The 43380-nt window shown below is 43.8% G+C and carries 36 protein-coding genes; 26 read left to right on the plus strand and 10 right to left on the minus strand.

Annotation, left to right across the window (positions count from 1 at the left end; translation table 11 throughout):
* The 3 genes from K6T99_10710 to K6T99_10720 form a co-directional block, all read left to right on the plus strand.
* On the plus strand, positions 1 to 891 hold an 891-nt coding region (locus K6T99_10710), incomplete at its 5' end, for a hypothetical protein (GenBank protein ID MCL6520292.1).
* A gap of 162 nt (positions 892 to 1053) precedes the next feature.
* Complete coding sequence (locus tag K6T99_10715) at positions 1054 to 2133, plus strand: LptF/LptG family permease (protein ID MCL6520293.1); 1080 nt, start codon at positions 1054 to 1056, stop codon at positions 2131 to 2133.
* Complete coding sequence (locus tag K6T99_10720) at positions 2130 to 4409, plus strand: hypothetical protein (GenBank protein ID MCL6520294.1); 2280 nt, start codon at positions 2130 to 2132, stop codon at positions 4407 to 4409. The genes K6T99_10715 and K6T99_10720 overlap by 4 nt, the downstream gene beginning before the upstream one ends.
* Before the next feature lie 76 nt (positions 4410 to 4485).
* On the opposite strand, the gene K6T99_10725 is transcribed toward K6T99_10720, so the two are convergent.
* A complete protein-coding gene (locus tag K6T99_10725; protein MCL6520295.1) occupies positions 4486 to 5103 on the minus strand; it encodes a hypothetical protein in 618 nt (205 codons plus the stop codon).
* 78 nt (positions 5104 to 5181) lie between these two features.
* Here K6T99_10725 and lnt point away from each other — a divergent pair, with 78 nt between their 5' ends.
* Genes lnt through K6T99_10740 form a run of 3 tightly spaced genes read left to right on the plus strand, consistent with a single transcriptional unit; the run spans position 5182 to position 7864 of the window.
* Positions 5182 to 6675, plus strand: a complete 1494-nt coding sequence (lnt, locus tag K6T99_10730; protein MCL6520296.1) for an apolipoprotein N-acyltransferase — start codon at positions 5182 to 5184, stop codon at positions 6673 to 6675.
* A 2-nt stretch (positions 6676 to 6677) separates the two neighbouring features.
* A complete protein-coding gene (locus K6T99_10735; protein ID MCL6520297.1) occupies positions 6678 to 7322 on the plus strand; it encodes a cyclase family protein in 645 nt (214 codons plus the stop codon).
* The gene (locus K6T99_10740) at positions 7313 to 7864 is read left to right on the plus strand and encodes an archaemetzincin family Zn-dependent metalloprotease (protein ID MCL6520298.1); all 552 of its coding nucleotides are present in this window, start codon (positions 7313 to 7315) and stop codon (positions 7862 to 7864) included. The genes K6T99_10735 and K6T99_10740 overlap by 10 nt, the downstream gene beginning before the upstream one ends.
* A 46-nt stretch (positions 7865 to 7910) precedes the next feature.
* Here K6T99_10740 and K6T99_10745 read toward each other — a convergent pair whose 3' ends face one another.
* Positions 7911 to 9563: an HD domain-containing protein gene (locus K6T99_10745; protein MCL6520299.1), complete on the minus strand. Its 1653-nt coding sequence runs from the start codon at positions 9561 to 9563 to the stop codon at positions 7911 to 7913.
* Between the two features lie 39 nt (positions 9564 to 9602).
* The gene (locus K6T99_10750; GenBank protein ID MCL6520300.1) at positions 9603 to 10040 is read right to left on the minus strand and encodes a type II secretion system protein GspG; all 438 of its coding nucleotides are present in this window, start codon (positions 10038 to 10040) and stop codon (positions 9603 to 9605) included.
* Positions 10041 to 10320: 280 nt separating this feature from the next.
* On the opposite strand from K6T99_10750, the gene K6T99_10755 reads away from it, so the two are divergent.
* The 9 genes from K6T99_10755 (at position 10321) to K6T99_10795 (ending at position 22102) form a co-directional block, all read left to right on the plus strand.
* The gene (locus K6T99_10755) at positions 10321 to 13248 is read left to right on the plus strand and encodes a preprotein translocase subunit SecA (GenBank protein ID MCL6520301.1); all 2928 of its coding nucleotides are present in this window, start codon (positions 10321 to 10323) and stop codon (positions 13246 to 13248) included.
* Between the two features lie 12 nt (positions 13249 to 13260).
* Positions 13261 to 14374, plus strand: a protein-coding gene (gene prfB, locus K6T99_10760; GenBank protein MCL6520302.1) for a peptide chain release factor 2 whose coding sequence is annotated in 2 segments (ribosomal slippage) — positions 13261 to 13317 and positions 13319 to 14374 — 1113 coding nt in all. Because the reading frame shifts where the segments join, the coding sequence is not laid out codon by codon here.
* Positions 14364 to 15056, plus strand: a complete 693-nt coding sequence (locus tag K6T99_10765; protein MCL6520303.1) for a 5'-nucleotidase C-terminal domain-containing protein — start codon at positions 14364 to 14366, stop codon at positions 15054 to 15056. The genes prfB and K6T99_10765 overlap by 11 nt, the downstream gene beginning before the upstream one ends.
* A gap of 5 nt (positions 15057 to 15061) precedes the next feature.
* Entirely contained in the window at positions 15062 to 15985 is a 924-nt protein-coding gene (locus K6T99_10770; protein MCL6520304.1) for a M28 family peptidase, read from the plus strand.
* Positions 15986 to 16030: 45 nt separating this feature from the next.
* A complete protein-coding gene (locus K6T99_10775; protein MCL6520305.1) occupies positions 16031 to 17353 on the plus strand; it encodes a TolC family protein in 1323 nt (440 codons plus the stop codon).
* Between the two features lie 392 nt (positions 17354 to 17745).
* Positions 17746 to 19059, plus strand: a complete 1314-nt coding sequence (locus K6T99_10780; GenBank protein MCL6520306.1) for a UDP-glucose/GDP-mannose dehydrogenase family protein — start codon at positions 17746 to 17748, stop codon at positions 19057 to 19059.
* Between the two features lie 96 nt (positions 19060 to 19155).
* A complete protein-coding gene (locus tag K6T99_10785) occupies positions 19156 to 20079 on the plus strand; it encodes a tetratricopeptide repeat protein (protein ID MCL6520307.1) in 924 nt (307 codons plus the stop codon).
* A 194-nt stretch (positions 20080 to 20273) separates the two neighbouring features.
* Complete coding sequence (locus K6T99_10790) at positions 20274 to 21263, plus strand: Gfo/Idh/MocA family oxidoreductase (GenBank protein MCL6520308.1); 990 nt, start codon at positions 20274 to 20276, stop codon at positions 21261 to 21263.
* Positions 21264 to 21301: 38 nt separating this feature from the next.
* Positions 21302 to 22102, plus strand: coding sequence for a sugar phosphate isomerase/epimerase (locus K6T99_10795; GenBank protein MCL6520309.1), 801 nt, complete (start codon positions 21302 to 21304; stop codon positions 22100 to 22102).
* Between the two features lie 35 nt (positions 22103 to 22137).
* Here the strand turns inward: K6T99_10795 and K6T99_10800 are convergent, their stop codons facing one another.
* On the minus strand, positions 22138 to 23487 hold the full coding sequence (locus tag K6T99_10800; protein ID MCL6520310.1) for a BNR repeat-containing protein: 1350 nt from the start codon (positions 23485 to 23487) through the stop codon (positions 22138 to 22140).
* Between the two features lie 373 nt (positions 23488 to 23860).
* Here K6T99_10800 and K6T99_10805 point away from each other — a divergent pair, with 373 nt between their 5' ends.
* Positions 23861 to 24904 carry a Gfo/Idh/MocA family oxidoreductase gene (locus K6T99_10805; GenBank protein MCL6520311.1) on the plus strand — a complete coding sequence of 348 codons (1044 nt, stop codon included), beginning with the start codon at positions 23861 to 23863 and terminating at the stop codon, positions 24902 to 24904.
* A gap of 45 nt (positions 24905 to 24949) precedes the next feature.
* Complete coding sequence (locus tag K6T99_10810) at positions 24950 to 25807, plus strand: class II fructose-bisphosphate aldolase family protein (GenBank protein ID MCL6520312.1); 858 nt, start codon at positions 24950 to 24952, stop codon at positions 25805 to 25807.
* Positions 25808 to 25853: 46 nt separating this feature from the next.
* Here K6T99_10810 and larA read toward each other — a convergent pair whose 3' ends face one another.
* From larA to K6T99_10830, 4 genes are all read right to left on the minus strand, one after another.
* Positions 25854 to 27095: a nickel-dependent lactate racemase gene (gene larA, locus K6T99_10815; GenBank protein MCL6520313.1), complete on the minus strand. Its 1242-nt coding sequence runs from the start codon at positions 27093 to 27095 to the stop codon at positions 25854 to 25856.
* An 88-nt stretch (positions 27096 to 27183) separates the two neighbouring features.
* Entirely contained in the window at positions 27184 to 28272 is a 1089-nt protein-coding gene (locus K6T99_10820; GenBank protein MCL6520314.1) for a putative sulfate exporter family transporter, read from the minus strand.
* Between the two features lie 60 nt (positions 28273 to 28332).
* The gene (locus tag K6T99_10825; protein MCL6520315.1) at positions 28333 to 29142 is read right to left on the minus strand and encodes a phosphosulfolactate synthase; all 810 of its coding nucleotides are present in this window, start codon (positions 29140 to 29142) and stop codon (positions 28333 to 28335) included.
* Between the two features lie 4 nt (positions 29143 to 29146).
* The gene (locus K6T99_10830; GenBank protein ID MCL6520316.1) at positions 29147 to 30142 is read right to left on the minus strand and encodes a hypothetical protein; all 996 of its coding nucleotides are present in this window, start codon (positions 30140 to 30142) and stop codon (positions 29147 to 29149) included.
* Positions 30143 to 30231: 89 nt separating this feature from the next.
* On the opposite strand from K6T99_10830, the gene fsa reads away from it, so the two are divergent.
* The 4 genes from fsa (at position 30232) to K6T99_10850 (ending at position 34356) form a co-directional block, all read left to right on the plus strand.
* Positions 30232 to 30876 carry a fructose-6-phosphate aldolase gene (fsa, locus tag K6T99_10835; protein ID MCL6520317.1) on the plus strand — a complete coding sequence of 215 codons (645 nt, stop codon included), beginning with the start codon at positions 30232 to 30234 and terminating at the stop codon, positions 30874 to 30876.
* A gap of 36 nt (positions 30877 to 30912) precedes the next feature.
* Complete coding sequence (locus K6T99_10840) at positions 30913 to 32325, plus strand: aldehyde dehydrogenase family protein (GenBank protein MCL6520318.1); 1413 nt, start codon at positions 30913 to 30915, stop codon at positions 32323 to 32325.
* A gap of 26 nt (positions 32326 to 32351) precedes the next feature.
* The gene (locus K6T99_10845; protein ID MCL6520319.1) at positions 32352 to 33107 is read left to right on the plus strand and encodes a sulfite exporter TauE/SafE family protein; all 756 of its coding nucleotides are present in this window, start codon (positions 32352 to 32354) and stop codon (positions 33105 to 33107) included.
* Between the two features lie 124 nt (positions 33108 to 33231).
* Complete coding sequence (locus K6T99_10850; protein MCL6520320.1) at positions 33232 to 34356, plus strand: ROK family protein; 1125 nt, start codon at positions 33232 to 33234, stop codon at positions 34354 to 34356.
* 75 nt (positions 34357 to 34431) lie between these two features.
* Here the strand turns inward: K6T99_10850 and K6T99_10855 are convergent, their stop codons facing one another.
* The gene (locus K6T99_10855) at positions 34432 to 35637 is read right to left on the minus strand and encodes a beta-lactamase family protein (protein MCL6520321.1); all 1206 of its coding nucleotides are present in this window, start codon (positions 35635 to 35637) and stop codon (positions 34432 to 34434) included.
* A 172-nt stretch (positions 35638 to 35809) separates the two neighbouring features.
* Between K6T99_10855 and K6T99_10860 the strand changes: the two genes are divergently transcribed.
* The 5 genes from K6T99_10860 to K6T99_10880 all read left to right on the plus strand — a co-directional run bounded on the left by K6T99_10860 (position 35810) and on the right by K6T99_10880 (position 42872).
* Positions 35810 to 36919 (plus strand): Gfo/Idh/MocA family oxidoreductase, encoded by a 1110-nt coding sequence (locus tag K6T99_10860; GenBank protein MCL6520322.1) that lies wholly within the window; start codon positions 35810 to 35812, stop codon positions 36917 to 36919.
* A gap of 99 nt (positions 36920 to 37018) precedes the next feature.
* Positions 37019 to 37558, plus strand: a complete 540-nt coding sequence (locus K6T99_10865; protein ID MCL6520323.1) for a hypothetical protein — start codon at positions 37019 to 37021, stop codon at positions 37556 to 37558.
* 163 nt (positions 37559 to 37721) lie between these two features.
* A complete protein-coding gene (locus K6T99_10870) occupies positions 37722 to 38201 on the plus strand; it encodes an Lrp/AsnC family transcriptional regulator (GenBank protein MCL6520324.1) in 480 nt (159 codons plus the stop codon).
* A gap of 20 nt (positions 38202 to 38221) precedes the next feature.
* A complete protein-coding gene (locus tag K6T99_10875; GenBank protein ID MCL6520325.1) occupies positions 38222 to 39388 on the plus strand; it encodes an aminotransferase class I/II-fold pyridoxal phosphate-dependent enzyme in 1167 nt (388 codons plus the stop codon).
* A 73-nt stretch (positions 39389 to 39461) separates the two neighbouring features.
* Positions 39462 to 42872, plus strand: a complete 3411-nt coding sequence (locus tag K6T99_10880) for a hypothetical protein (protein ID MCL6520326.1) — start codon at positions 39462 to 39464, stop codon at positions 42870 to 42872.
* A gap of 64 nt (positions 42873 to 42936) precedes the next feature.
* Here the strand turns inward: K6T99_10880 and K6T99_10885 are convergent, their stop codons facing one another.
* Positions 42937 to 43245, minus strand: coding sequence for a rubrerythrin (locus tag K6T99_10885; protein MCL6520327.1), 309 nt, complete (start codon positions 43243 to 43245; stop codon positions 42937 to 42939).
* Between the last annotated feature and the right edge of the window lie 135 nt (positions 43246 to 43380).

Below are 43380 nucleotides of genomic sequence, written 5' to 3' on the forward strand. Positions count from 1 at the left end.
GTATTGGAGAGAACAGAGCGATATGAGGTTGTTCGAAATCAGCTCGGCATAATAACTCGGGCATTAGTTGAAGGAAGTATTGGCACAAGTCGGATGTGCATGGATACATACCTCGACTTTCCTGTGAAAACATTGGATGATTTTCGTCAGCTTAAAAAACGCTATGACCCTCGCGATCCTTCACGATATCCGCAAAATTGGAAACAAAATATTCCACGTTGGCGCTCGCGTGATTACGTGTTGGTGCTCGGCCGCAATTGCCAAGCAGATGGCTTTTACTGGCGGGCGCGGGAGTGGATGGGGACAGAAAACCTTTCATATGCTTGGTATGACCAGCCAAAGCTTTGCCACGAGATGATGGAGACCTATGCTGATTTCACAATCGAGGTTGCGCGCCCGATACTTGAAGCAATTGATGTGGAGTATTTTAATTTAAATGAAGACTTTGCTGGCAAAGGTGGACCGCTCATTGGACCAGAGACGTTCAAAAAGTATATTTTTAGGCCTATGAAGAGGCTTGTTGAGTTCTTCAAATCCAGGGGCACTCGTTATGTCATATTGGATAGTGATGGAAACTTCGAGCCGCTGATTCCTTTGCTTATGGATGCGGGAATCGATATGATTTGGCCACTCGAACGTGCTGCGGGCATGAATCCAGTTTACTTGAGGGCGAAATATGGCCCGTCACTTCGTTTATCAGGTGGGGTGGACAAGCGAGTGCTTCCAAAGGGAAAGGCTGCAATTGAAGAACATCTTCGTGAACTCCTCCCACTCATTGAAGAAGGTGGTTACATCCCCACTGTTGATCATACTGTCCCTCCCGATGTTTCTTGGGAGAATTTCTGCGATTATATGAATGCAAAACGGAAATTACTCGAGGGCAAACTTTGAAGGGATATAAGCTTGTAGGATTTGAAACAATATTTGCAAAAGATTTTTCCCCTTAAATGTCAGCGCCCAAAATGATAAAAATATACGTTTGCCCAGTTTTACCTCCCATGCTATAATTCCTCTTGCAGCTCTAGGTTTAGCAGTGAGTATATTAGAGCAATAATGAAGACACTAGACCGCTACATCCTAAAAGAGATGCTAGCTCCATTTATGGTCAGCATATTTGCGTTTATTGTACTGCTGATCGGACGGGTCATCTATGACAACCTTGACTTTATTGTTGGAAAGCGAGTACCATTGGTGTTGGTTTTGCGCTTGGTAGCATTCCAACTGCCGTGGGTTATTGGAATCGTACTGCCTCTTGCTACCCTTTTTGCCACTTCACTTTCCATAAACCGCCTTGGGCGCGACAGTGAGATAACTGCGATTCGTATGACAGGCACGCCGCTCAGGCGAATATTCTTACCTATATTAGCGGTTGGTTTTGCTACCAGCTTGGTTGCGTTTTGGTTCAGCGAAACTGTAACGCCATGGGCAAATAGAGAGGCACAACGAATTGTACGCATGATTTGGGGACTCCAGAATGCGCCTTTAATTCAAGATAATGTCTTCTTCAATTCCGAGAACTATTATTTCTACGTGCAGAAAGTTGAGCGACCAAGTCCAACGCAGGTGATTCTACGCAATGTTATGGTTTATGAGACTCCAGTTGTGGGCGGCTATCCAATGCTAATGACAGCGTCTTGGGCGACAAATAAAGATAATTTGTGGACCCTGCATGATGGTGTGCTTCGCAAAATAGGTCCCGATGGCTTTACAGAATATGAGGCAAAATTCCGAGAGGTATGCTTGAATTTGAAACGGCCGTTTAGCGACTTTTGGGAAAGCCAATATACCCCCGAAGAAATGAGCTTTCGTGATCTTCGAAGGCAAGTCGCATTATTTGCGCAAACTGGTAGGCAAGCAAACGAAATGCAAGTAAACCTGCACTTTAAGCTTTCGATTCCTTTCTCATGCTTGATTTTTGCACTTTGCGCAGCTCCTTTGAGTTTAAAGTTTGCTCGTTCTGGAAGTTATTCTGGTATCCTACTTGGGATTATCATTATGTTTCTTTATCAAAATAACATATGGCTTGGTAAAGCGCTTGGAATAGGTGGAATGGTTCATCCTGTGCTTGCTGGATGGTCACAAAATATAATCTTCGGATTAATTGGCATCTACCTAATTTGGCGGGAAGAGTGAAGCATTTCTTCTTTGGTGATGCTGAAAAATATCCTCATACAAGCGTTTTTCGCATGAAGAGTTTCTCGATTTTAATCAAATTTAAGAAAGCCCCTCATCGAAAGCAGTTTTATTTCCTGTTTTTGTTATTTATTATTTGTGCATCGGTTTCACCAGCGTTTCCCACGGATGAGGACGCAATCTCGTTGTCGGCAGGCATTACTCGTTGGTATCCGGAGAAAAAAGTGGTAGCGTCAGGAGGTGTAGAGGCTTCATACAAAAATTTTAAGATTACCTCAGACGAGGCTGAAGCTGATTTGGAAACCAATATTGCTATATTCAAAGGAAATGTAAAAATCTCGACGGGCGAGTATAACGCTCAGGGCGAACTTCTAACGCTAAATATGAAGACCAAGGATTGGAGAATTGAAAACGCTAGCAGTAAGCTTGAACCAGGTTCACTTCAAGGCAATCTGCAAGGATTCGCATTTATCCATAGCTTGGTTTTAAGCAGTCATAATGACAACATTCTTGTTGGCAATGGATCATTTACCACTTGCGACCTTCAGCAACCTCACTACAGTATTAGCGCACAGGAGTTGGCAATATACCCAGGCAGTAAGATAGTAGCTCGCAAAGTTTCTTTTGTTGGATGGAACAAGCGAATTTTCACATTGAACTCGCTTGTAATTCCAATAAAGGGCTTTGGGGATAGTTTTGTGCCACAAGTGGGCTCTAGTGTCGAAGAGGGCATGTTTCTTAAAGGTGCGTATGCATATACTGCAACAGAAAATGCCCAAGGCTTTCTGAAGTTAGATATTATGTCAAAGCGAGGAATCGGCACGGGCATCGAACATTCGTATCAGACAGCTGATACCACTGGTCTAATTTCTCTTTACTATCTATTCGATAAAGCAGTGGATGCCAACAACCTCTCGGGCCGAATTCAACATCAGCAGAAGCTTGGATCGATTAATTTTAATTTTACCGGTGACTACCGGCAGAACAATTATCTCTACTTCCCCGGTACTACCTCACAGGATTACAATGCAACCTTTAGTCATTCTGAAAATGTGTCGAGCACTTCGCTTTCGATCCGACGAAATTTGAGCAGTGGGTTTGGAAATTACTCGTCGGATACGATTTCATTTCGACATGACCGAAGGTTTTCGAATAAGCTCAGCGGGCAATTTTCAACTGATCTTCGTACGTATAAGTCATCAAGCTTCCAGGGAATTGCTGACCGTGAGATGGAATCGGGCTTTGACCTGCGCTTTGATGACCATAAATTTTCGGCTTCTTTGGTTGCAAGCAAGCGCTTTGATCTTGATGGTGATGAATTCACTGGAGACCAGTTCTACAGCAGTATTGACCGACTGCCTGAAATTTCGGTTGAGACAGACACATATCGTGGCGGTATGAAGTTGCCATTTCCAGCAAGGCTTAGGTTTACCACAGGGAGATATCACGAGGAACCATCGGGCGTTACAAGCGACCGCTTTATGTTTGAGATGGATATACTTGGCAAGTCGTATGACTTCGGAAAGAATGAATTAAATATATCCGCGGGAGTTCGACAGGCTTTCTACGCTAGTGATATGGCGCAGTACGTTTTGAGAACTAATGCTATCCTGACGACTAGGTTCAGCGATTATTTTAAAACTAGATTAGCATACAACTACCAAGATCCTGAAGGGTATAGTCCATTTAGATTTGACTATTCCGGCAACTACAATTACCTCAGGTTAGTTATGGATTATGAGAATGACGAAGAGCTTAGATGGAGTTTGGCGACGGGTTATGATTTTCGTCAGCGGCAGTACCCTTGGCGTGATTTGACCCTAAGGCTGACTGCCCGTCCGAAGGACATTATCGGTTATTCTATTTCTGCTGGATATAATCTAAACGTTTCTAAGTGGCGCAATCTTGTTACTCGCCTTCAGCTAGGTGAACCAGATAATTTAGTACTAGACCTAGGTTGTCGGTATGATGTTGAGCTCGGAAAAATAGCGCTACTTCGAAGTGTGTTTGATATACCAATAGGTAATAAATGGCGAATTAGCGGCCTAGTGGGATGGAACGGTTTTGAGAAGAAATTTGATTACCGAAGTATTAAGCTAACCAGGGACCTACACTGCTGGGAGGCATCTTTGATTTGGACAGATGAAGTTGGTTTTCGTAGAGACCGTGGCTTTAGAATCGATCTTCGCATTAAGGCATTTCCATTCAAGGAGAGGTTTGGCATTGGTCAGTATGGCCAGGCTATCGACCCAAGTATGGGGGAATTTTATTACTAAGCTGCTAAGGGAAAAACCAATTTTGATATTCTTGCAAAGTAGATGCTCGGCGTCATATCCAATAAACAAAGGGTCTTCAGACGTCTACCTGAATGCGGAAGTCTTTAATGTCGAGAGGTTTGATAAGTTCAGTCGAAGGTTGAATTTCACGGTTCTCATTTAGAACATCGCCGGTTGTTTCAACGCCAGTATTTATAATCGTTTGATCGTTTGTAATACCTATTTCAAGGAATTCGGTGCCGGACTTACCAAGGGCATCAAGAAAGCGGGTTGGCGTTCCTAGTTGATTTGCGGTTATGAAGTTGACTTCTATTGATTGGCTGGTTGCCTGAATGTCATTTAGGTCGATGGTGAACACAAGGCTGGACGAGTCACTTCTGTCAAAATGTATTGGTGCCCCAATCGGTTCGACGTCGAAAGTATCAAGATTATTTACTTTATATAAGGTGTATTTGCCTTGGTGGTATCTGATAAAATGCGTTACCCCGCCGGTGACCCATCTGTCGCCTGTTAATAGCGACGGAAAAATCGGCGTTGGATACTTGCCATTATCGCTGTTTGTATCAATGGCAATAAAGTAGTAGTATGCATCGTTTATTGGGGCGGCGAATTGGATTTGGAAGGTCATCTCACGCTTTTGTGTTAACAAAATGCCAGAGGGAGTTCGAGCACATCCGGAGATGAACAATATCAAAATAACAGCCTGAAATCCAAATAAATATTTAAAAATGAATCTGAGCTTTTTCACAGGAGGATTATAACAGAAGCAGATATGGGTTACAACAGGCACAAGTATATGGGGGTCTTTCGGGTATTTGCATGCTTCCTGTCGGGAGTAGCCTTGTCACTTGCATTTCCCAGAGCAAATCAACATTGGCTAGCGTGGATTGCGCTTTCACCTCTCATGTATTTTGCCTGCAATTCGAAATTACGGGTCTCACTCGTGTGCGGATTTGCTTTTGGTTTTGGTTTTTTTGCGAGCCATTTGTATTGGATTTTAATTTTTGGAAAATTACCATGGGCATTACTTGCTATTTTTCAGTCGCTTTTCGTCTTATTATGGGCCGTTTTAGCGAACATTTTAGGAAGGCCTCTTGGCGAATGGGGAAGATTATTTCTTCTACCAGCGCTTTGGGTCTGCACCGAATGGTTTCGGTCTATAGGGATGATGGGATTCACGTGGGGCGACATTGGCTATAGTCAACACTCTTTCCTCCCTTTTATACAAATCGCCGCAATTACAGGAGTCTGGGGCGTTTCTTTTCTTGTTGCGTTAGTGAACTCCTGGTTGGCAAATGTAAAGCTGCTCAGAGCTCAGGCTGTTATCGTGGCAGTGGTGTTAGCCGCAGTTTTAGCTTATGGAGCTATTATTTTGCAAACAGGTGAAACCTCCTCAAAGAAACTTCGAGCTGCGGCAGTTCAAGGAAACATAGACCAAGATGTACCTCAAGACTACTTGTATATTGAACGAACTTTGCGTACCTATCGTGAACTAACAAGGCAAGTTAGCCGTGAGGGTGCGCGTTTGATAGTGTGGCCTGAAACTGCTGTTCCCGGCAATCCGGCGACTGATTATTATCTTCAGGCGTTCCTTTCTACTTTGGCAGCCGATTCCAATACTTATCTGCTTGTTGGCGCTCATAACGAAGATGAAGATGGCAAGTGTTTTAATTGTGGATTCTTGATTGCTCCTGGGAGAGGAATAGTAGGAAAATATGCAAAAGTACATCTTGTTCCGTTTGGCGAATTTGTTCCGGCAAGAAAGTATCTGCCTTTTCTTTCATACTACCGTGTAACGCCTGTTGACCTTTCGCCTGGGCCAGGTTTCAACATATTAACAGGCGGACCTCATAAATTGGGGCTTGCAATTTGTTTCGAATCCATTTTTCCAGAAATCTCTCGAAAACTTGTCTCTGCGGGTGCAGAAGTTTTGTGTGTAATAACAAATGATGCATGGTTCAAGCAAACCGCTGCCGCTGAACAGCATGCTGTAAAGTCGGTATTTCGTGCTATTGAAAACAGACGTTACCTAATTCGTGCTGCGTCGACAGGAGTCTCTTGTATTATTGACCCGCGCGGAAGAATCCTTGCCAAAAAAGGGATATTTGAGCCAGGCGCAATCATAGCGGATGTTAATCCAATAGACAAAAAGACCTTTTATACTCGCATGGGGGATTGGTTCGTTTATTTTTGTTTTGGAATAACAATCGTATTTGGATTCTTTGTCTTATTTCGAAGTTACCCAAAATTAAAGAGCAAGGAGTAAATATGAAGATTATTGACATTACTCTTCCAATTAGGCCTGGAATGCCGGTTTATCCAGGCGACATTAGTGTTGAAATTATGCCAATCGGTCGAATATCTAAAGGTGCTAGCTCGAACTTATCGGCTCTTAGGCTTGGGACGCACACGGGCACTCATGTTGACCCACCTATTCATATGATTGAAGGTGCTCCAACTATGGATAGTGTGTCTCTAGATATGCTGATTGGAGAATGCTACGTGTGCGATGTTGGGAATGTGCCTGTTGTAGATTTGCCGGTGCTGCAGGCTTCAGGGATACCAGAAAACACAACCAGGCTATTGCTCAAAACTAGGAATTCTAATTTCTTGTATGAGGAAGAATTCCGAACAGATTTTACATACCTTGCTCCGGATGCTGCGCAGTGGCTTGTCGAACGAGGGATGCGTCTTATCGGAACCGATTATCTCTCAATCGAAAAGTTCCGTTGTAGCAGACATCCCACCCATTTAACACTGCTAGGCGCTGGCATCGTAATCATTGAGGGGTTGGATTTACGCAACGTGGCAGCGGGTAAATACACATTGATTTGCCTACCTCTAAAAATTGAGGCTGGCGATGGGAGTCCGGCACGAGCAGTATTGATTGAAAGCTCTGAAGCATGGTGCTAAAAATATACCTACAGCCTATTAATAGTACTAACCAAAAGGTGCTCAATAGGCTTGTGAGCGCATTGGAATCAGTATTTCACATGCCTATTGAGGTGCTCGATACAATACCGTTGCCTCCCGGCGCATTCAACCCTACGCGAGGACAATATCGTTCAACTGAAATTCTTCGTTTTCTCAAGAATTATTTGCCGCCCGATGCATTTCGGCTTGTTGGAATAACAGAAGCTGATTTATATGTTCCTCAACTAAACTTCGTATTTGGCGAAGCAATGATGGGTGGCGAGGTTGCAATAATATCCCTTCACCGTCTTTATCCAGAGTTCTATGGACTTCTTGGAAACGAAGAACTTCTAGAAGAGCGTGCAATCAAGGAGGCTGTTCATGAGCTAGGACATACTTTTGGTCTTGGCCATTGTGTGAACCCCAAATGTGTAATGTATTTCTCGAATAGTATAAGCGACACTGATCGTAAGTCAGCCGAATTCTGTCAGGAATGTCATGCTCGTTTGTCAAAGTTTATTGGTCTTATTTCCCTAAAATAGTCGACTCTTCAAAGTTCAACATTGGCTTCTTTAGGGGTGTTGATAATTAAGCGGCCTTGAGCATTTCTTCATCCTTGATTGAGGAGTAAAAGCGGTCAAGTTCACCGGATGATAGCAAAGATTTCAAGACTTCTACTACTTGGCGGTCGAACTCAATTCCTGCTCCTTTATCTAACTGCTCAACTCTCTCCGCTGCGCTCAATGCTTTCCTATATGGGCGGTCGGAACTCATTGCATCAAGCGCATCAACAGCGCAGAGTATCCTAAGCGATAAGGGTTGCTGATATGCGGGCAGTTGGTCTGGGTAACCTGTTCCATTAAGACGTTCCTGGTGGTGGCGAATCAAGAAAAGAACTTCTTCGCCCATGTCAAGCGGACGACAAATATTCTCACCGGTAATAGGATGAGTTTGTATTATTAGGCGTTCCTCTGGAGTGAGTTTTCCTGGCTTACGCAACACGTTATCTGGCACTCCAATCTTCCCTATGTCATGGAGCAATGCAGCATTCCGTAGTGCCTCTGTAGACTGAGGAGATAAACCAAGTTGTTTGGCAACAAGAACTGAAATTTCTGATACCCTGTATGAATGGCCTTGTGTGTAGGGATCTCGTGCTTCCAAGCTTCTTGCAAGCGATTGGAGTGTTTTTAGGAATCTGTCATGGAGTTCTTTATAAAGCCCTGCGTTTACAACACCCATCGAAGCGTGAGTCGCCAACATTCGAAGAAGGTTAAGATCTTCACGTGCAAAAGGCGGTGAGTCAGGATAACCGTATACACTAAGGGTTCCAACAACTTTGAAATTGCTTTTCTCTAGTGTACCCAGCATTGTGTTTGGAGTGCTCTCAATCAAGGGCACACATATTGCTACCTTGTTTTGAATTGGTACGCTTGTCGTATCATCGTCGAGGATTCCTGGTATAAAAGCTGGGTGTCCCGATGTCTGCACCCATTTTTCAATTGAGAAATCACATGTTCTATTTTGAAAAGCGGCGTCGAACCACCGCTCAGCCGCAGTGAAGAGCTCACCCGTGTCAGAGTTAACAAGCATTATAAGTCCGCCGGCTGCTCCAGTTTCAGAAACAGCGGTGTTAAGAATATGATTTAAAAACTGTGGAAGGTCGGTTGCTGACGTGAACCGCGTGCCAAACTCAAACAATGCCGAAAGCTTTCGTTCTTTCGTTCGCATTGTTTCTTGCTGTTTTCTATATGCTAGAATATAAGCTGTTACAAGTGCCGCACCTGCAAAAATTGCTACATGGCTTGTTATTTGGTTTGGAATATCATGGAGTTTACCGTTTTGTAAAATGTGAATAAGACTACCTGAAAAGTCGAGTATTATGCTAATGGCAAGTGCAACTAGTATTGGCCGCACGTGGTTGTATACATAACCTGTACTTACAATAACAAAACAATATAGAAGAAAGAAGTTCTCGGTGCCTGAGGTGCCACTGTGGCATGCGAGCGAAATTGCGCTAAAATCGAGTCCTCTTGTAAATAAACCAAAGAATCTTGAATACCTGTTGTATATCTGACTATTTGAAACAACTAAAGCTGCTATTGTGTTGTAGTAAAAAACTCCAAAAATTGCAAGCGCTGCAAAAGGCGAATTGGCATAATCATCTATCGCAAACGCGGCTGCAATTAGCGCTATCCAACGAAGTCTTACTATTAAGAGTTCAGCTGTTCTTTGTTCTTCCATGCCTTTTGTTTTTATACTGTGGTAAATACTTAAGAAAACCTACCATTCGCTATAGGGTTTTCCATCCACAGAGTTTCCTAAAGCGCTGCTCTGAATCCTTCCTACATTTGGTTTTGAGGTAATGTAAATAAACGGGCGGCCTGAAACTGGGTCTGAGGGAATAGAATCGACATATGGCCCTCTCCATTTAGCCGGGTTAATGGGTTTTGGGAAACCATCTTCTGATAATCCAATTGGTGGTGCCGATGTAGCAGATAAATCCGATAGGCGGATTGGGTAGACTCCTGTATGCGCATAGAATGCCTGGACAGCATTCCTCAATAGTTGCAGACAACTTCTCAATTCTTGTTCTTTATTTCTAGTGTTAGCGCCTACCAGTTTTGGTAGTACAATCGCCGCAAGGATTGCCAGGACGACAATGACAACTAATAATTCGACCAGCGAGAATCCAACTTTAGACCTTAAAAACCTGCTCACTGTTTATTTCACCTTTAAGAGAGACTTTACAGAATGTGTAATTACTTAAAATTACAGCAATGGCTGGCTTTGGGCATGTTCATTGAATGATTGAATTCAGCGCCAAACTTCCCGTTCCACGTATTATTTTCGGTATGAAAAAGCAATTCCTATAGATGGTTGTAATTAGTATGAATAGAAGCCACATGCAAGCATTTATAACTAGCGCTCCTTTTTGACAATCAAGCTTGGTTATGGTAACATTTACTGGGTCAAAAGCGCATTAACGGATTTTAAATATATGGGAATCATAAGCTGGTTATTAAGTGGAAATGAACGAGAAATCGCTAGGCTTCGAAAGATAGTCGACAAGATTAACGCCTATGAGCCAGAGTATGAGTTGCTAACAGACGAGCAACTTCGTGCGAAAACTGATGAGTTCAAAGCTCGGCTTGCAGATGGCGAAACACTTGACGACATTCTTCCAGAAGCTTTTGCTGTTGTTCGGGAGGCAAGCAAGCGTACTATTGGGCTGAGGCATTTCGATGTCCAGATGATTGGTGGAATAGTCTTGCACCAGGGCCGCATCGCGGAAATGAAAACTGGTGAAGGTAAGACTTTAGTTGCCACCCTTCCCCTTTACTTAAATGCTCTTGAAGGCAAAGGAGCACACTTAGTAACGGTTAATGATTACCTAGCTAAATTCCATGCGCAGTGGATGGGTCCCATTTACGATTTTCTAGGTCTAACTGTTGGGGCTTTGCAAGGCTCAAATGCAGAAACGGGCGAACTAGAGGCCTCTTATATTTTTGATAGAAATTACGTTAACGAAGAGGAACCAGTCTACCCGAATCTGCGTCGTGTGGATAAAAGAACGGCTTATATGGCCGACATAACCTATGGGACAAACCACGTTTTTGGTTTTGATTACCTAAGAGACAACCTTGCTTTCTCGCTAGAAGAGCTCGTCCAAAGAGAGCTTCATTACGCAATTGTAGACGAAGTTGATAGCATCCTAATCGATGAAGCTCGAACGCCATTAATTATTTCTGGGCAAGCCCAGCAGTCGACCGACCTTTACTACAAGATGGACCGTATTGTTGCACGCTTAGTGCCTGAGAAAGACTATACGGTTGATGAAAAAGCCCGCACGGCGATGTTGACAGACGAGGGCATCAGGAAAATAGAGCAAGGAATGGGTGTTGAGAACCTTGCTGATGACCCAGCATTGATGCACCATGCAAATGCTGCGCTTAAAGCGAGGACTATTTTCAAGCGTGATGTAGACTATGTTGTTCGAGACAATCAGGTAATCATAGTTGACGAGTTTACCGGACGTTTGATGTTTGGTCGTCGTTGGGGCGATGGATTACATCAAGCTGTTGAAGCAAAAGAGAATGTCAAAATTGAGCACGAAAGTCAGACGCTTGCGAAAATAACGTATCAGAATTATTTCCGACTATACAAAAAGCTCGCTGGCATGACAGGCACAGCGAAGACCGAAGAAGAAGAGTTTCGAAAAATATATGGCCTTGATGTTGTAGTTATCCCGACGAACAAGCCAATGATTCGGGTAGACCACCCAGATGTAATTTATAAAACGGAAGAAGCGAAATTCCGAGGCATCACGGCAGAAATTCTTCGGCTATATTGTCGGCAACAGCCGGTATTAGTTGGCACACGCTCAATTGAAAAATCAGAAATTCTAAGCTCGCGACTTGCACCTGAACGTCTGCAGCTATTGGCAGCAGTTTTTGTGCTCAAATCAAAGCTTAACGAAGCGCGTGATATTGAAGCAGAGAAAAAGCGGGAATACATAGATTTGCTAAATACAAAGTTTGGCGAATTGACTCTAGGACGTTTGCTACCGATGGCAAGGACACTTGGAGTTTCCTTGGACATGCTAGCGCCGGAAAATGTTGAACGATTCGCCTCATTAATCGGTGTGCAAAATCCTGAAGAAGTAGAACGACTAAGGCAAAGCCTTGCCGAGGGCGTTCCGCATAATGTACTGAACGCGAAATATCATGAGCGTGAGGCGCAGATAATCGCCGAGGCCGGTCGCCTTGGTGCAGTGACAATTGCCACTAATATGGCTGGTCGAGGTGTGGATATTATTTTGGGCGGCAAACCTGAAGGGTCAACAGCCAACCGGAATCCAGAGGCGGAAAAGGTTGTAGCTCTTGGGGGATTGGCGATAATAGGCAGTGAACGACATGAAAGCCGCAGGATTGACAATCAGCTCCGCGGTCGCTCAGGGCGCCAGGGAGATCCCGGATGCTCAAGGTTTTACTGCTCGCTTGAAGACGAACTGTGGCGTGTTTTCGGCGATAAATCAAAGAGCGTGCTTCTAAATTCGTGGCAGGAAGACGAGCCGATTGATTGGAAGCCGCTCTCAAAAATGATAGAACTTACGCAAAAGCGAATGGAGTCATATCATTTCAGTATCCGAAAACACGTGCTACAGTATGATGATGTCATGAATGTCCAGCGTGAGGTCATTTACAGTCAGCGGAGAAAGATCCTCGAGGGAGTTAATCTGAAGCCTACAATCATCGAATATCTGCACTCAACAATTGGCAACGCAGTTAATATGTACTGTCCTGAAGGGGTACATCCAAGCGAATGGGACACGGATACCTTGTTTGAGGTGCTGGACGAGATATTCCCACTTTCGGTATATGCAAGGCCAGCTGACTTAAAGGGCAAAAAGCGTGATGAGCTAGAGGAGTTCCTTAATGCAGTAGGCGATAGAACATATGAGGATAGAGAACAACTTCTCGGTGCTGAAGTTATGCGCGACCTTGAGCGACAGATTGCTCTGCGCGCGATAAACAATAAGTGGATAGATCACTTGGATGCAATGGACTATCTGGAAGAGGGCATCGGCATGAGAGGATACGCAGGCATTGACCCGGTCATTGCCTTTAAGAAGGAAGCTTATGAAATGTTCCAGCAGATGCTCGAGAGCATCCAGGATGAGATACTCCGCATGGTATTTCGTGTGCAGGTCAAGGTTGTGCAAGAACCATATAGAAATCCATTCCGCAACATAACCATGTATGGTGGTGAATACGTTCCAGCCATGGATGTTGCGGAAGAAAGGAATAATGGCAGGTCCTCTGCACAAAGCACAATTCAGCGGAAGCATAAGGTTGGTAGAAACGATCCTTGCCCGTGTGGAAGCGGAAAAAAATATAAGAAATGTTGTTTAGGGAAAGAGGGATAGAACAACGACACTATGGTAATTGAGATTCAAAAGGAAGTTGATGCTCTAAAAGAGCAGATTGATGAACTCAGGAGGCATCTTTGAACTTGCTGACAGGCAAGATGAGATAAGAAGACTCGAAGCACAAACTGCTGAGGCAGGGTTCTGGGACGACCAGGAAAAGGCCCAGCAGGTATTGAAGAAAATTGCGCGTCTAAAGCAAGCGGTTGAGCCGTGGCTAGTATTAGATAAGAGAATTGAGGATCTCCAGGCATTTATAGAATTAGCGGCTGAGGAACAAGACGACAGCGAAGAACTGCTGAAGGAAATAAACGCAGAGCTCGAAATAATACGCAGTCAATTCTCTGAGCTTGAACTGACAACCTTCCTCAGTGGTGAACACGACGCAAGCGATGCCATTATGGAGATAAACGCTGGCGCAGGCGGAACTGAGTCTTGTGATTGGGTTGAGATGCTTCTTCGCATGTACCTGCGTTGGGCCGAGCGGAAAGGATACACTTCAGAAATTGTAGATTCAGTAGAGGGTGAAGTTGCCGGACTGAAGAATGTCACCGTTATTATTAGTGGTTTGAATGCCTACGGTTACTTGAAGGCTGAAAAGGGCGTACACCGCCTTGTCCGCATATCGCCATTTGATGCGAACAAGCGGCGACATACTTCTTTTGCTTCGGTGGATGTTATTCCCAAGATTGATGAAAATATCGAAGTTGAGATCAATCCGGATGACATTCGAATTGACACATTTCGAGCTAGCAGCGCTGGAGGACAGCACGTCAACAAGACAGATTCGGCAGTGCGTATAACACATATACCTACAGGTATTGTCGTAACTTGCCAAAATGAACGCTCACAGCATCAGAACCGCGAAATGGCAATGAACATATTAAAGGCTCGACTCCTTGATTTGGAGCGCCAGGAGACCGAAAAAAAACTGGCTCAACTCAGGGGTGAATTGCGTTCCATTGAGTGGGGCAATCAAATTCGCTCGTACGTTTTCCAGCCATATCAAATGGTCAAGGACCATAGAACCGGCGTTGAAACAGCGAATATTAACGCTGTTATGGATGGGGAAATCGATTTGTTTATTCGAGCTGGGTTGAGGTGGCTTGCTTCCAGTGAAAATTAAAATTGCTAGTTGCCGCCTGGGTTCTTATTACAACATGCGCTCTATAATTATTACGGGTGTTATGGTTATACTAATTTTGACAACTCCATTATCAGCCGCTATCGATTCTCGATTTCCCCTTAGTTCTGTTAATTGTCAGATAGAAGAAACCGAACTCGGGGACCTTGTGTCTGATGCCCTCAAAGATGTAATGAATGTGCAAGTTGCCTTTTTTCCTGCCGGTGCCCTTCGAGAAATTACCATTCCCAAGGGAAAAGTTGAACCTAGACAAGTAATTGAATGTCTTCATTATCCTAATGACCGCCTAGCAGTTTTGGAGCTTACAGGCGAGGAAGTTGTAAATGCATTGGAAAGAAGCGTTTCGGTGTTTCCTAGAAAAAACCTTGGCTTCTTGCAGGTCGGCGGCCTTAGTTTTACTTTCGCTCCTAATTCCCCTAAGGATTATCGAGTTTTGGATGTGAAAATTGGTGGTTATGCCATCGATTTGAAAAAGAAGTATACCGTTGCTACTACTGAGCCTTTAGCCAAAGGTGGTTATGGGTATTTTACAATCTGGGGTAGTGCTAATATAAAGGAAATTAGCAAAATTACCACAAAAGAAGCAGTAGAGAAATTTTTAGGAAAGATGCAAACTGTTGACTATTCCAAAAAAGACCGTATTAGAGCCATGAAAGCACAGTAAAATCGATGAGGAAATCGTATTCCGTTCATCTTAATCTTCTCCTGCTAGCCTTCTCGCTAATTGCAGTAGGAATTACTGGTTGTTCAGCTCAGAGCACAGCTTTTCAATTTGATGCAGACAGAGCATTTTCCTACTTGAAAAGGCAGTGTGATTTCGGTCCTAGGCCTGTTGGCTCTCAAACACACGATAAAGTAAAAGTTTATCTGCTAGAAGAACTCAAAAAGAGTGCAGATTTGGTTCAAACCCAAGACTTTGAACATACTCGCTCAGCGAAAACTTATAAGCTTTCAAATATCATCGCTCGCTTTGGAAAGCAAGATCGTCCAGCAGTCCTACTTTGCGCCCACTGGGATACTCGCCCCACTGCCGACCAGGAGATTGAACCTGCTCAACGAAATAAACCAATTCTAGGAGCAAATGATGGGGCATCTGGAGTTGCAGTTCTCCTCGAATTAGCTAGGCTTTTTGCTAAAAAGCCTCCTCCAATCCCAGTGATGATTGTACTTTTTGATGGCGAGGACTTTGGTCCTACTTCTGAGCATATGTTTCTAGGTTCGCGCTATTTTGCAAAAAATGTTCAGAAAACAACAATACGCTATGGTATATTGCTTGATATGGTTGGGGATAAGGAATTAACAATTTACCGTGAGAGAAACTCCAATGAGCGAGCCAGGTGGGTGGTTGATAAAGTTTGGTCAACAGCTTATAAACTCAGTTTTAATAAAGTATTCTTCAACCAAGTAAAGTATAGCATACTAGATGACCACATTCCTTTAATTGATGCGGGCATACCTTGTATAGACGTAATAGACTTTGATTATGCTTATTGGCATACACTGCAGGATACAGTAGATAAGTGCAGTCCTGATTCGCTAAGAATTGTTGGTGAAACAATCGCCTCTGTTGTATATTCTGAGCCTCCAGACTAGGAGACAGGTCATTCTCTTTAGCTTGAATGTACGGAGGTAGGAGGTATGCTAGTTTTGGTGCGCTTGGTTTTTATTATTCTTGTGACTCAAGTTTTCACTTGCTTGCGTATTTCCGCTGAAGAGGTACGGATTATTACTATTCAAGATGCGATTAGGCTGGCGATGTCGCAGAATCCTAAAGTAAGAGCCGCACAAAATGAACTAGAAGCCGCCAGGTGGCGTATTGATATAGCTAAATCGGCGAAATATCCCCGAGTTTTGATGAGCGCTAAGTATCTTCATACTGATGCCCTTGGAACTTTTACAATTCCGTCGCTTGGTCCCAGTATTCCGCCTAGAACTATTTCCATTGGAGTTGCAGACAACACAGTTGGTATTCTTCGCGTCCAGCAAGCACTTTATACAGCAGGGCGTATACCAGCCCAAATAAAACGAGCTGTTGCATTATATGATGTTGCTTTGGGTAGACTTACAACCATTCAGGCACAAATTGTTCTCGAAGCAAAGGAAGCATATTACAATGTTCTATTAGGTGAAAGTTTAGTTCGCAGTGCAGAACAAAACCTTGTAGCTGCTAGACAACACCTTGAAGTTGCTACTGCCAAATTCGAAGCTGGCACAGCACCAAGATTTGATGTCATCAGAGCCAAAACACAGGTTTCAGAAGCTGAACAGAATCTTACCCAAGCGAGAAATCAGGCTCAACTCGCAAGGATTACGTTGAATAAAGTCCTAGGAGTCCCACTGAATCAAGTTTTTAACCTGTCTGAACCCAAACCGCCCTCCCCTCCAGCCAAAGATATATCGTTGCTAATTGAAATTGCATTATCACAGAGGCCTGAGGTTCTTGTAGCAAAAGCCCAAATTGCGGCTGCCGAAGCTGGAGTTCTAGCAGCTAAAGCAGATGAGCGTCCACAGCTTGGACTGGATGCTGACTATCAGGTGGTATCCAATGAAAACCCGGGTCAGGCAAGCGGTTTTACTTTGACTGCAGTTTTAACTAAAGAGATATTTGATGGTGGTCGAATCAAAGCAGCAATTTCAGAGGCAAAAGCTGTGCTTGAGGAGGCACGTTCACGATTTGAGCAGACAAAATTTGAAGTTGAGCTGGAGGTAAGGCAGTCGTATTTAAAGCTTGTAACAGCGCAAAAAACTCTTGAGACTGCCAAAGCGCGACTTGCTCAAGCAGAGGAAGCATATGAAATTGCGCAGGTAAGGTACGATGCAGGTGTGGGCACTGCCGTAGAAATTGCTGATGCACTAGCTGCATTGGCGGCGGCGCGAACTAACCTTGACCAAGCGAATTATGACTACAACATCGCATATGCAAAATTACAAAAGGCGCTCGGAAATCCTTCGGGTACATAAGACATTGAATAGCAAAATGCGGGTGCACAACACACCCGCATTTTTAAGTATTAACAATACTGGAGGTGCGGCGTATGAGTCAATTAAGATTAATCGGAATCGCCGCCTATGAGTCCATTTGTATTTTACCCGTCCTCCATAAGTATAAACGACTAACCTTAACTAAAAGTTTCGCACTTTTAGCGAATTTTGTCAAGTAAAATTTTACCAACCAAGTGCCTGTTTTTTATATTTTATATGCCTTAGAATGGGTAAATACTTATACAAGTCTAGGCAAAATTTGCCTTCCTGCAGACAGAGAAAGCGTTGACAACGGAAAGGCAGCATGTTAAGCTTGGCAGCGTTAAGAGCGATCTAAAACTTTTCCTTCTTTGAGAAAGAGCAGCAGGCATATGAATATTTGCATAATTGGAACAGGTTATGTTGGTCTAGTTACCGGGGCTGTTTTCGCGGACCTCGGTAATGAGGTAACGTGTGTTGATATTGATGCTGAAAAGATTAAATCACTTCAGCAGGGAATTATGCCAATCTACGAGCCGGGTCTTGAGGAGATGGTTTCTCGCAATGCAGATGATGGCCGTTTGTTCTTTACAACAGATCTTGGCGAGGGAGTATTGGCCGCAGATGTTGTCTTTATAGCAGTAGGAACACCTTCTGGTCCTAATGGAGAACCAGATATAACCCAAGTAATTGAGGCAGCGAAGGGCATATCACAGTATATCCAAAGGTATAAGGTGATAGTTAATAAGAGTACTGTTCCAATTGGTACTGGAAATCTTGTTAAAGAAGTCATTGAACAGAACCAACGTTCCAGAGTAGACTTCGATGTCGTATCGAACCCGGAGTTCTTAAGAGAGGGTTCGGCAATCTACGACACCTTAAATCCAGATCGTATTATTATTGGAGCACCATCCCAGACTTCCGCTATGAAACTAATTGAGCTATACGCCCCTCTTGAGCGTCCTATGTTAATAACTGACGTAACCAGCGCAGAGATTATCAAATATGTTTCGAATGCATTCCTTGCAGCGAAAATTTCCTTTATTAATTTAGTTGCAGAGTTGTGCGAAGTAGCTGGTGGGGACGTTGTTCAAGTGGCAAAGGGGATGGGTTTTGACAAGCGTATCGGAGAGCATTTTTTGCAAGCCGGACTTGGCTTTGGCGGTTCATGTTTTGGTAAGGACCTCAAAGCGCTCATTCATACATCTGAGAAACTTGGGTGCAATGCTGACCTTTTCAAATGGGTGCTTAGCGTCAACGATGCCCAACCTTTGCGTTTCGTAAATAAAATCAAAGATGTTTTAGGAGGGTTGGAAGACAAAACAATAGGAATTTTAGGCGTTGCATTTAAACCAAATACCGATGATATGCGCGACGCAAGGTCAATTGAGGTAATCAACAAACTTCTAGCCGAAGGAGCTAATGTTCAAGTATATGACCCTGTAGCAATGGAAAATTGCCGGCGGATTATACCAAACATTACTTATTGTGACAATGCTTACGCAGTAGCGGTAGGCGCAGATGCGGTTTTATTGGTAACAGAGTGGAACGAATTCCGCTTCTTGAACTTAGATAAAATACGGCAGTCAATGAAGCGACCAGTTTTCTTCGATGGCCGCAACCTCTATGATCCTCAACGCATGCAAAAGCTTGGGTTCGAATATTATTGCATAGGACGGGCTTCCAACTGCAGACGTCCTATATAATTTTGACGGCGCCTTAAGTAGTACCCTAAGAAATCCGATAATACCATTGAAAGATAAGTTCTAAATCGAGATGCTTAGAGCGGAGGCCCTTTACTCGTGAAAGTAAAAACATCAACCTCAGTGAGCGAATTCTACAACCGAGGAATTGCTTTATTTGACCATGGCCTTTATGCCGAGGCAATAAGCGAATTTCAGAGGGTTTTGGACTCCGATTGTGATAAAAACTTACCTGAGCGGAAGCTTGCTGCTTGGTACATGGGTGAGGCATATGCAAATTTAGGAATAGCTCAAGCGAAGATGAACGCTTATGCCCAAGCAGAGGAGTCATTAAAGTTCGCTTTAATGCTACACCCCGAATATCCCGATTTGCATTTTCAACTAGCTTTGATTTATTACAATCAGGGTCTTTATGATAATGCAGAAGCAGAGCTAACGAAAGCACTTCAAATAAATCCGAAGTATGCTCGAGCAATGTTTTATTTAGGCCTTGCCAGAATTTTAAAGGGGAAACCTGAGGGACTTAATGATATAAAGAGTGCTGTAAGACTTGAACCGGCTTATTGTGATGAAAGGTATCGTGAGGCGCTCGAACTCTACAATCATGGCAAACACAATCAAGCTATCCAGCTGCTTGAGGAAGTTGCAAAAACTGATATAGACGAAATAGAGTACCATCTTGAGAAGGGCCTTGCCCTGATGAATAAGCAAATGTATCTGGAAGCTGCAGATGCTTTCCTTCAAGCAATTTCAATCTGCCCCCAATATGCAGACCTGAGAAACTATCTCGGAATATGTTACCTAAAGCAAGGTTTGGCAGACTTGGCGATTGTGCAGTTCCGGAAGGCACTTGATATCAATCCGCGCTTCATTGGCGCTAGGTTAAATCTCGCAGCTGCCTACGATGCTGTTGGCGATAGGGACCTGTGTATATCAGAGCTTGAAAATGTTCTGGCTATAGACCCTGAAAATCCAGAAGCTGAGCGCCGTATTGCTAAGCTAAAAGGCTGCGCTAAAGCATAAGCCTAAAAGTTACTTTCTGAAGCAACTGCCTCTAAGTAGCCTCTAAACCTCAAGGTATGCTTTCGTTTCAAATCCCCATTTTAGTTCTTTTTGCAATCTTTGCACATAAGTAACAAGGAAATTGGAAACCTTCTATCGTATCCTAATTCCGGATGTATTTTATTCTTTAATAAGTTTATCAAGGAGATGGTATTATGCCTTTAAAGATTGGCATTGTCGGCGTTGGGAATATTGGCAGTATTCATGCTCAATGCTACAAAGATAACCCTAAATGTGAAGTAGTAGCTTGTTGCGACATAATTCCCGAAAGAGCAGATGCGGGCGCCCAAAGATATGGTGGGAAGGCTTTTTACAGCGTAAAGGAAATGCTTGCTAGCGGTATAGAACTTGACGCTTGCTCAATGTGCACAAGGGGAGAGGAAAATGGTGGCGACCATTATGTTCCTACGATGGAACTTCTTGAGGCAGGCATCCCAACTTTAGGTGAAAAACCAATTTCGAACAATATCGAAGAAGGCAAGGAAATGGTCGCCTTAGCAAAAAAGAAGAAAATTCCATATGCAATCAACCTAAACCATCGTTTTACTCCGGCGGCTCTCAGGGCCAAAGAGTGGATTGAGTCTGGCCGTCTAGGAACGCTCTACATGATAAATATGCGCATGTGGATAAATAACCCCGTCGAAACTTCACCCTGGTTTCATTTGAGAGCGCTCCATCCGCACTCATTTGATGTAATGCGATATTTCTGCGGTGATGTAAAAAGCGTTGCGGCATTTCTAAAGAAAGGCGATGGGCGAATTTGCTATTCAAATGCGCAAATTCTAGTCCATTTTGAAAACGGTGTTGTCGGGTGTCTGACTGGGAGTTATGACGCGGGAGGAAGCTATGGATTGGAAAGATGCGAAGTTGTAGGCTCCAAAGGGCGCTTTGTTCTTGAGGATGCTTGCGAGCATCTAACCTTCTATCCGCGCGATAGCATCGAATATGAAACCTACTCCTATCTCGGTGGAATGCGTTCTTTCAGCGAGACCTTCAAGAGCCGCATTTCCAGATGGGTTGATCAGTTGGAGGAAAAAACTCCTTACGATAAAATTGATGGCTCCGGAGAAGATGCCCTGAAAGCTCAACTTATCATCGAAGCGGCCATTAAATCATGGGAGACACACAGTATTGTAGATTTGTAGTTCTTGATTGGAATTAAGGATTTGGAGGAAACACAAACATGATAAAACTGGGCGTTAATTCGGTGCTTTTTGGTAGTTATGATTTTGCAACTGCATGCAAGTACATTAAATCTGCCGGATACGACGGAGTTGAGATTTCAGCAATCAAGGGCATGTGTGAGCACTTGGACCTAGATAATTGGAAAACCCAAGCAAGCGACCTTCGTAAAATCGTAGAGGATAATGGACTCGAGTTTCTTTCAATGGAAGAGGCAGCATTGGATGAAGATCGCTTGATGAAGGCATTTGAAGCGGGGGCGGAAATTGGTATTCCAATTATTAATATAGGACCAGGCGGGAAGTCGGATGTAGAAGAAGATTTCATGCGCCAGACCGACTTAATGGCAAAGATGTCGGAGAAAGCGGAATCTTTTGGAGTAACTTTGTGTGTAAAGGCTCATGTTGGCGCATGTATTTACAACACGCCCACCACTCTCAAAGCAATTGAAAAAATCAAATCACCTGCTTTTGCAATAGATATGGATCCAAGCCATATCTACCGTGCTGGAGAGAATCCTGCAGAGGCACTTCGGTATGTAATTGGGAGCGTTAAACATATTCATATCCGTGATTGCAAAGGACGTGGGCCAAGCCCTGGCTCGCCGAAGGAACAGGCGTGTGGACGTGGAGATATCGACCTAATGGAATATTGCCGAGTAATGGTCGAAGATGGATATTCGGGGCCAGTGTGTCTGGAGGTCATAGGTGCATTAGAAATGTCTCTCCCGGAAGTTTGTATAATTGCGGCAGAAAGCTATGGATATCTAAATGCTTGCTTGAAAGCCTTAGGAGCAAGGTAAAGGCCAGTGCAGAGTTTACATTAAAAACGAACGCTCTATTTCTCTATTGGTATGCTTTCAATTCGACATAGCTTAAGCATAGAAGGCGAAGAGTGATGGTCGCGAGGCCGGTCACGGTTGAGACTAAGTGTTTCCCATCTAAGTTGATAGCGCACACCACGTTCGCCGCTGGAGCCTAAATCATTAGCATATCGAGGTTCTAGCATTCGGGCTGAGTCTTTAGAGGTATCGTTTTTGGGCGTGGATGTGGTGCGGATGTCTTCCAATATGCGAAAATTCTCTTCATCTAGTATCCATTTTCCGTTTCCATATTTAACATGGCTGTAGGACTGGCTTACCCTTCCGTCCTTTTCTGCAACAATTGGGCCTATTCTTATTTCAAAAGGAATTGAGCCAGTGCCTGAGAACTCCCAGCGATATTCCCAAGAACTTGTTTTATATATTTTCCAACCATCTGCTTCACGACGGGCATTATAAACTTGGTTGTATCCATTTTCATCGAATTTAAGATAACTTATAACCAAGCGTTTCTTTGAGTCCAAGCCTATTGCCACACCCCCGTTGATTAAGCCACCCTTAACGGGTACTGGGTCAACTATCTCGGCGGTCGACAAGGTGATTGGTAGTGTAAGGGCCTTGCCATCACTCGTTTCCCAGTGGATTAAATCTTTCGATCTTGCATAAGAGAGGTCATGATTAGATGAGCAGTCCGGTTCATCTCTCCAGACCCATGCGGTGTGGTAGTATCCATCTTCATATAAGCGCAACCCTGTGAAATAAGCATTCATCTTTCCCTCACCTGAAGTTAGGGGAGCATCCATTAGACGTTTCCAGGTTTTTGTCTTGTGATCGTAAATGTTGAAATATTGGTCGCCGTTTCCGGAGCTTCCAAAGCGATAGGTAAATAAGAATTCGCCATGCGGTCCTCTGAAAAATGACGGGTAGGTACATTTTGTTTCGTCTCGCCCAACCATCGAAGGAATTTTTTCGAAGCTGTCAATATCCCCTGGCTTTGTTGTGCGGAAATAAACTAAAGGACTGCAGTGCATATTTGCACATAGGTGTATGCAACCATTGTCATCCATAGCCATTGTTATATAGTTATGGCTATCCCAACCGACGGTCTCGGGAAGTTTTACTAAATGCCATGTCGTCTCAGAATACTTTCGGCAGCCAACAGTCAATTGTCTATCGGGGTTGTAGAAAGCGACATACTGTTTTTCTGGACAGCTTAGCAATGAAAACCCTACAGGATGTCCTGACCATACAGGTGCAATTTCTATACATGTTTCTTTTACTTGTGCGGATTTTCCCGACGCTGTTGAGAAAGCTAATATTAATATCAGTACTGCTTGGATGTAAATAATGCTATTGTTTGAAATCATAGTTAACTCTCCGAAAATTTTTAAGTCTACTTTTTAGGCTCATGCCTATTATTTGCAAGCTGAATTAGTTTCTACTGAATTCCCTTGGCAAAGGACGCACCATTACAGCGGATACCAAATCATTTTTGAATCAGCCATTGATAGTTAAGCAATTACTGGATTATATAATAACAAAATGCTACATGGTTGGCCATCCCCTTCAAGGGTGTTCTGTGAAAAATTACTTTTGAGACGCTATGGTGGATATTTATAACGATGCGTGCAGGAGTTTGGTGCGAAAGAGATTAACTGAAATAAGGTCAAAGTTGCGAGATATACGATTTCGACACAGAAGCTAGCTTCTTATAAAGCACCATAACATTGGAATAGGGATATGATGGAAATTGGAACTGCAATCCTCGGCTTTGCCCACGGACATGTTGGGCTTTATTGCACCCAATGGCTAGATAAGAAAGAAATGGGCATTCGGTTGATAGCTGGATGGGACCATGACTCAGCACGTGCCAATGTATATTGTGCCAATTTTGGATTAGAGCAAGCTAAGGTGGTAGAGGATATTTTGTCACGAAGTGATATTAGCGCAGTCGTGATTGCGGCTGAGACCTCTATGCATGCAGACCTCGTGGAAAAAGCAGCAAATGCAGGCAAGGCTATTGTACTTCAGAAGCCGATTGCTCTCACAATGGAGCAAGCTAATCGAATAGTTGACGCTGTGAGTCAAAATAAGGTGCCATTCACGCTTGCCTGGCAAATGCGCGTAGACCCACACAATTTGAAAGCGAAAAGCCTGCTTGAGAGCGGAGAGTTTGGAAGGGTATTCCAAGTGCGTCGCCGGCATTGCTTAACCACACAATATATGAAGGATTTCGACAAAAGTTGGCATGTCAAGCCTGACTTAAACAGGGATATTTTTGCGGATGACGCGGCCCACCCCATTGATTTTATATATTGGTTGTTCGGTATGCCTATAAGTGTTTATGCGGAATTGGGTACGCTACTCAATCCTAATATTACGAATGACAGCGCTCTAGTTCTTTTCAGATACCCTGATGGCAAGATGGTAGAAGTTTCATGTTCTTTTGTGGCAGTTGCAGGTGAAAATACCCTAGAAATTTTGTGCGAACATGGGATAATAATTGGTAATTATGGCGACGGGCCAAGCAATGCAGTGCGTCCGGAAGGTGCTCCTCAACTCAAATGGTGGCTGGAAAAAGATAGAAGCTGGCATGTAAGTAATCTCCCCGAGATTCGTGGGCAAGGCGAAAGAATAGCAGGATTAGCTTGCCCTATTGCAGAATTCCTTCACGGAAAGCGCCCACCAATTGCAACTGCCGAAGAAGGACGCGACGTTCTTCGTTTAGTGTTGGCATGCTACGAATCGGCTGAGCAGGGAGCAAAGATAAAATTGGATGATTAAGGGCGGTTTTCTGATTATAAATGAAATTAACTAAGAGGAATAACCATGAACTTTATTAATGCTAAAGTACTCGTCGACAGAGCAAGAGACGAAGGGTACGCAGTTCCTGCTTTCAACACAAATGGTGGAACCTATGAGATTACTCGCGCTGCAATCGAAGTAGCAGATGAACTTCGGTCGCCCCTAATCTTACAAACCTACGAGCCAAACCTTGAATATCGAGGCATAAAGTATTGCGTGCTCCAAGCCAAGCATCTTGCAAAGACGTCAAACATTCCAATTGCTTTGCATCTCGACCATGGTTCAAGCCTATCCTCGATACTCCGTGCAGTTAGTGCTGGATATACGTCGGTTATGATTGATTATTCACACTTACCGCTTGAGCAAAATATTAAGCTAACAAGAGGAGTTGTGCAAGCTGTGAAGCCGATGGGGATTTCGGTAGAAGCGGAAGTTGGTCATGTTACAGGCGGTGTTCATTCGAATGGCTGTCAAGGGGTACCTATTACAGACCCCGAAGAAGCTGTATGCCTAGTAGAAGAGACGGGCATTGATATGCTTGCGATTGCAGATGGGACAAAGCATGGCGTTTTTGATCTTCAAGACCAGATTGATTTTGATCTTGTTCGAAAGTTGCGCCAGGTAGTGCCCGTTCCTCTTGTCCAACATGGTACGTGTGGCATCCCTATTGAATTAATAAGCGAATTGGTAAAAGCTGGCATATCGAAAATAAACTTTGGTGAGCCATTTCGCGCGAATTATATCAAATATTTTAAGGAATTTGCTGCAACTCTTGACCATAAAGATCATCCGTGGAAAATTATGCGCGCTATTAAAGATAGGCTCAAGGAAGATATGAAAGAGATTATTCGGGCCCTAGGCGCAGAGGGTAAAGCAGACTAGACCTGAACTTTCAGGACAGTCGTTAATTTCAAAGACATGGTGGGTTTTAGCTACATTCCACACAGGTCATCGCTGCGTCAGGCAGGCAAATAATGGTATCTGATGGTTTTATATGGCTAATGATTTCATCAGGCGCGGCAAGTGGTTTCAATCGATAAGTCTTAACTTGCTGAGGCGGCAGGGCGCTATAGAGAAAAACTTCTACACCCTTTATATCGCGAACGTATTGGTATGCTTTATGAGCACCCATAACAAATTTCTTCTTGATTCGGGAAATGATTTCTTCTGCTGAAGTGGCTTCTCGCATCCATTCATCGAAAAGATCGTTTCCATGGCCCTCACGGCATTCTGCAAGAATAAATATCTTTCCTCCATCTTTTACCAGCTTCCTGGATGCTTGAAGTGCTTTTTGAGACTGGTAAAGGTCGATATCCCTTGGATAGCCACCTTGTGAAGCGATTACAACATCTGCCCGACATGGAACTCTCATTTTGTACATACGGTCTACTAAAGCTGCGCCTGCTCTATGAGCAGAAATCATATCGCCAGCAAAAGCTCCAACAATTTCCTTTTTGGAATTTTGGACCACATTCAAAATGAAGTCTACCCCTGCCATGCGGCCGACTTCATCGATTTCCATACGTACTGGGTTGCCTTCGATTCGTCCCATACCAGTTCCAGGAATTTCCAAGTTTGAGTGGTTTACTTCAATCGCTTCACGGTTACCCAAACCGGGGAAGACGCTTTTTGCGCCGCCGCCATACCCGCAGAATTGATGGTAATCTACATCACCGGTAAGAACCTTAAGTTCGGCTTCCATAAACTTTTTGTTAACTGAAATTCGCGTGCCTAATGATGTTACGCCAAGTGCGGATAATCCTAATGGATCGTCAGGCTGGTTGTTTTGTACCTGTACTCGCCCTTTGTATGGACCCACCCATTTATCGAACTCTTCTTTGGTCATGGGCCGGTGGAGTCCCGTTGCAGCAATAACGCAAATGCGTTCCTCAGGAATGCCTGCCGTGACCAAAGTGTCTAACACGGGCGTAAGGACAAGCGGGTAAGGTACGGGACGCGAGACGTCATCAACAACAACAGCGGCAGACTTCTTTCCAACAGCAAGGGATTTGAGGGTTGGCGAATCAATTGGATTTTGCAGGGCGCGCTTAATTTCAAAGACTGGATCCTCAACGCCATCAAGATCATGCGCACGGCAAATAGCTATAATCTGTTCGTCTGGCAATTCTAATGTAATATGCCCCTGTCCATACTTAAAATCAACTTGCATAGAAAAACGCCTAATATATATTGCATATGAAAGAGCTGGGCTTTATTGGTTTCTTTCAACTGAACGTGTAGGCGCCAAGTAAATACAGTTATTTGGCGACCGATAGATCATTTAAGTCGAAACCAAAAATTAAAAGGATGCTTATGATTGCAACAACTGCAGTTGTGATTAATCCGATTAGAAATCCTTTAAAGCCAAGTTTTTTCATGCTTGCCAAGTTAGTTGTTAAACCAATTCCTGCCATGGCAATTGTGATTAGCCACATGCTTAGCTTTTCAAAAACCTGAAAAAGCGGCCATAATGCCTCCGGCTCTCTTGCTGACCCAACTAATCCAAAGCTAGCAAGGCTAGTTCGCAATAGTGCCATCAATACAAATCCAAGTACGAACATGGGAAAGAGTTCTTTGTAGTTGAGTTTAACTTTGCTTTGTCGAACGCGCTGGCTGCGGAACAAATAGCCAAAAAGTATTACTATTGGGGCAATAAACAAGTTGCGTACCATCTTAACCGTTGTAGCAACTTCGCCCGATACGTTGCTATGCATAATTCCTGCTGCAACCACTTGAGGTGTATTGTGGATTGTGGTTCCTGCCCAGATACCAAAACCAACATCTGATAAACCAATCAACCCACAGATTGCTGGGTAAATAAACATTGCCAAAACACCAAGGATTGTAATGGTTCCAACGGCAAATGCAACATCTGAATCTTCGGCTTCGATAGCTGGAGCTGTGGCGGCAATTGCGCTTCCTCCACAAATTGTACATCCAACAGCAATTAATGCACCGAGCTTCTGCCGAATTCTCATAAATTTCCCAAGCCACATGGACAGCGAAAGTGCTGCGCCAATAACAATAACTACCAAACCCGCAGAAAGCCCACCCAGCTTTACCACGTCAAAGAAATTTAACCTTGAGCCCATAAAAACTATTCCAAGCGCCAGCACTCCCTTAAGGCAGTACTTTGCACCAGGCTCGATTGTCTTTGGAAGCTTTATGAGGTTGTTTACTAGAAAACCGATGATGATTGCTATGAGCACGCTCTCAATTGGATGCTGTGGGTGCTGAAGATCCTTACCGGGCATAGTAAATGGCGGAAATGGCAGTTGATTTATAAAATAGGCTGCCACTGCAATAACAGTAGCTAATCCTAGCCCTGGGAATAATTTTTTGTTCATAAAAGCTCCTCTCTTTTTATATTTCATTTAGCTGTTGAACAGTAAATTGTAAGTAATATTTTAATTCCAGTACTTAGGGTTTGCACAGTATGCTCTCTTTAAAGTGTCGCCACGCAAACCCTGGCGAAGAGCTTCGAGTGCCAAAATTTCTTCTGGTGGAACATTGCCAAGATTGACGTTGCAGCCAAACCTTAATATTAGATGTTGTTGCTGGTTCTTGAGCGGCGCTTCCCACACTAGGTCGCTTGGGTCCTTAACTCCGGCTATAATAGCGTCTATTTCATCCTCTTTGACCTTGCCGTCCTTATCAAATATTCCTACGCCTTTGCCGGCTTCGCGCGCTTCCACAATAACTTTAAATACGCCTAGCTCTAAATCATTTGCGATTTCCTCATGCATCAATTCGGTAGCAATCTTTTCGCCTGGGTCCTTTTTGCCAACCTCACTAATTACTTTGAAACCTGAGTCCAATGCGCGTTTGATAACATCCCTACGCATTTCAGGAGATACCTCTATCGTTCCATCGCTGACTTCGATCATTGTAAATCCTAATTCTTTTGCTCGCTTTAAGTATTCTGGTACACGTCGTTGCCAAATTGCTACTTCTAGGAAAGTCCCCCCTGGCATGACATCAACGCCAGCCGCACGTATGATCTCATTTTTTCGGCGAAGTATATCGGCATCATAAAATGCCGATGTCCCAAAAGTTAGCTTGATGTCGTCAATCCATTCGCTCGCAAGTTCCATTAGATCTTCGGTTTGCCTTATTCCAAGGCATTTATCAATAACCATTGTGAATCCTGTGGTTCGTGGCTTGCGTGACCTGCCTTGTATTGGTGCTTCACAGATGTTCTCCCAAGCGTTTGCCATTTTTCTAGATTCCTTTCATGCAGTTTTTTGGCCCCGTAAGTACAGACCGGGCATCAGTTATTCGATTCATGAATTCGTCTATGAATGCGAGACGAGCAGCCGCAAGATTGGGTGAATCAAAGCTAGGTATTGGCAATTCGTCGTATAAAAGCAATGTAGAGCTGATTTTCTCAGTAAGATTATCAAATAGCCGGCGTCGAAGCTCCCTACCCTTTGGAATTTGAGCAATCTCAGGGTCTCCTCTACCCATCTCGACCTTTGGAAAAACAACGGATATGTTCGGGTTCACGAGATAGTCTTGTTCCACTGCGACAGGAGTCAAGTCAACTGCGAACTTATGACCCCATACGTCTTTTGTGTCTGGTATCTTGATGTTCAAAGGTTCTATGGCATCTGGGAAGTCAATCGTGAGGTTGCCCACACGAATGTTGTCGTATAATGCTCCTTTATGTATAATCAGGTTTTGGTTCTTAATTTCACAATGCGCCATTTCGACAGTAAGAACTTTCCATCCCTTTTCGATTGCCGAAAGGATAAACACTGTTTTCCCACTTGCTGCCGGGCCAACAAACATAACCAAGCGGCCATCCTTAAATATCGCGCTTGCATGGAAGCTAAAAACACCCTTTTTTTCTAGGACTACCAGTAAATACTTGAAAAACAAACCAATATTTCCAAATAGGGAGTACCGATTGTCACTGCATAACTTTTCTGCTTTGGTAAAGTCCCCAATTAATATTAAACGCCTGCCATTTTTTTCAAATTGAAAAGAAATTGCGCGCTCGGCCACGTCATAGACCCAGAATTCTGCATCCACGTTTTCATATGGGACCTTTTCAATTCGCCAAACATCCGTAAGAAGCGATTGTAAAATCATTGCCTCAAAGTATTGAGGATCTGTAATTAAAAACTTGTTATTCGAAGCCAGCCCAATAGTAGCTCCACATATCCGAACGCCTCGTTTAAAAGACAATTGGTCAAGGGTAAGCTGGTCGTTCATTTCCCGCTTCTAATGTATACGCTTGACATCTAACACAATATTGTATAACATAATATAGTTTTTTATGTCAAGGGCAAAGGAGGCAGCAAATGAAGCTTTTCATTGATACAGCAAAGGTGGAAGAGATAAGGGAGGCACAATCTTGGGGGATTCTTGATGGCGTTACAACAAATCCATCACACATAGCGGCAACCGGGCGGCCGTTTCTTGAAGTCGTTAATGAAATATGCTCGATTGTTGACGGCCCAATTAGCGTAGAGGTTGGCAGCACTACAACTCCGGAGATTGTTGAAGAAGCAAGACGCATCGCAGCAATGCACAAGAACATCGTTGTGAAAATTCCTGTAACTAGAGACGGCATAAAGGCGATGAAAATACTTGCGCCTGAAGGCATTAAGATAAATGCAACACTAAACTTTAGTGCAGTCCAAGCCCTTTTGGCTGCGAAAGTAGGTGCTGCATATATTAGCCCATTCGTCGGGAGACTTGACGACGCTGGCCATGATGGCATGGAACTTGTTGAGGAAATAAAAACAATATACGACAACTACGGCTTCAAAACGGAAATAATAGTCGCTGCCGTCAGGAATCCGCTTCATGTACTGAGAGCCGCTTTAATTGGAGCTCATATTACCACAATGCGCTTTGAAATAATGAAGGCACTATTTGAGCACCCAATGACTGATGTTGGATTAGCGAAATTTCTTGACGACTGGGCAAAAGTACCGAAATAAATTGTCTAATTAGACTCAAAGCGAGGGATTCCTTTTATGAAAATGATAATTGGCGGCGAGTGGGTTGAAACAAATGAGAGCATCGAAGTAATTAATCCATTCGATGGTTCTGTTATTGACACAGTTCCCAGTGCCGATGCATCGGAAGTTGAGACGGCACTTCAGCGCGCTGTAGTCGGAGCAAAAGAGATGAGCAAGCTTTCAGCTCGAGAGCGGTCGGAAATTTTGTCGCGCGCTGCTGAACTGCTTCAGGATAGGCTAGAAGAATTTGCAGTTATAATAGCAAAGGAAGTAGGCAAAACCATAAAGGAAGCCCGAACAGAAGTTATGCGAGCTTGCCTAACTATAAAGACCGCATCCGAGGAAGCAAAAAGAATCCATGGAGAAACAGTACCCTTCGACGGAATGGCTGGCGCAGAATCAAAGTTCGGATTCTACATTCGCGTGCCTGTTGGTGTTGTTCTCGCCATCACGCCTTTTAATGTGCCGCTTAATTTGGCGTGCCATAAGGTTGCGCCAGCTATTGCCGCGGGAAATGCGGTAATCCTAAAGCCTGCGACTGCTACTCCATTAGCAGATATAATGCTTGGGCAGCTTCTCTTGGATGCTGGTTTGCCACCAAATGCGATTAGTGTTATCACGGGGCGAGGACCTAGTATTGGAAACCTGCTCGTTTCGGATTCGAGAGTAAGGTTGATCTCATTTACTGGTAGCCCTGAGGTAGGCGAGGCTATTACCAAGATAGCTGGGCTCAAGAAGATTGCAATGGAGTTAGGATCGAATTCATGTGCTATTGTGATGGACGATGCGGATCTTGATGAGGCTGCACGGAGAGTCCGAATAGGTGGCTATGCAGTTGCCGGCCAGGTTTGTATCTCAGTGCAGAGAGTGATTGTGCACGAAAAAGTATATAATGTTTTTCTAGAAAAGCTTGTCCCACTCGTCGCAGGCATTAAGGTAGGCAATCAACTAGATTCTGAAACTGATATGGGGCCAATGATTGACGATAAAGCTGCTATTCGGGTTGAAAGCTGGATAAGAGAGGCAATTGCGGGCGGTGCTAAAAGCCTTCTTCCAATAAAAAGGGATGGGGCAATTTTGTTCCCGACAGTTCTTACCGATGTCGCGCTGGATATGAAGGTTTGGTCGGAGGAAGTTTTTGGCCCTTTAGTTGCTGTGATAAAGTGCAACAATTTTGACCATGTGATTGAGCTAGCGAATACCTCTAAATACGGTTTGCAAGCTGGAATATTTACAAGAAACTTAGAATTTGCTCTTAGAGCCGCCCGGGAGATTGAAGTTGGAGGCGTAATAATAAACGACGTACCGACTTTTAGGATAGACCCAATGCCCTATGGCGGAGTAAAACTTAGTGGGTTCGGAAGGGAAGGTCCAAAATACGCGATTGAGGAAATGACAGAGCTGAGATTAATCGCATTCCAAATGTAGTTCTTAGTAAAAGAAAGGAAGTTGATGTGGAAGACATTATAATTTATACACTAGTTGCTGTGATAGTTTACTTGACGCACGTTCAGGAAGGAATCACAGGCTTTGGATGTACTGTTCTTGCTTTGCCATTTATAACCTTGCTTCTTGGGCTTCAAACCGCGGTACCAATGCTAGTAATAAACGCTTGGGTGCTGACGGTGTACATAACATGGGAGTCTCGCCGGAAAATTGTTTGGAATGAATATGCACGAATTTTTATCCTTGCCGCATTGGGATTGCCAATTGGAATGTGGATGTCTTCTAGGCTTCCTGAGAACATACTTAAGTTTATACTTGCGGGGTTTATGATATTGGTTGGCATACATGGTTTGTGGAAGCAAACTGCAAAGCAACGAAATAATCAGACGGTAAACCCTACAATTAGGTTTCTCTCGAGCCTCTTGCTTCCGATAGGCGGATTAATCCATGGGGCATTTGGTTCAGGGGGCCCGCTTGCCGTCATATATGCAACGCAAACACTTACAGATAAGACTGCATTCAGAGGTACTCTATGCGCCGTCTGGGTCACGTTAAACACAATAATTGTGAGCAGATGGATTGTTACGAAAAGCTTGGATGCACATATTCTCAAGGTTGCTGCATTTGCCTTGCCTTTCACAGTAATCGGCATGATTATGGGAAATCACTGGCATTACAGAATGGATGAAATCCTGTTTAGAAAGCTCGTATATACTGTCCTCGTGCTAGCAGGAATAACACTGGCTTTGTCAGTTATTGTATAGCCATATAAATTATTTTCGAATCGCAGGTATATTAGGAGAAAGACTTTCAAAATCAATGAAAAAGCACACACACGCAGTAAGTAATACTTTGCAGAGGCAGCAGAAGGCGGCCAGGCGCACAAATGTGAGTCTTCTGCGATATATTCTCGACCATCCAAATGCTACATCACGGGGTGCATCTGAGGATTTAGGAATGAGTTTTCCAAACGTTTGTCGCCTCGTGGCAGAATTCAAGAATGCGGGGTTATTGATTGAAAAAGAGCGACAGCAAACCGGGCGTCGCGGACCTTGGTCAAGGGCTGTTGCCCTTCGCGGTAATTTAGGTTGTAGCGTTGGGGTAGACCTGGAAGCTACTCATATCCGCGGTGTGGTTCTCGATTTTTCTAACGAGATAACGGATGTCCTAAGAAAGCCAATAAACCCTTCAGATGGACCTGATGAAATAGTTGCAGCTGTAGCTGAAGTTGCTTTTGAATTGATAAGGGTTGCAAGGGACAGGGGAATTGACGTACATGTTATAGGATTGGGACTTCCTGGGCCTGTTATTGACAAAGATGCCGGACGTGTAAGAACCCACCTTCAGTTTGGCTATGGAACGCTCGAACTTGTGCCAGCAGTTAAAGAGAAATGTGGTGTGCATACTGTTGCAACAGCAAACACATTTTGTTTCGCTGTTGGTCACCATCGAATGAATGCCCCGCGCAAAAAAGGAATCGAGATGACCATCCTTAATAGATTTGGGATAGCTGCTACAATTGTCTGGGATGGCAAGCTCTACACTGGTGCTTCCCACTACGCTGGTGACATTGGATTGCTACCGTGTGGTACTGTTTCGCCCACGAGGCCACTCAAAGAGGTATGTACGGGCGCCTCGCTTATTAGGTTTGCTCGGGAGCGTGGTGACCAAAGAGCGTTCCAGGAATTGGTTTCAGACCCAACCAAGAAGCCTGTGTGTGATTGGTTGGAAGATGCAATTCCGGCTTTCGTTCAGGCAATTCACCTGGCAATCATGTTATATAACCCTAACTACGTGCTAATCGAGGGGATTTTTAACCGGATGCCTGCGGAGATTCTTGAAAGAATTGTGACGTCGGTAAGAGAAGAGGTAATTCGGACGGGGAATATGACTCCGGAAATCAGGTTTTTCGAGGGTGATGACCTAATGGGTGCTCGTGGCGCTGCCATGCTTGCTCGTGATACCGTTGCCGATGAAATTCTTGAAGGAATAGTCAGCGCTTACGAATCCTGAGGATTGACACGCTCCTAGCTAAAAGGTATGTCCAACGAGCTTTAGAATGAGGTCAGCTTGTATCTTTTCGTTTTTTTAACGTGCTAGCGTGTTTTTGTAAAGAGGGTCGTTTTCGATTACAATTTTTGTTATTTCGCGTTGAATCCCGGCTCCCCGTGATGTATCGTCTGGATATACGCGATTGGTCAGAATAATTATAAATGTCCCCGCCAGCTGGTCAATTCGAATCCAGGTGCCGGTATAACCAGAATGGCTCAAAACCGCCTTGTCTGGGACCTGGTTTAATGACGTCGCATATGGATATGAACGGCTTAAGCCCCACCCCAAGCCGAAAACACGTCCGACTTTTTCTGGGACTTGATTTGTTCCTAGAAGCCTAATTGTCGACGAAGTTAGTATCTGCTTGCCATCCCATTTGCCTCCTGATAAAATCATCTGGCAAAATTTGGAGAGATCATTGGCGCTTGAGAAAAGACCTGCATTTCCGCAGCATCGCCATCCGTCGCTTTCGTAATAATTCGCAAGCGGATCGTGGACAACCCCCTGCCTGAAATTAGGTTTTCCTATGGTTGGTGCTGCAAGCGATTTCTTCTTCTCGCTGAGGTAATACCCTGTGTGTAGCATTCCTAAAGGAACAAATAATCGCCTTCTAAGAAATGTTTCCTGTGACATGCCAGCAACTTCTTCATTAATTCGGGCCAGAGTGATAAAGTTTAGGCAAGAGTATTTCCATCCTTCTCCAGGCTTATATTCTAAAGGAAGTGAGGTAATGCGGCGAATGAGAGCGTCTGATTTAAGTTCACATGGCCTGCGTTCTTCTTCCGTCTTTGCGACATTGGTATATGCTGGAAGCCCAGAAATGTGACACAGAAGATGGCGCACTTTTATATCTTTTTTGTCGTCAGTGTTCCAGGCAGACAAATATTTTGAAACAGGGTCATCGAGGTTGAGCTTTCCATCTTGGAAAAGAAGCATAGTAGCGGTAGCAGTACCAACTGCTTTGCTGACTGAGGCTAAATCATAAATTGTATCAAGAGTTGCTTCAGGTGAGTCGTCGTCGTAGGTTAAATGGCCGTATGCCTTTGCGAAAAGTATTTTGTCTGCGGTTCCAATGACAACGACAACGCTGGGAGTTCTATGTTTTGCAATGGCTTCTTTAGCCAAGATATCAATACGTTGGAATATGTTTGCATCGAACACAGGAGCTGCTAATGCAAAATCCAGTAAGCCCAAAAGAATGACAAGTGAGACTAGAAGTTTATTTTTGCAAGATTCTTTCATTGTTACACCTCTTGCTAGTTGTTTATATTGGGTAAATTTTTGCATTGACAATGTGGTGAAAAATCGTAGTCTAATTTCCTTTTCATTTTAAAAGTGTCTAGGTCCTGCAGGAGATTTCTAGTAAGATAAGAAAGATTTATTTGGCACAATTCAAGGTATTCTGGAGGCTTTTATGTCAAGCAGGAAAGTGCGCATTGGAATTGTTGGCGGCAGATTTGGTTCCACTTTTCAGTTTCATGAACACCCAAATTGCACTGTGGAGGCTGTGAGCGATTTTAATCCAGACCAGCGAAAAGTTCTAATGGAAACGTATAGGTGCAATAAGTCATACGTTACTTTAGATGAAATAATTAAAGATAAAGACGTTGATGCTGTGGCGATATTTACGCCTGCTCCCTTTCATGCTCGCCATTCAATTGCAGCGCTAAAAGCAGGTAAGCATGTATTTTGCGCTGTTCCTGCGGTTATGAATCTCGAAGAAGCTGAAGAACTAAAAGAAACTGTAGAGAAAACAGGCCTTATTTATATGATGGCAGAGACCAGTTACTATCACCAATCCGTGATATCGGCTCGCAAATGGTATAAAGAGGGCAAGTTTGGTGAGATATTCTATACTGAAGCCGAGTACTATCACCCAGGCCTCGATGTCCTCTTTTTTGAGAATGGTCAGCGAACATGGAGATATGGCTTTCCACCAATGCACTATCCTACTCACTGTACATCATATCTTATTGGTGTTACAGGTGAACGCCTTACCAGTGTAACTTGCGTCGGTTGGGGGGACGATTCGCAAGTTTTAAAAGATAACGCATATAATAACCCATTTTGGAATGAGACTGCTTTCTTCAAGACTGACAAAGGACATGCTTTTCGAGTGGCTATCTATTGGAACGCTCCAGTTCGTGGTTGCGAAAGAGGCCAATGGTGTGGAACGAAGATGAGTTTTTATGACCCCCACCCAAATGGGCTTGGACCAGTAATTGTTCGTTTTTCGGAGGAAGTCGAAAAGGATGGAAAAGGAGGCGTTCGGAAACTTCCTCATCTCGAACAATATGAACAAGAAATCTGGTGGAAGACGGATATGCTACCAGAACCGCTGCGTCATCCAAGTGGTCACGATGGTTCACATACGTTCCTCACCCATGAGTTTATAGATGCTATTGTAAACGAGCGCACGCCAGCAATTGGTATTAACGAAGCGCTGGCATATACAGTTCCAGGCATAATTGCTCACAAGTCAGCACTGGAAGGTGGCAGGCAGTTGGAAATACCGCAATTTTAAAGCTAGACCAAATTTATCGAAAATTAGGGCATTATGCTGTGACTATGAAAGACTTACATGAAAGAAAAGCAACATAAATCGTTCAACTTTACAGAAGCTATGGAACAGCTGATAAGACACATTTCTAAAGTGTGTCCTGAATTCAGCCATTTAGATTCGGAACGTATAATTGTTGCGACTTTACAAACGCGCTCCCCCGGCATACATGGAGTGTATGCATCTGTTCAACCTTTGAGATTCAAGGATGGCGAGCGCATGATAAAACGGAGAGGACGAACCTACATTATGCCAGAGGTTCGCCATGGCGGGAAGGAAATACTTTACATTATTTATTTTGCGCTGCCCCGCTTCCTTAATCTGTTGTTTGAAGAAAAGCTGACAACCATATTCCACGAGCTCTACCATATAAGCCCGCAGTTCAATGGCGACTTGCGTCGTTTCCCTGGAAGAAATTATGCACATGGGCATTCGCGAAAGAAATATAATGAGCTTTTACAGCCGTTAATTGCAGAGTATATTTCCAATGCTGAAGCCAGAGAGATGACTGAATTTCTAAGGCAAAATTTCCAAGAGCTTGAAGAAAGATACGGCAAAGTTGTTGGAACAAAGATAAAGCCTCCTAAACCATCGCTTGTTTAAGTTGACAAAGGGGGTACTTGGATGCTAAATTAGGCAACAGATCCCCATTAACTAATTAAAAATGGCGAAGCGTAAATCTCTTTAGCTGTAATTGATGAATCTTTGCGAATTAAGCAATTTTAGTTACTAAATTCATTTGCTGCATTTTGGAAAGGACCTTCTAATGAAAGAAATACTCAAAATCCTTGAGCAGGATGCCCGCCTTGGAGCCGAGGAAATTGCCACAATGACTGGCAAATCGGTTGAAGAAGTTAGGCAGATAATCGAAAGGTGCGAGAGGGAGGGCATAATTCGCCGGTATAAGACAGTAATTGATTGGGAAAAAGTTGGTGAGGAGCGAGTTTATGCCTTCATTGATGTGAAGGTTTCGCCTGAGCGAGGAGTAGGGTTTGACGACATTGCTGAGCGAATATATCGTTTCCCTGAGGTTCATTCGGTTTATTTGGTTTCGGGAACTCACGACCTACGCGTCGTAGTTGGTGGCCACCACATGAAGGAAGTCGCCTTCTTTGTAGCCGAAAAACTTGCCACGATAGACCGAGTGCAATCAACAAGCACGCATTTTCTTTTGAAGAAATACAAGGAAGATGGTGACATCTTCGCACCGCCTGAAGAAGATCATCGCTTAGCGGTTACTCCCTGATTGAAAGGTAAATTTAAGATATGCCAGATATCTCTGCAAAAATGGCTGCGGTTCCTGCTTCGGGCATTCGAAAGTTTTTTGACATCGTCTCTCAAATGGATGATGTCATTTCGTTGGGTGTTGGTGAGCCCGATTTCGTAACGCCTTGGCGCATCAGAGAAGCGTGCATTTATGCTTTGGAGAAAGGCTACACTACGTACACTTCGAATTATGGCCTTATTGAACTCAGAGAATTAGTTGCGCTAAATCTCCAAAGATGTTATGGACTGACATATAATCCACAAAATCAAATTCTCATTACTGTGGGCGTCAGCGAGGCGATTGATTTAGCCCTTCGCGCTATTCTTAACCAAGGCGACGAAGTTATTATCCCTGAGCCGTGCTTTGTAGCATACAAACCTTGCGTAATCTTTGCGAATGGCAAGCCAGTTGCAATTCCAACAAGTGCGGAATTGGGGTTTGCTCCAACTCCTAAACAGATTGAGGAAGCAATAACGGAAAAGACTAAGGCAATATTTATTAGTTACCCAAACAACCCAACAGGCGCTGTGATGTCTAGAGAAGCGCTTCAAGAAATAATCGATTTGGCGAATAGATATGATCTTTGGGTTATATCCGATGAAATCTACGACAAACTGGTTTACGGCGTTGAGCATACTTGCATTCCAACTTTAAGAGGAGCATACGAGCGCACAATTTTACTAAATGGGTGGTCGAAAGCATATGCAATGACAGGCTGGCGAATTGGATACGCTGCTGGTACTCCGGAAATTATTGAAGCAATGATGAAGATTCACCAGTATGTAATGATGTGTGCGCCAATTACCGCTCAGATGGCCGCCATAGAAGCGCTAAAGAATGGGGAGACGGACACAAAGGATATGATACAGCAATATGATCGACGGCGGCGGCTAATAGTTGAAGGCCTGAATAAGATAGGATTGAAATGTTTCGAACCAAAGGGTGCATTTTATGTTTTCCCTTCGATTCAAAGTACAGGCCTAAGTTCGGAGGAGTTAGCCGAACGATTGCTTCGGGAGGAAAAAGTTGTAGTTGTTCCTGGTAATACTTTTGGAGCATGTGGCGAAGGTTACGTTCGTTGTTCCTATGCGACAAGCCTTTCAAATATTCAGCAGGCTCTTGAACGAATGGAGCGGTTTGTTAAAAGACTTGCTGGCAATCTATAATAACCAACAAGTTTTCTTCTAAATGCTGCTTTTGGTAATATCAAGTTTCCATGTGCAGAAGGGATTGGCATAAATGCTGAATACTCGACAGTTGATATTGCTTTCATTAACATTATCATTAGTATTTGCTGCTGGGGTTTCCTTAAGAGCAGCAGACCGTGTAACATGTTACACAGCATGGGATAACGCCTTCTTTTACGTAGCGGCTGAAATACAGGACCCAGACATCGAAGCGACTAACACCACTCACATGTCCAATCCCTGGGAAGACGATGCAATCGAAGTATTTCTAGAAACTGACGCCAACCGAGCACCCAACAGATCTGCGAATACATTTCAAATGTCTGTAAGTGCGGGCGGAGGTTCTAGTTTCATAGTCGGCGAGTCTGGCATACCAAAGCCAAAGACCATATATACATTTAAGTATGCAAAAAAGGTACAAGGTACAATTAATAAGCCTGAGGACAAAGACATAGGGTATGTCATCGAACTTGCCATGCCTTGGAGAGAGATGGGTGGCCCCCCAAAGGCCGGGCAAATTATGGGCTTTAATATTATCTGTCGAATGCGGGGTGAGAACGCTGGTTTTGTGAGCTTTTCGCCCAATGTCAAGACAGAAGAGGATGTGCAAATTCCGGCAAATTGGGGAACCATCAAGCTGGTAGATGTACCCACGGTGATTGCTATCCAAGACGGCGCTGTCGTCTGCAGAAAAGTGGTTACTCGACCGCCATTGATTGATGGAAACTTAAGCCCAGGAGAATGGAATCCTAACATGAGTTTCCAGATGATAAAACCTGAGCCCACTCTTTTGCCACCAAAGCAAAAATACCTTATCGAGAGGCTTTCGTTTGCACCTTATTATTGTAACTTCCAGTGCGATTTCCAAAGAAGCACCACAACAGAAAATGGTGAGGCAATGCAATTAACCGACCAGCCGCTTTATGGTGTTGGGCCATGGTTCTCTGGTTATCGGGTACAATGGCATAAAGAACAATGCTCAGAGGTTAGACGAGCGGGAATAGACATAATACTTCCAATATATGAAGGCTCCGAGGAGCGCAGCATCCTATTTCTTGTTCAAGCTCTGAAGGAACTTAAAGCCGAAAATCGAGATTATCCGCTTGTCGCACCCCTACTAAATGTACCAATAGTTGATAAGCAAAACGCTGGTAAAATAAACCCCAATGCTCAAGAAGTATTATATGGTAAAATCAAGGATTTCTTTCTCCGCGTCCCCGAAGAGTTTCGAGCAACGGTTCAACTACCACCAGAAAAAGGGTCCTGCCTTGCTAATATTGTTTTCTTTGGTCAAGCCTTATCTAATACTGACTTAGACACCAATGCAATCGAATATTGTAACAAGCGTTTTGGTGAAGATTTTGGTGGAACTAGGCTTATATGGATAGCGACCAACAGCCTAAAACCCAATTTCGAAGCTGCCGATGGATACTGGGCACCCTCCGCAGGTTTGGGTCTTAAATATGATGATACTGGGTGGATTGATATTGCATGCATTGGTCCAGGCTACGATGATTCTGCTATTAATAACGAAAACCCTAAAATTCGCTCTCGGATGGACGGATTGGCTTATCGAAAAGATTGGGATACATTGATTGCAAAACAGCCCAATTGGGTTGTTGTTGATAGCTGGAATGGCTTCCATGAAGGGAGCGAAGTATGTCCTAGCCGACAATATGGCGTAAAATACGTTGGTCTCACCCGAATAAATATGCTTCGATTTAACGGCATGCGTGCGTATGATGCGAAGTTTATAAAGCATAATACCCCATCTGTTATGCTGCCGGGTGCTCTCTATCAAATAAACGTGACTGTTCGAAATGCGGGGACAAAGCCGTGGTATGCTGGACAAGGGTTTTTTATCGCTTGCAGGTGGTATAAGGACGGAAGACTTTTTGCGGATACAGGTGCGCGGCTGCCAATTCAAGTAACAGTTCTCGCAGGCCAGACGTTAGAAAAGACAGTGGGAATACGAGCTGTAGATCAAGATGGTAAACCATTACCTGAGGGCGATTATGAGCTTAGGTGGGAGATGACGGGTCTGCGCGATACTTGGTTTTCAGCTGCGGGCGACACACCTCTATGCGTTCCTGTCAAGGTGGGAACGTCCCCTGCCCTAGGATTTACTGTTGTGAGTTCAACAATGCCAACCCTGGCCAAGGCAGGCAGTAAATATTCTGTCTTTTTAAAGCTTCGAAATGATGGACCAAATACATGGAGAGCAGGTACTTGCAATATTGGATATAGATGGTTTAATCCCGCAGATGAGTCTCAACCCATGTTGACAATCGAATCTGCGGCAAATCTCATGTCAGATGTCGAACCAGGCAGAACCGTAGAAGTAATGACATCCGTTGAAACGCCTGCGCTTAGTTCGCCGGGCGGACCTTCGGAGCTAGTCTTAAAATGGGACGTTTTCGAGGAGCAGAATCGGCTAGGTTCTCCTGGGCTTGGGTGTGCTTCGCAATTGGTATACCTTGACTCTGATTACGGATTGCGTTTTGTCGAAAGCACTACTCCAAGGGAAATGACAGCTGGAAAGCCTACAAAAGTAAGTTTAACGGTTGAAAATGTCGGTCCCAATTTTTATCCTGCCGGTCAAGTTTCGATTGGTTATCGCTGGTATTACCTTGACGGTGTGGAAGCAATTTGGGAAAGCAAGGTGGCTCCTTTAAATGCGGAGCTAAAGCCAGCGGATAAGATTACTTTGCAAGTAACTATTACCCCTCCACTATATGATGGTAATTACTTGGTTGTTTGGGATTTTGTAATCGATGGCAAGCTTTGGTTGTCCACTATTCCCGCAATAAGAGGCAACGACATCCTTGTTGTACCGGTTTCAGTTAAAAAGGGCAAATTAGAAATTCTAAATCTTGATAAGATGTTTGATGCTGATGTTGTTAGCTTTGATACCAACCGAAGTGATGGAGATTTTGACGGCAATGGTTCAACTTTCCCAGCGGAAGTGTTACCTCCTGATGCAACTCCAGTTTCACCGGCATATGGCCTTTGGCCGTCGGAATATTTCACGGTTGTAGCCAAACCAAATGAAGAATCGAAACATCAGGTTTCATTCAAATATCCTCCAAAAGTTGATACGTTGAAAAATGCTGTTACTTGTAAAGGGCAGAGAATTAAAGTAAAACAAGGCAGATATTTAGCGCTCCATCTTTTGGCAGCGTCATCGCAGGATGCAGAGGGAATATTTAGCTTTGAGTATGCAGGAGGAAGCATTAGCAAGAGATTATTTTTCTCAGCATGGAACAAAAGACCAAAACATGACGAAAAACCTGCTATAATTGCTCTTCACAAGCATTCACTGGATGGAGACAGACCCGGCGAAAAGTGTTATTTAAATCATTATGCCTTGCCACTTGATCCATCGAAAGAACTGATAGCCATTCACCTTCCAAAGCTAGAGAGCGTAAAGGTCCTTGCAATTACACTGGAACATGGTGAATAAAAGTTCTGTTAATAAGTCTGCATTTTTGGAACTTGTGATTTATAATCTTCAAATTTAATCAGGGCTATTCTTCTTTCTCCCTGGCAGCAAGCAAAGCTTCTACCTCTGCCATGCCTTCCTTTGCCTTCTCTGCGGCTATCGGGTCCAGATTATATAGGAGTTTGGTAAACTCGCCCATGTGAACGAGCTCCTCAAGAGCAACATCATACAAAACTTTCTTAGCATCTTGATTGTCAGTTGCATCCATATGGGCAGTGTAGATGTGAACGGCTTCGAGTTCAGCCGCTATGTCTAGCATTATTGCTCTTACAAGCTCACTATCTGTCATTTTACGGTATGTCATTCCTGTAAATGGATTTATGAACTCCGGCATTTCTATTTCTCCTCCTATTTTAATTAGTTGGTCGGTGTTTACTTTATATTACCCCATAATGCATAACCTAAACGATTGCTGGGATGAACTCAAAAATAAAAAAAACCGGGTTTCGCTTGAAATCCGGTTTTCTTG

The organism is Armatimonadota bacterium (assembly GCA_023511795.1).
GTDB lineage: Bacteria > Armatimonadota > UBA5829 > DTJY01 > DTJY01 > JAIMAU01.

Excerpts from the sequence above, each read along its gene's own strand:
- K6T99_10715 (MCL6520293.1), top strand. The coding sequence starts at position 1,054 with ATGAAGACACTAGACCGCTACATCCTAAAAGAGATGCTAGCTCCATTT.
- lnt (MCL6520296.1), top strand. The coding sequence starts at position 5,182 with ATGGGTTACAACAGGCACAAGTATATGGGGGTCTTTCGGGTATTTGCA.
- K6T99_10735 (MCL6520297.1), top strand. The coding sequence starts at position 6,678 with ATGAAGATTATTGACATTACTCTTCCAATTAGGCCTGGAATGCCGGTT.
- K6T99_10740 (MCL6520298.1), top strand. The coding sequence starts at position 7,313 with ATGGTGCTAAAAATATACCTACAGCCTATTAATAGTACTAACCAAAAG.
- K6T99_10745 (MCL6520299.1), bottom strand. The coding sequence starts at position 9,563 with ATGGAAGAACAAAGAACAGCTGAACTCTTAATAGTAAGACTTCGTTGG.
- K6T99_10755 (MCL6520301.1), top strand. The coding sequence starts at position 10,321 with ATGGGAATCATAAGCTGGTTATTAAGTGGAAATGAACGAGAAATCGCT.
- K6T99_10770 (MCL6520304.1), top strand. The coding sequence starts at position 15,062 with ATGAGGAAATCGTATTCCGTTCATCTTAATCTTCTCCTGCTAGCCTTC.
- K6T99_10775 (MCL6520305.1), top strand. The coding sequence starts at position 16,031 with ATGCTAGTTTTGGTGCGCTTGGTTTTTATTATTCTTGTGACTCAAGTT.
- K6T99_10780 (MCL6520306.1), top strand. The coding sequence starts at position 17,746 with ATGAATATTTGCATAATTGGAACAGGTTATGTTGGTCTAGTTACCGGG.
- K6T99_10790 (MCL6520308.1), top strand. The coding sequence starts at position 20,274 with ATGCCTTTAAAGATTGGCATTGTCGGCGTTGGGAATATTGGCAGTATT.
- K6T99_10795 (MCL6520309.1), top strand. The coding sequence starts at position 21,302 with ATGATAAAACTGGGCGTTAATTCGGTGCTTTTTGGTAGTTATGATTTT.
- K6T99_10800 (MCL6520310.1), bottom strand. The coding sequence starts at position 23,487 with ATGATTTCAAACAATAGCATTATTTACATCCAAGCAGTACTGATATTA.
- K6T99_10805 (MCL6520311.1), top strand. The coding sequence starts at position 23,861 with ATGATGGAAATTGGAACTGCAATCCTCGGCTTTGCCCACGGACATGTT.
- K6T99_10810 (MCL6520312.1), top strand. The coding sequence starts at position 24,950 with ATGAACTTTATTAATGCTAAAGTACTCGTCGACAGAGCAAGAGACGAA.
- larA (MCL6520313.1), bottom strand. The coding sequence starts at position 27,095 with ATGCAAGTTGATTTTAAGTATGGACAGGGGCATATTACATTAGAATTG.
- K6T99_10820 (MCL6520314.1), bottom strand. The coding sequence starts at position 28,272 with ATGAACAAAAAATTATTCCCAGGGCTAGGATTAGCTACTGTTATTGCA.
- K6T99_10825 (MCL6520315.1), bottom strand. The coding sequence starts at position 29,142 with ATGGCAAACGCTTGGGAGAACATCTGTGAAGCACCAATACAAGGCAGG.
- K6T99_10830 (MCL6520316.1), bottom strand. The coding sequence starts at position 30,142 with ATGAACGACCAGCTTACCCTTGACCAATTGTCTTTTAAACGAGGCGTT.
- fsa (MCL6520317.1), top strand. The coding sequence starts at position 30,232 with ATGAAGCTTTTCATTGATACAGCAAAGGTGGAAGAGATAAGGGAGGCA.
- K6T99_10840 (MCL6520318.1), top strand. The coding sequence starts at position 30,913 with ATGAAAATGATAATTGGCGGCGAGTGGGTTGAAACAAATGAGAGCATC.
- K6T99_10855 (MCL6520321.1), bottom strand. The coding sequence starts at position 35,637 with ATGAAAGAATCTTGCAAAAATAAACTTCTAGTCTCACTTGTCATTCTT.
- K6T99_10860 (MCL6520322.1), top strand. The coding sequence starts at position 35,810 with ATGTCAAGCAGGAAAGTGCGCATTGGAATTGTTGGCGGCAGATTTGGT.
- K6T99_10865 (MCL6520323.1), top strand. The coding sequence starts at position 37,019 with ATGGAACAGCTGATAAGACACATTTCTAAAGTGTGTCCTGAATTCAGC.
- K6T99_10870 (MCL6520324.1), top strand. The coding sequence starts at position 37,722 with ATGAAAGAAATACTCAAAATCCTTGAGCAGGATGCCCGCCTTGGAGCC.
- K6T99_10875 (MCL6520325.1), top strand. The coding sequence starts at position 38,222 with ATGCCAGATATCTCTGCAAAAATGGCTGCGGTTCCTGCTTCGGGCATT.
- K6T99_10880 (MCL6520326.1), top strand. The coding sequence starts at position 39,462 with ATGCTGAATACTCGACAGTTGATATTGCTTTCATTAACATTATCATTA.
- K6T99_10885 (MCL6520327.1), bottom strand. The coding sequence starts at position 43,245 with ATGCCGGAGTTCATAAATCCATTTACAGGAATGACATACCGTAAAATG.